Genomic DNA, 57671 nt, shown 5'->3' on the forward strand with positions numbered 1-57671 from the left:
CATAGCTCCGTCTTTTCCCCAAATCTTACCATGAACTTAACCTACTTATGCTATGGTTCTGTAAATATATATGCATTCACTGTTTTATTAAAAGCTAATCGTTGTACGTCACAAACTTAGGTTGTACTACTGGAATTGAAAATTGAAGATGGTTTTAGTGTGATTGTGAAGACAGAAATTGGTATAAAATAAAAAGACGAAGCATAGCTCCGTCTTTTCCCCAAATCTTACCATGAACTTAACCTACTTATGCTATGGTTCTGTAAATATATATGCATTTAATGTTTCGTAAAAAGCTGATCGTTGTACGTCACAAACTTAGGTTGTACTACTAGATTTAAATATTATGGTTGATTTTAGTGTAATGGTGGAGATAACAATGGATATAAAATAAAAAGACGGAGCATAGCTCCGCCTTTTTCCCCAAATCTTACCATGAACTTAACCTACTTATGCTATGGTTCTGTAAATGTAATCTGCATACTAATGAATGTAAAAGGTATTGGCTGAACGTCTCGTAATAACGTTAAAGAGGGTAATGTGAAGAAACGGATTACAATACTGTACCGTATGAAATATTAGAAAATAAAAAAGGCGGAGAAATCTCCACCTTTTTTGCCCCAAATCTTACCATGAACTTAACCTACTTATGCTATGGTAGCTCTAAAAGTAAAGCTGGTTAAGTCAAATCGACCATTCAGTCGATAAAATGCCATTTTCGTCGATGAAATACACAAAACAAGTGCATTTCATCGATATATTATTTAATAAGCGCGTTCATTGTTTCCTTCGTAAAAGTTTATGAATGCTCTATTAACTACTCTGTTTCCGCCTGGTGTTGGGTAGTTACCGGTAAAATACCAATCTCCTAAATTCTTAGGGCAAGCCTCGTGCAAGTTTTCAATAGTTTGGTAAATAATAGAAACTTCTGCTTTTATTCCGTCAGGACTTAATAATTCACCTGTCTTCTTAGAAATTTCCTTTGCCGTAAACGGAGCATAGAATTCTTTCACGTAGTTGATGACATCATTATCATGACTATCAACTTGAGTTAAGCATTTTTTATAAATATCCTCTACAATGTGCATTGTGTTGTTGTCTTCATGTAATGCTAATGCTGCTTTGAAAGCAATAAAGTCTTCTAATTTTGCCATATCGATACCATAACAATCAGGGTATCTTATTTGTGGTGCAGATGATACCACGATAATTTTCTTTGGTGATAATCTGTCCAATATTCTTAGAATACTCTTTTTAAGTGTTGTGCCACGAACAATACTATCGTCAATTATAACAAGGTTGTCCCCTTTTTTTACTGAACCATATGATATGTCATAAACATGGGCTACCAAGTCATCTCTACTACTATCTTGAGTAATAAATGTTCTCAGCTTTGCATCTTTGATGGCAACTTTCTCTATTCTAGGTCTTACATCTAATATTTCGTGTAATTGTTCGCCGGTAATACCAGTACCCAAAGCTAATATTTGCTCTTCCTTTTTCTTGTTCAGGTAGTTTTGAGCTTCTTTCACCATACCGTAGAAAGAAGTTTCTGCCGTATTTGGTATGTATGAAAACACGGTATTTTTAATATCCTCGTTAATAGATTCTAAAATCTGAGGAAATACCAATTTACCTAAAGCTTTACGTTCTTGGTAAATTTCTTTATCACTACCTCTAGAAAAATATATGCGCTCAAAAGAACAGGCCTTACGTTCTTTAGGTTCTTGAATTTGTTTAATATCGCTTGTACCATCTTTTTTAATGATGATTGCGGCACCTGGATCTAACTCTTTAACTTCTTCATAAGGCACATTGAAAACCGTTTGTATTGCTGGTCTTTCTGATGCTACTACGACAACTTCATCATCTCTGTAGTAATATGCAGGTCTAATTCCGCTAGGGTCTCTAAGTACAAAAGCATCACCATGACCTAATAAGCCCGCCATAGTATATCCACCATCAAAATTTTTGGCAGCTCTTTTTAATATTTTATACACCTTTAAGCGTTCGGCAATTATTGGGGAGGCCTCTTGTTTTGTGTAACCTTCTTTTTTTATTTGCTTGTATAATTTAGCTACCGCATCATCAAGAAAGTGACCAATCTTTTCCATTACCGTAACGGTATCTGCCATTTCTTTTGGGTGTTGCCCTAACTGAATAAGATTGTCGAACAGTTCATGAACATTGGTCATGTTGAAATTACCTGCAACGATAAGGTTACGGTGCATCCAATTGTTCTGTCTTAAGAATGGGTGTACACTTTCAATACTGTTTTTGCCAAATGTACCGTAACGTACATGTCCTAAAAGTAGTTCTCCTATATAAGGTATATGCTTTTTTTGCAATGCCACATCATCTTCGTACTCCGGATGCTCTTTAAGTTCCGTATTAATACGATCGTTAATCTGGGCAAAGATATCTTGTATAGGTTGCTGCTGACAAGAACGTACGCGGCTCATGTAACGTTCCCCTGGTTTAACATCTAATTTAATACTGGCGAAACCCGCACCGTCTTGACCACGATTGTGCTGTTTTTCCATCATTAGATACATTTTATTTACACCATAAAATGCTGTTCCATACTTTTCCTTGTAATACTCTAAGGGTTTTAACAACCGTATTACAGAAATACCACACTCATGCTTAATTGCGTCACTCATTGTTTTTGGTATTAAAAAAACCCCAAAATATTTTGGGGCTAAGGTATTATTGTAATTCTATGTCAAACTGAGTCAGCTTTTTAAACTGATGCAGCCTCTCTCTAATTTCTTTTCGATCTAAATCAATCATTCTTTCTGTGCCAAATTTCTCTACACTAAAGGATGCTAAATTAGATCCATGAATAATAGCCTTTTTCATATTTTCAAAAGAGCTATCATTGGTAGCTGCCAAGTATCCTGAAAAACCACCTGCAAACGTATCACCTGCACCTGTAGGGTCAAAAACCTCTTCTAAAGGTAATGCCGGTGCAAAGAAAATTTGGTCTTCGTTAAATAATAAAGCGCCGTGTTCTCCTTTTTTGATTACCACGTATTTTGGACCCATGGTAAAAATCTTCTGTGCCGCCTTAACTAAAGAGTATTCGCCAGTTAATTGTCTAGCTTCCTCATCATTAATAGTTAGTACATCTATATGTTTAATAACTTCCATTAAATCATTTAGGGCATTATCCATCCAAAAATTCATGGTGTCCAATATGATTAATTTAGGTCGTTTTTTCATTTGGTTGATCACACCTAATTGAACAATTGGGTGAAGGTTGCCCAGCATTACAACATCTGCATCATTGTAATTTTCAGGAACAACAGGGTTAAAGTCTTCTAAAGTATTTAGTTCTGTGGCTAAGGTGTCTCTAGAATTTAAATCGTTATGGTATTTACCTTTCCAGAAGAATGTCTTACCACCTTTTACGATTTCTAAAGCAGAAATGTCAATACCTCTATCGGTTAAAAGATCTAAATATTCTTGTGGTAAATCATCACCGACTATAGATATAATGGCAGAATCAACCTCGAATTGAGATGCGGCTAATCCAATATAGGTAGCTGCGCCGCCTAAAATTTTATCTGTTTTGCCAAAAGGAGTTTCGATGGCGTCAAAAGCGACAGTACCTACTATTAAAAGCTTGCCCATAAAATTGTAAAAATTTAAGCTGCAAATATACGATTTTGAAGGGCTAATTAAAATGGTTTTTCAAATACAAATTGTAATAGTTATCAAAGGTGAATTGTTGATATAAAATGCCAATTATTTCCTACCAAAATCAGCAGGAATTTCTCCCCAAGCCTTCGTTTCCCATTTTACTATAACGGTAGTGTATTTGTTTTTCTTTAACCAGTCTTCAGCTCTAGCTATAAGCTCAAAAAGATTTTTGTTTTTAGCAGATGCTGTTAATTTGGTATTACATTTCTTTTTGCGCACCCAACTCATGGCAGTTCTAGAATCTGTGTAGATAATGCGGTCACTATTGCGCTCTTTCAAAAATGCTAGTCCGTGAACCAGTGCTAAAAACTCCCCAATATTATTGGTGCCTTGAGGAAAAGGTCCTTGTTTAAATAGTTTTTTACCTGTTTTGGTATCTACACCTTGGTATTCCATAACTCCGGGGTTTCCACTAGAAGCCGCATCAACAGAAATGGAATGGTAATTTGGCAAACCTATTTTTGCCAATTCTTCTTTAGATAAGGTAGAAGTGTTTTTTTTCTTTCCTTTAAAATCGGCATAATTACCATTGTAGGCTTTTTTGGCGACTTCAAAAGATTCAAAAGATTTGTATTCTGCACCGGCATAGTTGGCAATAGATTTTTTGCATTCCTTCCATGAATCAAAGATGCCTGGCTTTTTACCTTTCCAAACAACATAGAATTTTCCCTTTTTCGCCATTATTGTTTCGCTAAAATTTCGTCAATAACTTTTGGGAAGTACTCATATTCTAGTTGATGAACTTTGGCAGCAATATCTTCAGCAGTATCGTTATTGGTAAGAGGTGCTTTTGCTTGTTTAATAATAGCCCCTTCATCATAATGTGCATTTACATAATGTATGGTAATACCCGTTTCGGTCTCTTTATGCTCTTTGACTGCATTATGAACGTTCATGCCGTACATACCTTTACCGCCATATTTAGGCAACAGTGCAGGGTGAATATTTATAATCTGCCTTGGGAAAGCATTAGTGATAGATTCTGGTATTTTCCATAAAAAACCGGCCAATACTATAAGGTCAGGTTCTAAAGACTGTAACATATTTAGAATAAAGTCGCTTTTAGAAAAAGCCTGTCTATTGAAAAACAAGGCATTAATTTCAAGTCTGTTACAGCGTTCAATGACTTTGGCATTGCTTTTGTTAGTTAATACACAGCATATAGTAACATCTTTGCGGAGTTTAAAATAGTTGGCAATGTTTTCAACATTAGATCCAGAACCTGAGGCAAAAAGAATAATTTTTTTGGTTTTCAATAGAAGTGGTCTTTTTAAGAGAGCGAACAATGAAATTAATTTCGGCAAATAAAGCAAATTTAAAGCTTGTCAGAATTTAGAAAAAAACGATTACCATTTATAGTTCTAATACCTCACTACTTTTCAATACCTTTTATCAACGTTACCGAAACAAAATATTAATATGGTAAAATTACAGCACATGTCTTTAATTTTATTAAATTACCATACATTTTAACGACAATTAGTGTAATTAAACCAAAGTTTTTTATTTTTGCCTTCAATTTAAATTTTTAAAACAAATATTATTATGTCAGACATTGCATCAAGAGTTAAAGCTATCATCGTTGATAAATTAGGAGTTGATGAAAACGAAGTGGTAACCGAGGCTAGCTTTACTAACGATTTAGGCGCAGATTCATTAGACACAGTAGAGTTGATAATGGAGTTCGAAAAAGAATTTGATATTCAAATTCCGGACGATCAAGCTGAGAATATCGCAACTGTTGGTCAAGCGATCAGCTATATAGAAGAAGCGAAGTAAAGCATGTTTTCTTAAATAGAATTCAAATTATCCATGTGGTAAACGCTCCGCATGGATAATTTTTTTTAATTTACGCTTGGTTTAGATTTAAACAAATAAAAGTTAAATGCAGTTAAAGCGAGTTGTAGTTACAGGTTTGGGGGCACTTACCCCAATAGGTAATAATATTGAGGAGTATTGGAATGCACTGGTCAACGGTAAAAGTGGCTCAGCACCAATTACTTATTACGATACAGAAAAATTCAAGGTAAAATTCGCATGTGAGCTAAAGGATTACAAGACCGAAGATCACTTTGAAAGAAAAGAAGGCCGTAAGCTAGATAGATTTGCACAGTATGCACTTGTATCTTCTGACGAAGCTATTCTTGATTCTAAATTAGATTTAGAAAAAGTTGATAAATTTCGTGTTGGTGTAATTTGGGGAGCAGGAATCGGAGGATTGGAAACTTTCCAGAACGAGGTCATGAATTTTGCCAATGGTGATGGTACGCCAAGATTCAATCCATTCTTTATACCAAAGATGATTGCTGATATAGCACCAGGTAACATATCTATAAAACATGGTTTTATGGGTCCTAACTATACAACAGTTTCAGCTTGTGCCTCTTCGGCCAATGCAATGATAGATGCCTTGAACTATATACGTTTAGGCCATTGTGATGTTATTGTAACCGGTGGTAGTGAAGCGGCTGTAACCATTGCAGGTATGGGTGGTTTTGGAGCAATGCATGCATTATCAACAAGAAATGATAGTCCTGAAACGGCTTCAAGACCTTTTGATGCAACCAGAGATGGTTTCGTTTTAGGGGAAGGAGCAGGAGCTTTGGTTCTTGAAGAATATGAGCACGCTGTTGCTAGAGGAGCAAAAATATATGCAGAAGTAGCAGGTGGCGGTATGTCAAGTGATGCTTACCATATGACTGCACCACACCCAGATGGTATAGGTGTAGTTAGAGTAATGGAAAACTGTTTAAGAGATGCAGGTATGTCAATTGAAGATGTTGATGCCATAAACACACATGGTACTTCAACACCTTTAGGAGATGTAGCGGAACTTAAGGCAATTACCAAGGTATTTGGTGAACATGCCAAGAAAATAAATATCAATTCTACCAAGTCTATGACCGGTCACTTATTAGGTGCGGCGGGTGCTATCGAAGCAATTGCATCGATATTGGCAATGGAGCATGGTGTAGTACCACCAACCATTAACCATACTACGGTAGATGAGAATATAGATCCTAGTTTAAACCTTACATTGAACAAAGCTCAAAAACGAGATGTAAAAGTTGCCATGAGTAACACATTCGGTTTTGGTGGACACAATGCATGTGTGGTTTTTAAGAAAATTGATTAATTAGTTTTATGTCATTTCCCACAAACTTATTTAATTCCCATCCAAAAGAGGATGGGGATTTTTTTTTGGGAATAACCAAAATTTTAGGTTTTAAGCCTAAAACATTATCCTTTTATAAGAAAGCCTTTCTTCATAGGTCAATGAATAAAAAGGATGAAGAAGGTAATGCTATGAATTATGAGCGCTTAGAATTTTTAGGAGATTCTATGCTGGGTACCATAATTTCCAAGCACCTTTATAATGAAGTGCCAGAAGGTGATGAAGGTTATCTAACTAAAATGCGCTCTAAAATTGTAAGTAGAGAGCATTTAAACGAGTTGGGTAAAGATTTAGGTTTGATTAATTTTGTGGAAAGCAGAATACCAAAATCACACTTTGGTCAAAATATACATGGTAATGTGTTCGAGGCACTAGTCGGCGCAATTTATCTAGATCGTGGTTATAAATATTGCGAAAAATTTATCTATAAGAGAGTAGTTGATCCTTACGTTGATATTGAACAATTAGAAGGTAGGGTCATAAGTTACAAGAGCTTGGTGATTGAATGGTGTCAGAAGAAAAAGAAATCTTTTGATTTTGATGTTTATGAAGATACGGGCAATGATCCTTTAAAGCATTTTGCCGTTAGATTATCAATTGGCGGTGATGTAGTCGCTAAGGCTAGGGCTACCTCAAAGAAGAAAGCTGAAGAAAGAGCTTCAAAAAGAGCCTTTTTTGCCCTACAGGATAAAATGGGGAATTAATCATTTAACAAAATGATAAAAAGCTAACATTTTAATAACTTTTAATGTGTTTTTATCAATTTATCTAACTAGGCTTTATAGCTTAGAAGTTCTATATTTACCGTTTTGTTGAAGTATGGCTACGACTTATAAAATAAATGATGATTTTTATGATGAATCTTTTAGCCTTATAGCTTTACACACTACCTTAGAAGATTTTGCATTGGCCTACGGCCTAAATAAAACTATTAAGGCAAAATTTGTAAGAGCAAAAAAAAATTTTATTCTTGATGAGAATAAATCGTTTCCCATATTTGAATGGGAAGATGAGTATAATGATATGTATTGGGTGTTAATTGCCAATCATAGTACTGAAAAAGAGCTCATAGTTCATGACGATTTATTTAAGGATGAAACAACATATAAAATGCCTAGGCTCATACCTGAGTATAAGGATGTTGACTATCTATTGAAAATAGAAACAGAGAAGGATGTTGATATCAACTCCTTGATAAAAAACATATTAATGTTGCCCAGAGTTATGGCAGCATATGAAATAAGTACTGACAAACTAAAATCAAAGAACAATCTAATTTTTTAAATATGCCAACTGTAAAAAAGACGAAAATTGTAGCGACATTAGGTCCTGCAACTAGCAAGAAAGAGGTACTCAGGAGCATGATTGATGCAGGAGTAGATGTATTCAGAATTAACTTTTCTCATGCAGATTACGATGATGTAAAAGAGCGCGTAAACATGATACGTGAGTTAAATGATGAAATGGATACGTACACATCTATTTTAGCAGATTTACAAGGACCAAAGTTACGTGTAGGCGTAATGGCAGGTGACGTTGTAGTTAGCCCAGGTGATGAAATAACATTTGTAACAGGAGAGCCTTTTGAAGGTTCTGCGGAACGTGTTTACATGAACTACAAAGAATTCCCAAGAGATGTAAAAGCTGGGGAGCGTATTCTTTTAGATGATGGTAAATTAATGTTCGAGGTTGTTAAGACTAACGGAGAAGATGAGGTTCTGGCTAAAGTAATACAAGGTGGACCGTTAAAATCTAAAAAGGGTGTTAACCTACCAAATACAAATATCTCTTTACCGGCACTTACCCCAAAAGATATCAAAGATGCAGAGTTCGCTATTTCTTTAGAGGTAGATTGGATCGCACTTTCTTTTGTTCGTTTCAGTCAAGATTTAATTGATCTTCAGAATATTATCAATAAACATTCTGAACATAAAATTCCGATCATTGCTAAAATTGAAAAGCCAGAGGCTGTAGAGAATATCGATAAAATTGTTGCGTATTGTGATGGTTTAATGGTAGCTCGTGGAGATTTAGGTGTAGAAGTTCCTGCACATGAGGTTCCGTTGATTCAAAAGCAATTGGTACTTAGAGCTAAGAAAGCTAGAATACCGGTAATTATTGCTACTCAGATGATGGAGACAATGATTACTAGCCTTACGCCAACCAGAGCTGAGGTAAATGATGTTGCCAATTCAGTAATGGATGGTGCAGATGCAGTAATGTTATCCGGAGAAACTTCTGTTGGTAACTATCCTGTTCAGGTTATCGAAAAAATGTCAAGTATTTTGGAGAGTGTAGAAGGGTCAGATTTAATTCATGTACCGCACGATCCACCACATATTCGTACCAAAAGATTTATTACTAAATCTATTTGCTATCATGCCGCTACCATGGCAAATGATATTAAGGCGAAAGCAATTTCAACTTTAACGAATAGTGGGTATACCGCCTTTCAGATTTCTGCTTGGAGACCAAGTGCACATATTCTTGTATTTACATCAAACAAAAGAATACTTACACAATTGAATTTATTATGGGGTGTAAAAGCTTTTTACTATGATAAATTTGTGTCTACAGATGATACTGTTGATGATGTAAACCGTATAGCGTTCAATAAAGGATATCTGCAAGTGGGCGATATGATTATTAGTCTTGCTGCAATGCCTATTAAAGATAAAGGTATGGTAAATACCTTAAGGGTTAGTGAAATAGAGTCGGGCGATATTTAGTCTGTTTCAATACAAAGTATAAAAAAAGGGTCGCTATTAGCGACCCTTTTTTTATAAACACTTACATCTTAGGCAACCTCTTTTTCAAAAGCTATAAAGTTGACCATTTCACCTTTTTTATCAAATATAGGATGTCCTTGAATCCAACAATTATATGTAGATCCATCTTTTCTATAGTTGACTACTGTAACTTCAAAAGGTTTCTTTTCTTTAACGGCATTGGAAACTATTTTCAAAGTAGATTGGGAAGTTAAATCACCTTGAAACATCTTAGGATTTTTACCTATAATTTCTTCAGGATAGTACTGACTCATATTCCACATGTTTTTGGTTGCAAAAACAATATTTAGTTGAGCATCTGTTACTACCACAATATTCTTATCAGATTTTAATTTGGTATCCAATATATCCGTATCAAAATCCCAAGAATTGGCAGAAACTAAACTTAAAAGTGCAACAGAATCCTCTTCGGTCTGTTTTATTACTTCGTAATTAGGAGCATAAAAGTCCCACGAAAGTACAGGTAGCAAATTGTAGTTTAAACTGTTTCTAAACTTGATTACGGCATTATCGTAATCTTTTAAATCTATCATTATGTGTAGTTTAGAGAGATAATTAAATTTTCTTTTTCATAGCAATTGGTGATAAAGCTAAAAATTTACCCATAATGATTAAAATTTTAAGGTGGGATTAGCATAAATGTTTAAGTCTATGTTACTTATACTGTAAAAACTAATTGGAAAGGTTGAACACTAAAATGCTTTTTTTAACAGAAAAATGATCAAAACAATAAAAAACCCTAACAGTATATATACCTGTTAGGGTCAAAAAAATGAAGTTTTTTTACTTGTAATCAGCTTAATTCCATCCGCCGCCTAAAGCTTGGTAAATATTTACCCGGGCCATAAGTTGGTCTTTTTTGGTTTCTACCAATTCCATTTTAGATTCCAAAGCTTCGCGTTGGGTGAGCAATACTTCTATATATTCAATTCTTGCAGATTGAAATAACCGTGTAGATAGGTCTATAGATTCTGTCAATGCTTTCACTTGGTTTTCTTTCAGATTATAGCTCTGTTGAAGGTTTTTCATTTTAGAAAGCTGATTTACCACTTCTATATATCCGCCCAAAATAGCTTTTTCATATTCATATACAGCTTGAATTTGTTTCGAATTTGCCGTGTAATATTCTGCTTTAATAGCATTTCTATTGATTAATGGACCAACAATATCCCCAACTGCGCTGTATAAAAGTGACTCGGGTGTTTCTGTCAGATATTTTGCTTTAAATGCCTGTAGACCAATACCAGCTTTTAACCCTATAGATGGATAAAAATTTGCTCTTGCAACTTTGATGTTCAACTTGGCAGCTTCCAGCTCAAATTCCGCTTGTCTAATGTCTGGTCTATTTAAAAGCAACTGTGAAGGTAAACCAGCATAAACAGTGTCCATTTGTGTATCTATGAATGCGTCTGAATTACGGGCAATATGTTGTGGCTGTCTACCGATTAAAAAATTGAGTTTGTTTTCGGTTTCAACAATTTCTTGTTTTACCTCAAATTTGTGGCTTTGGTTTTTTAATACCTCTGCTTCAAACCTTCTTACGGCTAGCTCTGTGGCACGTGCAGCTTCTTTTTGCAATCGTACCATTTTAAGGGCATTGCCCTGTAGCTCTAAGTTTTGCTCAATAATACCCAGTTGATTGTCTAAGGCTATCAATTCATAATAAGAATCGGCTATCTCTGCAATTAATCTTGTTACCATAAAATTTTTACCTTCAATGGTAGATAAATATTCAAGTGTGGCAGCCTTTTTAGAGTTGCGAAGCTTCTTCCAAACATCAAGTTCCCAGGTGGCAAAAAGTCCGGCTGAGTAATCTGTTAAAGGTTCAGGAAATTCTTCACCATCTTTAATATCCAGATTTTGCTCTACCGCACCATCACGAGTATATTCGCCTACTTTTTCAATTTCTGCACCTGCACCATAATTTACAAAAGGTAGGTATTCTCCCTTTCTAGCTTTCACTTCGTTTTGGGCAACATCTATCTGTTGCATCATTATGCGTAGTTCTTGATTATTTGCCAAGGCGGTATCAATTAGCTTGGTAAGATGTTCATCTTTAAAGAAATCTTTCCATTTCAATTGAGCGCTATTGGTAGTATCCGCCAGTTGCTGTGCATAATTATCTGGCAAATTTTTGTTTGCTTTTTTTAATTCTCTTGTAGGTACGCAAGAATAGAAAAAGCCAATTTGCATTAGAAGCACGAAAAGTAATTTTCCATGCTTCATGGGTTTTATAACTTTAATCATTGTCTTCTTTTTTGGTTAGTTTTTTAATCATTTGTTTTATCTCACGGAGCTTTTGTCGTGTTTTACTTTCCCCTTCGCTTATACGTACAAATTCTTCGGAAATAGGCTCGTCAGACTCTCCTTTTATAAGTCCACGACCATCGGCCATTCTTGCAAATATGTAATATAGACCAGGTATAATAAGTACCCCTATCAAGGTACCCATAAGCATGCCGCCCATAGCAGAACCACCAATAGTTTTATTGGCAATAGCACCGGCGCCATGTGCAATAACTAAAGGTATAAGACCTGCAATAAATGCAAATGAGGTCATTAAAATAGGTCTAAAACGCACTTTTGCCCCTTCAATGGCAGATTCTAGAATAGTGCTGCCTTGTCGTCGTTTTTGTACGGCAAATTCAACGATAAGCACGCCATTTTTACCTAGAAGACCTACCAACATAATAAGTCCTATTTGTGCATATACATCATTGGCAAGCCCCATGGTCTTCAGCATAAAGAATGAGCCTAGCACCCCAATAGGTAATGATAGAATAATAGCAAACGGCAGTAGAAAACTCTCATACTGTGCAGCTAGCACAAAGTACACGAAAATTAGAACCACCAAGAAAATGTAAATAGATTCATTTCCTCTTTGCGCCTCGTCATACGATAACCCTTCCCAAGCCACATCAAAACCTCTTGGCAGTGTTTGTTCAGCAACTTCGTTAATAGCGTTGATGGCATCACCACTAGTATACCCGGCTGCCGGAAGTCCTCTAATGGAGGCAGAATTGTAAAGGTTGTATCTTGTGATTTCATTAGGACCTAGTTTTTTCTCCATTGACATAAATGCAGAATATGGCACCATTTCACCCTCTTCGTTTTTTACGAATAGCTTTTCTAAATCTGAAGGCAAAGCCCTGTATTCTGGAGCTGCTTGGGTATATACTTTAAAAAATCTACCAAAACGAATAAAACCTTGCTCATAAGTACTACCAATTAATATATTTAGGTTTTCCATGGCTTTATCTATGGAAACCCCTTTTTGCATGGCAATTTTATTATTGATTTTTAACTCGTACTGCGGATAGTTGGCGGAGTAGAAAGTAAATAACCCGGTAAGCTCATCACGATTAGATAAAGCTTCCATGAATTCGTTGTTTATCTTTTCAAACTCGTGATAATCCGTTCCATCTGTTTTATCTAAAAGACGCATGGAAAATCCGCCAGAAGAACCAAAACCAGGCACGGCAGGCGGTTCAAAATATTCAATCACGGCACCAAGGTCTTTTGTTTCCTCTTCAAGCTCTTCCATGATTTCATGAACCGAATGATGGCGGTCTCCCCAAGGTTTTAAGTTAATTAGAACAGTACCGGCATTGGAGCCACGACCCTCGGTCATAATTTCATACCCTGCTAAAGAAGAAACCGACTCAACACCATCGGTCTCCTCACAAATCATTTGTAGTTTTCTGGCCACATCGTTAGTACGCTCTAGCGTTGAACCAGGCGGCGTCTGAATAATGGCATAGATCATACCTTGATCTTCGTTAGGTATAAAACCTGCAGGTAAGGTTTCATTTGTAAAGAATATACCAACACAGAAAGCAGCTAGAATACCAAAAGTAAGTACCCTTCTGGCAACAATTTTGTTTAGAATCTTAACATACCTGCCCGTAAGTTTTTCGAATCCTCTATTGAACCAATCTATAAATTTATCGATAGGAGATTTTTTACGTTCTTTACCGTGATTGTTTTTAAGAATCATGGCACATAGCACAGGTGTCAATGTCAATGCAACAATGGCTGATAGAATAATAGATCCTGCCATGGTTATGGAAAACTGTCGGTAGAAAACACCTACCGGTCCTGTCATGAATGCGATCGGTACAAATACGGAAACCATCACCAAGGTAATAGCGATAATTGCACCACCAATTTCATTGACTACTAATTTTACAGCGTCATACGGACCCAAGTGTGTTTCTTCCATTTTGGCATGAACCGCTTCTACCACCACAATGGCATCATCAACCACAATACCAATGGCGAGAACTAGGGCAAAAAGGGTTATTAGGTTAATGGATAGTCCAAATAGTTGCATGATAAAAAATGCACCAATTAAGGACACAGGTACAGCTATAATGGGGATTAGCGTAGAACGCCAATCACCTAAAAAGAGGAATACAACAATTGCAACTAATATAAATGCATCTCTTAAGGTGTGTAAAACTTGCTCTATAGATGCGTTTAAGAAGTTAGAAACGTCATAGCTAATTTTATAATCCATACCACTAGGTAATTCAGATTTTAGCTCTGCCAGTTTATCTTTTACCTCGGCAATTACATCACTGGCATTACTACCAAAAGTTTGTTTCAAAACAATAGAGGCAGAGGGCTTACCATCTAGATTAGAATAGATATCGAAAAATTCACTTCCTAATTCTACATCGGCAACATCGCCTAAAGTCAAAATTTCTCCTTCAGGGTTTGCCTTTAGAATAATGTCTTTATACTGCTGCGGTTCATCATACCTATCTTGGTAGAGTAGCACATATTCTAATGACTGTGATGTTTTACCCGAGCTTTGCCCAATTCTACCAGGGCGTGCCAATATACTCTGCTCTTCCATGGCTTCAAGAATTTCTTCGGCAGATACATTGTAGGCACGCATACGGTCTGGTTTTAACCACACACGCATGGCATATTTACGGCTACCTAAAATTTGAGCACTTGCAATACCATCTATTCGCTGAATTTCAGGAATCATTTTAGTGTACGCATAGTTGTAGAGAAACAGCTCATGGTCATCACTATTGTCACTATAAAGGTTTACGTACATTAACATACTTGGCTGTACGGGGGTAATGATAACACCTTCTCTTTGTACCAATTCTGGTAATAATGGCATTACCTGATCCACTCTTGTTTTGACCCTGACAACTGCTTGATTGGGGTCTGTGCCGGGTTCAAAAATAATACGGAGTGTACCTTCACCGGCACTGGTAGCATCTGATGCTATGTAGCGCATACCTTGAACACCGTTTATGGCGGTTTCTAAGGGTATAAGTGTAGATTTCACTAAAACATCTGCACTAGAACCCGGGTATGCAATAAAGATATTGACCGTCGTTGGCGCAATATCTGGGAACTGTGAAATAGGTAATTGCTTTATAGAGAGCAACCCCACAAATACGATTATCACCGATATGACAATAGCCAATACCGGTCTTTTTATAAACTTACTGAACATGTTTTTTTGTTTTTAGATTACTCGGCGTAAACAGCCAATTTTGACATCACCTCGTTTGGTTCAGCAAATTCAGTTTCAATCTTCTCGTTGTTTTTGACCATACGGATTCCATCAACCAGAATTCTGTCTTTTGGGTTTAATCCTTTATTGACAACAAATAGGTGAGGGAGTTCTGCAACAACTGAAATTTCTGTTTGGTGCACAACATCATCTTGGTCTAAAACAAACACGTAACGCTTGTTCAATATTTCAAAAGTTGCTTTTTGGGGGATGATCAAAGCATCTTTAAATGGTATGGTCATAAGAACACTGCCAGTTTCTCCATGTCTAAGAATTTGATCAGGATTAGGAAAAGTTGCCCTAAAAGCAATGTTACCGGTTTCATTATTAAATTCTCCCTCAATGGTTTCAACGATTCCTTTTTGGTTGAATTTCTTATTGTTCGCCATTAAGAGCTGTACCTCTTTTTTATCATCTTTATCGGTGCTTATGATGTAGTCTAAATATTCAGCTTCTGGAACATTGAAATACACCCACATTTTAGAGTTGTCTGACAATGTGGTCAATAGTTCGCCTTCGTCTAAAAGACTACCTTCTCTTGCGTGTAAGTGATCCATGATACCATCAAAAGGAGCGCGTATGTTCGTGAAGCCTAAATGTGTTTGTGCTAATGAAACTTCTGCATTGGCTTTATCAAAATTAGCTTTTGCCATGGCTAGTTCATTTTTAGAAACAACATTACCATCTGTTAAAAGCTGAGTATTTTGTAGTTCTATTTCGGCAACTTTAGCTTCAGCTTTTGCTTTTTGCAAATCCGCTTCATAGATATTAGGCATAATATTGAACATTTTTTGCCCTTTTTTCACCAGTTGACCTTCGTCTACGTGAATTTCCTTCAAATAGCCTTTCTCTAGGGCTCTTAGCTCAATATGCTTAAAGGAATTTATTTGACATACATAATCTTTAGTTATTGATGTGTCTTTTTTAATGGGACTAGTTATAAGGAACTTGGTGTGCTCCTCTTTTTTTTCTTTTTTGGAATTACAGCTTGCCGCAATGAATATGATGCATGCGCTAGTGATCAGGAGGATTCTCTTGGTCATAAAATGTATATTTAATTGATTGGAAAAATGAAAATTAAAAATGCGGGGACATACAAATTTTAGGGCTAGTAGATTAATGAATCTAAATGGGCTGTTGCCTAAAAAGTGATGTCAGGTCAAAATACTATCTTGACCAAAAGAAATTTTAAATACGAAATACCTGATATAGGACAAAGCGCCTATTTGCTATGGGTAGAAAATTAAATAGCCTGGGTAGTGAATTGCTATTTGTAAAATAACTGAATAAGAATAATATGGATAATAAGTAAAAGGAAATAGAGGCTTGCTGGCGCTCAGTATCTTTTTTAAAGAAAGTTTGTTCGCTTTCTTCTTCCTCAATTCCTACAGCTTCAATTTCTAGAACCTTATCTATATTATTGAGAGTGCCTTTAAGAGTTGCATTATGAATAACAACCGATTCTGAACTGTTATCTAATGAATGGGTGTGTTGCTGGATAGTATGAAAAGAAGTACCCTCTATGTTGTTGTTAGCAAATAGAGGACTGTATATACCAGAAAGTAATATACAGATAGAAAGAAGAAATTTTAAAAAACCTTTTTTCATTTAAGTGAACAAAACTATTCTAGCTAATTCTGCTGTACAAGTTATTGCCGTTAATTTTTGTTAACACTTTAGATTATTAGTTTAAATAGTGAAAATGAACGTTGAATATTTAGAAATCGAATTTTAATTGCACTAAAATTGATTTATCATCAACTTTTTTAGTTTTCTTATCTTCTGTATTTAAGTTAGATAAAGATATTCCTAGAAGTCTAACCGAATTTTGTAACTCTTCTTGATACAAAAGGTCTTTTGCAGTTTCTAGAATAAGGTCTTTGTCAGCAATAAAATAGGGCATTGTTTTACTCCTTGTGTTCAAGGTAAAATCGCTGTATTTTATTTTGAGCGTAATAGTTTTGCCTGCTACCTTAGATTTTGTCAATCTCCTTTCTAGTTCTTGGGCTATATGTTCCAGTCGTTCAAGCATAAAAACTTCGCTGCTTAGGTTTTCATTGAAGGTACGCTCTGCACCAACAGATTTAGGTATGCGGTGTGGTTTTACTTCGCTATTGTGAATACCACGAACTACGTGATAATAGTAAGGTCCGCTTTTGCCAAAATTTTCTGCAAGAAATTCTATTGATTTGTTTTTTAAGTCAATCCCTGTAAAAATACCCAGCTTATACATTTTTTCAGCAGTGACTTTACCCACACCGTAAAACTTACGTATATCTAATTCTTCTAAAAAAGGGATTACCTCTTCTGGATTTACTGTTTTTTGTCCATTGGGTTTATTGATATCACTGGCGACTTTGGCAATGAATTTATTGATAGAAATACCTGCGGATGCATTTAAGCCTGTTTTCTCTAGAATACGCTGTCTAATTTCAGTGGCGAGCATGGTGGCAGATGGGTTTCCTTTTTTGTTAATGGTAACGTCTAAGTAAGCTTCATCTAGAGATAGCGGTTCTACTAAATCTGTATATTCAAAGAAAATAGATCGTATTTGTTTTGAAATTTCTTTGTACCGTTCAAAACGAGGTTTTACAAAGGTTAAGTGCGGGCAATTCTTTTTTGCTTGAAATCCGCTCATGGCACTACGTACACCAAACTTACGGGCTTCATAGTTAGCGGCGGAAACTACACCTCTTTTTTCACTACCGCCCACAGCCAAAGGTTTACCCTTTAAATCTGGGTTATCCAATTCTTCTACAGATGCATAAAAAGCATCCATGTCAACATGAATAATTTTTCGAAGAGGCATTTCATTGGGCATAAGCAAATTTAAGACTTATCTTAGTTTATGGATAGTAGTTTTAACCATTCATATGATAGAAATAGAGCGTAAGTTTTTAGTAAAATCCAATGATTACAAATCTGAGGCAAGGTCTAAGACGCGAATTGTTCAAGGTTTTTTAAATACGGACCCTAGTAGAACGGTAAGAGTAAGAATAAAGGGCGATACAGGATTTATTACGGTAAAAGGAAAATCTAACGCGTCGGGTACTTCTAGGTTTGAATGGGAAAAGGAAATTTCTGTTATGGAGGCAGAAAGTCTTTTAAAGTTATGCGAAAAGGGAATACTGGATAAATACAGGTACGAAATTGTTATTGGTAATCATGTTTTTGAGGTAGATGAATTTTTTGGCGATAATACCGGGTTGACCATAGCTGAAGTAGAATTGAAAAACGAACACGAAGAATTTGAAAAGCCCAACTGGTTGGGTGTTGAAGTTACTGGCGAGGTAAAATACTATAACTCGCAATTAAGCAAAAATGCGTTTTGTGCGTGGTAACAATCTTAAATAGAAAACTCCGAAATTAGGTGATAAACAAAATTTCGGAGTTTTAATTATATATAGGTTGAGCAATGGTTATTGCCAACCACCACCAAGAGATCTATATAACTCTACCGTTGCAGAAAGTTGAGAAAATTTGTTGTCCACTAAATTCAATTCTGCGTTCAATGAATTTTCTCTAGCAGTTAATAAGTCCAAATAGGTTAAATACCCACTATTCAGTAATTCTTCAGAATTACTTTCGGCTCTTTTCAATGCCGATACTTGCTTAGAGATGAAAGCTTCTTTTTCAACAGAAATATTATAATCGTATAATGCTTCTGAAACTTCTTTACCAGCAGTCAATAGAGCTTTTTTGAAACTTAATACAGATTGTTCTTGCTGCGCTTGGGCAACTTCGTAAGCAGTTCTAATCTTTCTACCGTTAAATATGGGTTGTGTAAGACCGCCTACAAGATTTGCAAAAATGGAACTAGAATCTATCCAATTATCAAATTCTAAACTCTGTAATCCACCTTGAGCAGAAAAAGTTATTGAAGGATAAAAGTTACTTCTAGCTACATTTGTGAGCTCAAAACTATTTATTAGACTATATTCTGCCTGCATAATATCAGGTCTGTTACGTAATAACAAAGCAGGCACGCCAAGTTGCATTTCAGGAGATAAGTTTTGCTCATCTAAACTACCGCGAGCATAATCTTGTGGTTCTTCACTCAACAAAATACTTAAGGTGTTTTCTACTTGATACTGAGCATTTTTTAGATCTAACAATTGATTTTGAGCACTATACAATTGTGCTGCAGTTTGATCTACACCAACTTGATTTTCTTGTCCCGCTTCTTTTAAGGCCTTAATAGTCTCTAAACTCTTTGAACGTGTTTCAATAGTTTCTTCGGTTACGGCAATCTGTTTGTCTAAAGCCAATAATTGATAGTATGTGGTAGCAATTTGTGCCACCAAACTGGTTTTTACCGCTCTGTGGGCAGCTACAGTTTGCAAGTAACTGGCATCACTGGCACGTTTAGAGCTTCTGATTTTACCCCATATATCGGCTTCCCATGATACCGTACCAGACATTTCAAATTGATTGAAGGGCTGTGTAAAAAAACTACCAAATTGACCGTTCTCACTAGTTCTGGCAGTTCTAGTAGCGCTTGCCGCACCGTTCAAGGTTGGCAGATAACCTGCCTTACCTTGTTTTACATAAGCTTCTGCGGCAGCAATGTTCTGCAATGCAATTCTTATATCTAGATTGTTTTGCAATCCTTTTTCAATGTACGTTTTTAAATAAGCATCTGTAAATAGTTCTGTATATGAAACCGATGCAAAAGAAATACTGTCTTTAGGCAGGTTATCCGTTCTATACAGATTTTCTGTTTCAATACTGGGGCGTTCATATGTCTTTGCAGTAAAACAAGATTGCAAGAATAGCGGCAGTATCGCTACCAGTATAAGTTTGTTAAATATTAATTTATTCATGATTTCTATAGTTCTTTTATTCTTCAATAACTTCTTGTGGAGCACCTGTAATGCGCTCTTGAATGGTTTGGAAAATAACATATAGTGCAGGTATAACAAATACACCAAATATGGTACCTATCAACATACCCCCAACAGCACTCATACCAATAGATCGGTTACCTACCGCACCAATACCAGTTGATAATGCCAGTGGCATTAAACCAAGAATGAAAGCGAACGATGTCATTAATATAGGTCTAAGTCTCGCCTTAGCACCATCTATTGCAGAGTCTATAATAGACATACCATGCTTTCTACGTTGCAAGGCAAACTCTACGATAAGAATGGCATTTTTAGACAATAGACCAATAAGCATGATCAATGCAATTTGGAAATAGATATTATTTTCAAGACCTGCTAAGCTTACAAAACCAATAGCACCTGCAATACCTACCGGTAATGAAAGTAAAATTGATAATGGTAAAATATATGATTCATATTGGGCACTTAACAAGAAGTACACAAATACCAAACTCAATATAAAAATGATTATGGTTTGGCTGCCAGCACTATTTTCCTCTTTTGTCAAACCAGAGTATTCATAAGTGTAATTGTTAGGTAGTACCTCTGCGGCTACCTCTTCAATTGCCTTAATGGCATCACCAGTAGAATACCCAGGGTTCATAGCACCATTAACTTTCACAGAGTTTAACAAGTTAAATCTACTAACCACCTCAGGACCGTATATTTTATTCAATGATACAAATTGAGATACCGCTACAGATTCACCATTGGCATTGGTTACAAAAATATGATTCAATGAATTTTCATCTGCCCTATCTTCGGGTTTTGCCTGAATCATAACTCGATATTGCTTACCGAATTTATTAAAATCTGTAGTATATAGACCACCATAATATCCTTGCATTGCACTAAAAATATCGGTTACGGCCAAACCTGCCATTTTAGTTTTTTCGGTGTCTACTTCTAGTTCATATTGAGGGAAGTTGGCATTGAAATTGGTTATAGCATACTGTACTTCTGGTCTAGCATTTATAGCAGCTAAGAATTCATTGGTTACTTTGTTTACTGTTTGCCAATCATCTGCATCTTTGCTCTGCAAGTTCATTTCAAAACCGGTAGAGTTACCAAAACCTCTAACACTTGGCGGAGTAAAGAAGAATATTTTGGCATCTTTAAGTCCCGCTGTTTTTGCAAATAAACTACCAACCACTTCTTGTACAGACTCACCTTCTCCTTTTCTTTCGCTCCAATCTTTAAGACGAAGAACAGAGAAACCGTAAGAACCACCATTAACACTATTTAAAATACTGAAACCGGTAATATTCATTCTAGCTTCAATTATATCCATAGATTGATAAATAGAATCTAATTTTTTCACTGTCTTTTGGGTCTGTTCTAGAGTTGTGCCAGGAGGCATTGTAACATCTGCAAATACGATAGCTTTATCTTCATTAGGAATAAAACCGGTAGGTGTAGATTGAAATAACATAAAAGCTATCACACCAAAAACAGCAAGTGAAATCCATGTTACCCATTTTCTTTTGGCAATGAATTTTACCGAACCAACGTATTTGTCCGTTACGGCATCAAAACCAGTGTTGAAAGCGGAAAAGAAACGTTTAATAACACCTTTTTTCTTTCCTTCGGATGTATCATGCGGCTTCAGTAATAGTGCAGCTAAAGCCGGACTTAAGGTTAAAGCATTTACCGCTGAAATTAAAATTGCAATTGCCAATGTTATACCAAATTGTTGGTAGAAAACACCAGACGAGCCACTAATAAAAGACACCGGAATAAATACCGCGGACATAACCAAGGTTATAGAAATAATAGCACCTGATATTTCTGACATTGCAGATTTGGTAGCTTTTTTTGCATTGGTTGCACCCTCTTCCATTTTAGCATGCACCGCCTCAACTACCACAATGGCATCATCTACGACAATACCAATGGCGAGAATCATTGCGAACAAAGTCAACATGTTGATGGAGTAGCCAAATAAAGACAGGAAAAAGAATGTACCAACAATTGCCACTGGAACGGCAATAGCAGGAATTAATGTTGATCTAAAATCCTGTAAGAAGATAAATACCACTAAGAAAACCAATAAGAAGGCTTCTATTAATGTTTGTATAACGTGCTCAATAGAAGCACTTAAAAAATCTTTTGTGTTATAAGGTATAACGTAATCTATACCCTTTGGGAAATCTGCTTTGCTTTCATCAAGAATAGTTTGAATCTCATCTATAATAGCATTTGCATTTGAGCCAGAAGTTTGGAAAATACCAACTGCGGTACCGGGCTTGCCCATACCCTCATTCTTGGTACCATAATTAAAAGCACCCAATTCAACTTCTGCAACATCTTTTAGACGTAGAAACTGCCCATTTTCTTGAGCTCTAATTATTATATCCTCATATTCCTCTGTTTCAGAAAGACGGCCTTTGTACTTTAATACATATTCATAAACCCCGTCTGCATTTTCACCAATTTTACCGGTCGCAGCTTCAAGATTTTGTTCATTTAATGCGGCTTGTATGTCAGATGGCATAAGCTTGTATGCAGCCATTTTTTCTGGATTTAACCAGATACGCATTGAATAATCTTTGGAGCCAAAAACAGTTACATTACCTACACCTTCAATACGTTGTAGTTTTGGTACTATATTAATTCTTGCGTAGTTTTCTACAAATGTTGCATCGTACTCATCATTATCAGAAAATAATGAAAAGAATAGCAAAGCACTTGTTTGCGATTTTTGTGTAATTACACCGGTCTGTATCACCGTTTGTGGTAATACACTATTTGCTCTAGCAACTCTATTCTGTACGTTTACCGCTGCAATATCTGGGTCGGTACCCAATTTAAAAAATACGTTAATGGTAGATGCACCATCATTACTTGCCGTTGAGGTCATATATAGCATGTCTTCAACACCATTAATTTGCTCCTCTAAAGGAATAACAACACTGTTCAGTACAGTTTCTGCATTGGCACCAGTATAAGTACTTGTTACCTGTACCGTAGGTGGAGCAATTTCAGGATATTCTTCAATAGGTAAGGCCGTTAGACCTAAAATACCGAGTATGACTATAATGATCGATATCACTGTAGACAGTACAGGACGATCTATAAATCTTTGAAACATTGTTCTTTATTTATATGTTATAATAAATTGCGGATTACTTTTTGACTGGGCTAATAGTCATTCCGTCTTTTAATTTAGATACACCTTCGGTTACAATATTTGTACCCGGTTCTAATCCTTTTTGTACAAGAAATCCTTTTTGTGTATTTGCAATAATATTCAATGGCATAGTAGTTACCGTATTATCATCTTTTACTACGTATACGAGTTTTTTACCTTGTAAATCTATAGTAGCAGTTTGGGGAATTTCAAATGCATTTTCGTAAACTGTAGGTAATTTAATTTTACCTGTACTACCACTACTTAATAGGTTGTTTTTATTCTCAAAATCTGCCCTAGCGGTTACGCTGCCTGTAGTACTGTTTATAATAGTATTGATCATGGCAATTTTACCAGGTTGAGCATACTCTTCACCATTGATCATAATTAATGTTACCTCAGGTGCATTTTTTAGGTCCATTAAATTATTGTCATTTTTAGGCATTGACTCCTTCAATTTTAAAAGTTCCTTTTCGTTTAAGGAAAAATAAGCACGTACCTCACTAATATCTGAAACTGTAGTTAAAGGCTTTACCATACTAGAGCTAACCAAAGCACCTACTTTAAAGGGTATTTCGCCAATGTAACCATCAACCGGACTGGTAATACGAGAATAACCAATATTAGATGTTACACTATGGTAATTAGCTTCTGCTTGAGCTAGTTGTGCTTTTGCAGTTTCTAATTGAACCTCACTAATAATTCCTTTTTCAACCAATGGCTTAAGTTTATTTACTTCTACTTTTGCTACATTGACCGAAGCCTTAGCAGCATTGGCATCTTGATTTAAAGTTTGAGTTTCTAATTTAAATAGCAATTGCCCTTTTTTAATTTTTTGACCTTCTTCTACGTAAACCTCTTGTACAAAACCAGAAACTTTGGGCCATATTTCAACATTTTGTTTTCCTTCTAGGGTTGTAGAGAATTCATTAAAAATAGTAACCGTTTCAGGTTTAAGAGTGGAAACCTCTAGACTTGGAGGTGGAGGTGCAGTTGCCCCTTGTGCAGGTTTTTCTGATGTTCCAAAGCAGGAACTCAAAATAAGAGTTGCACTTAATATTCCTATAATTGATAACTTTTTCATTTTAGATGGATGTTTACTTGTTTTAAATAGTCGTTATTTTCCTGTTAAGGTTTTGTTAATTCAGAAGGTTCGGTAAAAAACGAACCTAATTATCAAATTTTTTTAAATTAATTTTTTTAAAGCCTCTATAGTTTCTTTATATGTACTTTCATTTTGGTCTAAACAATGCATATATGCTTCAATTTTAGCTTTGTTAGATGCGTATTTTTCACTGTTATATTCTTTATCGTATGCTGCAACTTTTTGTATCATCTTAGATTCGTTAGCTGCTTTCTTCAGTGCTTGTTCTAATTTTCTGATGAAGAATGTACTCTTGTCCGAAATTTTAAAATATCTTCTTCTATCACCAGATTTTGTAAAGTAGGTTATCATACCTAATTGCAATAATAAATTCAGAGATGTAGAGATTGAGCTTTTACTGGCTCCTCTTTTATTTTGACAATCATCGAATGTTAATCCGATTTCTTCGGTAACCACAAGATTTCCAAATATTCTAGCAGCCAAAGGAGGTAAATTATATTCAGCTTCAAAATGAACACCTAGTTCTTCTATTAACCTTTGTTTACGTTCTTCTTTTTCCATAGTTCGAAATTTGAAGCTACAAAGGTATAGTTAGTTCGGTTATAAACAAACCAAAAGAACTTAAATTTTGTTAAAACGTGTTAATGATTTGTTACTGAAACAAAAATACAATGTAACTATTTGAAAATTAGTTCTATAAAAATAATTATTGACGATATGTATTTTGCTAAAATGTAAATACATTTAAAACCAATTGTGACTAAAGAAAGTAGAATAGCTTGGATAAAACCTGAAAAAACAGCTTATTTCGCGTAAATACCTTCTTTCTCAATTAAAGGAATAACCCTTAGGTTTGATTCGGTCACTGTATTTTTTTCAAATACAAAGCGTTTGTCGTGTAGTGTACCATTTGCAAAGAAGGTGACGAAAAACTCATTGTTCAATGTTAAAACATCTTCTTGGACCACTTCAATTTTTTTAGAAGATTTTGGTTCAACAATACCCAAATTATGTCTCATGATAGATGTTTTGCGATTACCGTCATAACCTTTAGAAACAACCATGGTCATTTCAATAGCGGTATCCTTATCATTTATAACATAAGCATTCCAATCCTTGTCCAAGAATTCTTCGTTCCATTCGCGAATAATGGCAACGTAAACGTCTTTAACAACAGGTATTTCAATATCTTTTTTCACAAAGTGATTTTAAAGGGCACTTTTAAATTGCTCCAAAAAGCGTAGATCATTTTCGCTTAATAAACGAATATCGGTTATTTGATGTAATAGCATTGCAATACGGTCAATACCTACACCAAAAGCAAAGCCAGAATATATTTCAGGATCAAGACCACAATTTGTAAGTACATTTGGGTCTACCATGCCACAACCACCGATCTCTAACCAACCAGTGCCTTTAGTAATTTTGTAGTCAGTTTCTGTTTCAAGTCCCCAGTAAACATCAACTTCTGCACTAGGCTCTGTGAACGGAAAGTAAGAAGGTCTTAATCTAATTTTAGACTTTCCAAAAAGCTCTGCGGTAAAGTATTGAAGTGTTTGTTTTAAATCTGCAAAAGAAACATCTTTATCAATATATAAACCTTCTACTTGGTGAAAGAAGCAGTGCGATCTTGCCGAAATTGCTTCGTTTCTATATACTTTACCAGGAGATATTGTACGAATAGGAGGTTCGTGGTTTTCCATATAACGTACTTGTACAGATGAGGTATGCGTACGTAAAAGGATATCTGGATCTGTTTGTACAAAGAAAGTATCTTGCATATCTCTTGCAGGATGATACTCTGGTAAGTTCAATGCTGTAAAATTGTGCCAGTCATCTTCAATCTCAGGACCTTCAGAAACGTTGAAACCAATTCTTGAGAAAATGTCAATTATTTTATTCTTAACTATAGAAATAGGATGACGAGAACCTAACTCAATAGGGTTGCCAGGTCTGGTTAAATCTCCATATACCTGTTCATCGGTTTGGTTGCTTTCTAAAGCCTGTTTTAAAGATTCTACTTTTACTGTAGCAGCATTTTTAAGTTCGTTAATAGTTTGACCAAACTCTTTTTTCTGGTCATTAGGTACATTTTTAAACTCCGCAAAGAAGTCGTTAAGAATACCTTTTTTTCCTAAATACTTTATACGAAACGTTTCAACGGCTTCCAAGTTGTCAGCTGTGAACGATGCTACTGTAGAAATTTCTTCTTTTATCTTATCAATCATGAATGTTGATTAAAGCCGCAAATTTAAAACTTTTAAAACAGGTATGATATGTTTTTGTTGCTAAAGATGAATTAGCTATTGGCAATTTTATCTTTTACATTAGACTTTACCCAAGTTAAACACTCATCAAATGATTTAAAAATATGTTCTTCTGGAATTAAATCAGGAATAACACCAACACGTTCCATCATATAGCGTGGCTGTTTAAGTACATCAACAAATAGAATGTTGATTCCAGACTTTTTTTGTTCAAATAGAACATCTTCCAAAGTATATAAACCAGATTGATCCATGTATTCCATTCTACCCATTCTTATGATTACGGTAGATGCAGAATTAGGTATTTGATCTGCTAGATGTTGAAACTCACTCGTAGATCCAAAGAATAAAGGGCCTTTTAGGTGTTTTATAAAAACTTCTTCTTGTAGACTTAATGGAAAAGCGGCTTCATCTGGCCAGTTAACTTCTTTCTCCAACGATTTTATATTTGAACGCTCTGCGGTTAAATCGCCCATTTTTTTCATGAACATTAAAGAAGCGATTACTAGACCAACACCCACGGCGTAGACTAAATTCCATATAGAAGAAAGCACTAATACTACTATCATTATAATCACTTCAGAACTAAATTTTAGAGGACCAATGCTCAAATCTTTAGGTAAACTTGGTATAGCCTTAAGACCTTTATAATCCATAACACCAATACCAACGGTAACAAGTATACCCGCTAGAACTGCAGCAGGAATTTTTGATGCAATAGGTCCAAGGGCTAAAAGAACAATAAGCAAAAGAATACCGGCAACCATACCGGATAATTTGGTTTTACCACCAGCATTAATATTTACGACCGTACGTATAGTAGCGCCTGCACCTGGTATACCACCAAATATTGCAGCAATACTGTTACCTATACCTTGACCTACCAGTTCCTTGTTGGGCTTATGCTTGGTTTTGGTCATATTATCTGCAACAACAGAAGTAAGTAAAGAATCTATAGCGCCAAGTAATGCTAAAGTGAGTGCGGTAAAAATGTACGGAGTTACGGAGTTTAAATCAAACGCTGTAAAGATGCCCAGATTTGGCATCGGAAAATCACTAGGTATTTCTTCAATAGGTCTATAATTCAACCCAAAACTGTAAGCCACACCAGAAACTACAATAAGGGCAACCAATGCACTTGGTATTGCCGTGGTAATTCTTTTGAAGCCATAAATAATTACGATGGTAGAAAGCGCAAGAATAAGTTCTAGCCAATTAATGTTATTAAGTGCTCTTGGTAAAACCTTGATAGCACCAATTACGCCAGATGCTTCAGAGTTTGCCAATGTTTGCGCCTCCTTTAGTTTATCTGCTTCGGTTATTTCTTCAGCTCTGATAATTGTTTCCTTGAAATCATTAAGAACCAATATACCTTCGCCAGCTTCCTCTTTTAAATAGTTTTCTAAAATTATCTGTTCTGCCATGGGCTTGTAGTTATTTACAAACTCGGCATCTTCTTTTGGGTAATAGCCAATGGCAGGTAAAATTTGTGTCACTAATATGATGACTCCAATTGCAGTCATAAAGCCAGAAACTACGGGGTATGGAATGTATCTTATGTATTTACCTATGCCTAAAAGACCTAAGCCTATTTGTATAAGACCTGCCAATAGGAAAACCACAAGAATAGCTGGCAATGCTTTATCTAAGCTACCATCGTTTACAGCTACGATACCGGCTATTACAACCATACTTACTGCGGTCATAGGTGCAGTAGGACCTGAAATTTGTGTGTTGGTGCCACCAAAAAGCGCAGCGAAAAAACTAATGAAAATAGCACCATATAATCCGGCACTGGGTCCCATACCTGAGCTAACGCCAAAAGCTAATGCCAATGGCAGGGCAACAATACCTGCGGTAATTCCGCCAAATAAATCACCTTTAAAATTTGAAAATAGATTCTTCATACAATTAAATTAATCAATTTTAGTGAGATAGAATCGCATCTTTTGATGACCGACTCATTTCGTTTTTAAATAAAATATTCGTTGGCTGCGAATAATTGATTGATTCTAGGGTATTATAAAACCGATGTAAAGACACCGGTTTTATGAATACTATTTTTCTTTTAGCTTCTAGTTGTAGAATTCGACTGCACCTGTAGTAATATCATACATGGCACCTACGATCATAACTTCACCGTTACTTTCCATTTCGGCTAAAACCGGACTTTGAGTTCTAATGTTGTCTATGGTCATCTCTACATTTTTAGCAGAAACCTCATCTACGAATTCTAAGTTTTTAGAATTTCTTAAACTTTCATCTGCTGGTTCTTTTACTGCATCGACAGCTGGCTCTATTTTGTTGATCAAGGCAGTTAAATTACCCAATCTAGCATGGTCACAAGCACCTTTAATAGCACCACAACTTGTATGGCCTAAAACTACTATTAATTTGGTGCCGGCAAGTTTACAACCAAACTCCATACTACCCAAAATATCTTCATTTACAAAGTTACCAGCAATTCTAACACTAAAAATATCTCCTAGTCCTTGGTCAAAAACCAATTCAGCTGAAACTCTAGAATCTATACAGCTTAATATTGTTGCAAAAGGAAATTGACCTTCACTAGTATCGTTTACTTGTTCTAAAAGGTTTCTATTTGCTTTTAGGTTACTCTGAAATCTCTGATTCCCTTCCTTCAAAAAATCTAAAGATTTCTTAGGGGTCATAGACGCTTGTGTTTCTTTAGTATGTGCTTTCATATTATTTTTTATTAAAATATTTTTTAACTGATGTTGTAAGAACAGTATTAAGTTTTTTATAATTTTTAGCTTAAGCTTAGATCTGATTTTGGTCGCTGCTCAAAGAACTGAATGTAACTTGGCGGGTTTTCCACCACGCCTCGCTTAGAAATAAGCTTAATGTCAATATTTCTTTCTTTGGCCTTTAGACTAAAATCTTCCAAAATTTCTATGATATCATAATCTAAAAATCTTGTTTTTAATACATCTAGCTCTAAGTAGGTGTTATCAGGTAAACTGTCCAATTCTTTTAAAATAGCACCTTTGTTAAAGAAAGTAACTTCTTCTGCCAAGGTCATTTTAATTTTATGTTTACCATCACTATTATCTTCAATATGAAGAAAGTGAGAGTTTTGGTAGCTTTTTAATAAAATAACAACGATACCTACAGCAAGACCTAAACTAATACCTACCAATAAATCTGTAAATACAATACCTAGAACGGTTACGAAGAATGGTATGTATTGTTTCCATCCTAGTTTATACATTTTTATGAATAGAGATGGTTTTGCTAACTTAAATCCTACAATAAATAGAATAGCGGCCAATACCGATAAAGGAATCATATTCAGTAAGGTAGGAATCAATATTACAGAAATCAGTAAAAGAAAACCGTGAATCATTGCTGATAATTTTGTTCTACCACCAGATTGAATGTTAGCAGAACTACGTACAATTACTTGGGTAATAGGAAGACCACCTATTAAACCAGAAACAATGTTACCTGCGCCTTGGGCAAGAAGTTCTCTGTTTGTAGGCGTTACATTTTTATGCGGATCCAATTTGTCTGTTGCCTCAACACAAAGTAAGGTTTCTAAACTTGCAACTAGGGCAATTGTAAAGGCGGTAATCCAAACTTGCGGATTGGTAATTGCGCCAAAATTTGGAAAGCTAAACTGACCAATAAAAGAAGAAACATCTTCTGGTACAGGTACACTTACCAAGTGTTCTTTAGAAATAGCCAATACTTCGCTATTTTGAGTTAGTATGTAAAATATAATACCAACTGCAACCGCAACCAAAGGGCCTTGAATTATTTGAAAGACTTTACCTTGCTTAGAAAGTACTTTATCCCAAAGTAGAAGTATAGATAAACCTATAATAGCGATTAAAGTAGCGCCAGGACTAATGTTATTAATGGTATTTAAAATTTCTGAGAATGTATTTTCCCCGTCTACTTGAAAAAATGCCCAGTCTCCTTCCGGATCGGGATCATAACCAAAAAAGTGAGGAATCTGCTTTAAGATGATGATGATACCAATACCGGTAAGCATTCCTTTAATTACAGAAGAAGGAAAGTAGTAGCCAATGACTCCTGCTTTTAAAACCCCAAATACAATTTGGATCGCACCTCCTAATACAACAGCAACCAAGAAGTTTTCATAACCGCCTAAAGTTCCAATTGCGGTAAGTACTATTGCAGCTAAACCTGCAGCAGGACCACTAACACCTATTTTAGAACCACTAAGACCACCAACTAGAACACCACCTATAATACCGGCAATAACTCCTGAAAATAAAGGGGCACCACTTGCTAAAGCAATACCTAAACATAATGGTAGTGCAACGAAAAAGACAACAATACTCGCGGGAATATCGTTTTTGATAAATTTGAACATGTAAATAATATAATTATGCCCTAAAGTTATCTTAGGACAGATTAGTTAATCGATAAAAACTGAAAATGATTAAATAGCCAGGTCTGGTGGGGGGGATAATACATCAAATGATAAGTCCTGGTAACCTTTCATATTAAAGTTGCTGATTGTTGAATTTACATGAATAGCAACTATGGAGAAATCTAATGAGTTTTCTTTAACGAATTTTTCTTCGCCAATTGATTTTTTACCCGATTCTTGTTCCTCTTCGTTTAAATTGGTAATTACAATTGGGTTTTCAACATCGCACAAGGTTATGATGCTTGGTGCAGTAACTGCAAAAAGCCATAACAGTAGTAAAGTAATGCGTGCGAAAAAAGTCATATACTAAAAATCAATCGTAAAGATAGCACGGAAACAGTTAAAAACTGTTAACAATCTTCTAAAAATCCTTCAACAGTTTAAGTTCGTTGTTTTGAATCCATCCAGTTTTACCATCTGTCAATCTTATTTTGTTCCAATCATCTAATTGGTCTAAAACATTGACCTTGGTTCCTGCATGAAGCAAAAATACTTGTTCACTTTTATTATTGGGTTCAGATTTAACAGTGCTTTCTTCGGCAAATATTATTGCTGGTTGATGTTCGTCAAAATCTTTACGTTGAACAAAAGCAAATAAAACAGATAGTATACAAAGAAAAAGGGCAAGTAAACTACCAATAAATGTAAAACGTTTTCTAGAAGCGTAATTTGAATTATAAAAAAGGATATACAAAAGTACAAATAGGAACATGAAACCAATGGCTACATATGCCCATTGATCAAATGTTAGTTTACCTGTTATGCCTTTATAGAATTTAGATAAACCCGTTTCTGGCATAATATCTATGGCATCTATGGTCATATTCTGAGCATAGCTAAGGTTTGTCTTTATTTCTTCGTCATTAGGAGAAAGCAATAATGCCTTTTCGTAAAAGTAGATGCTTTCGGCAATGTTGTTAAGTTTGTAGTATGCATTACCTAGGTTATAATAAACAGCGGCCGAATGTTCACCGTTATCAAGTATATCTTGGTAATAGATTATAGCCTTGTCATACTCACCGGCATTGTATGCTACTGTAGCCTGCTCAAACAATTTGGTGTTCTGAGCGGTACAAAAGAGAACCGTAAAAAGACTAATTATGGTGGCTAACTTTTTGAACATACTTATAATTGTTTATCCATTATAGAAATTACCTCACTGGCCTTATCATAATCGGCTTGCATTTGCACGTCAGAGAATGGGCTATATCTTGCAGCTTCACAATTTTTAAGAAGCGCTATAAAACTATCTACGGTAATGTCGTCTATTTGCTTTTGCTTAAGCAGCTCTGTAATTTTATCTTTACTAAATTCAGAAGTCTCTATCTTCAATTTTGCTTTTAGATAGTTATGTAGCGCTCTTTCAAGTGCAACATAAAAAGACTCTTTGTTACCAAGTTGTTTTCTTGCTGCAGATAAGTATTTACGTGCAAGTCTATTTGCTTTTCTAATTTTATTACCGACAATATCACCGGCAATAGCATCTCTTTTCTTTCTAAAAATAATAGCTATAGGAATTAATAATAGCGGACATAATAACCACATGTAAAATGATGTGGAACCAAAAAAGTAAGAAATAGATTTGTTCGTTAAATTAGGGTTTAGCTTTAAGAAATTAAATTCATTGCCGCTGCTTACTACAGATTGCTTATTGCTGTTTGATGCTGTATTGGCGTTAGAAGAAGCACTTAAAGGACCTTCTAAAACATTTATTACGATTTCATCAGATGTTAGTGTGGTATATTTTCCGGTGGATGGATTAAAATAACTAAAGCTCAAAGGTGAAATAGGATATTTTCCCCTAAAAGAAGGTACTATGGTGTATTGATTGCTCACCTTGCCTTGCATACCCGCTAAAGTGGTTCTTACACCCTCTGTAAATTCAGGTTCATAAACTTCTAATGCGCTAGGCAATTCCAGTTCCGGTAGTTTAAACAATTTTAAATTTCCTTTACCACTCACCTCAACGGTCGCTTGTAAAGATTCTGACGCGTTCAAGCTTGTTTTACTTGTAGTCACTGAAAAATCAAAATCACCAACTGCACCATTAAAATCTGCAGGTTGGTTGTCAATTGGTAAAGCTTTTACATTGATTGTTCTTCTGCCTGCAGAAACCGTTTTGTTCGTTTGGGCATACATTTTTTGACCAAAGAAATCTCGTCTACCAGTTGGTACATCTACAGTTACATCAAGGGAAAGGGGCTCAATGTCTAATTTTCCAGATTTTTGTGGATAAAGAACAACACGTTTTAATATGGCATAGCGGTAAGGCTTGCCTTTATAAGTGCCATTTTGTGCACTAAGTCCGTTTACCTTAATATCTTGGCTCCAAAAATTATTGTAAGTAGGGTTATCTAAAGGTTGATAGTTAGATACGCTAATATTTGGACTAACATATAACTTATAGATGACGGTTATAGCTTCGTTCAAATACGGATTCGTTTTTGAAACCTCGGCAACCAAATGTAAATTTTCATCGGCTACATCATCTGCGGTCATTTGATCACTAGGCTTGTCCACGGCTGCAGTAACTACAACATCTTGTGCTAAAGATTTATAGGTTTCACCATCAATTACAATAGAAGCCTGTTTTATAGAGAATTTACCTTTAGCGGTTGGTGCCAGTGTATATGAATATGATTTAGAATAACTTCTTACGCCATTGATCCATGAAGAGCTTATAGATTGAGAAGGTCCCATAATAACTTTAAAACCTGCAAAATCTGGCGGACTAAAATTATCGCCATCTCGGTTCATGGTAAAATCAACGCGTAATCTTTCGTTTAGACCAAGCTTTGGTTTACTTAGTTTCATTTCAAAAGTGACTCCGCTGTTATTTTGACCCATCATCAAAATAGATGATAGAAAAACGGTTAATACTAACCCAAGTTTTGTTATGGATTTAAAGTCTACCAATCTTTTTCGGTTTTAATTTTAGCACCTTTAACTTTTTTGGCATCAATTTTATCTTGAACCTTTTTTTCTGCATTTTGCATGGCTCTCAATAAATTCTCAACCTGCTGCTTAGAGAGTTGATTAGGTTTAGGTTGTTGTTGATTCTGCTCATTATTACCTTCTCCTTGTTCAGGTTTTTTCTTTTGATCAGATTCATTGTCCCCTTCACCATCTTTGCCATCATCTTTTTTCTCTTCATCTTTATCGCCTTCGTCGCCCTTGTCACCGTCTTCGCCCTGATCTTTTTTATCTTCGTTGTCCCCTTCGTCCTTTTGATCTTGGTCTTTGTTCTCGTCCTTATCGTCTTTATCCTTGTCCTTGTCGTCTTGGTCCTGCTTGTTCTCGTCTTGATCTTTTTTCAAGAGCTCTTTGGCCAAAGCTAAATTGTAACGTGTTTCTTCGTCGGTTGGATCGTTACGTAAGGCTTCTTTATATGCCTCAACCGCCTTGGCATAGTCTTTACGCTTCATAAACACATTACCCATATTATGGTAAGCTTTATGTTTATCCGCTTTAGAAGTAGAAGCTTCACCAGCCTCTTTAAACCTACCAAAAGCTTCATTATAGGTTTCATTTTCGTAATAGGCGTTCCCTAAATTATAAGGGGCTGCGCTATTATCAGGACTTTTAGAAATTGCTTTTCTATAATCTACCTCAGCCGTAATGAAATCATCTTCTGATAATGCTTTGTTGGCATCCCAGGTATAGTTCGTAGAAGACCTTAAGGCCTTCTCTTTTTCTTTCTCATCAACTTCTTGAGCAAAAGATGACAAGCAAACAAAAAACAATACTACTACTGTGCTTATTCTATTCATTTCTTTTCTCATTGAACAAATTGAGTTTCTTTAACCAGCTTGTCTTGCGGTCCAAGATAAAAATATCTAAAAAGAGAAGCAACAATGCCCCGCCAATAAACCATTGAAACTGATTTTTATATTCAGCGAATTGTTTGGCTTCAAATTCCTTCTTGTCCATTTTTAACAATTCTTCTTTTATATACTCTACAGCGGCATCTGTGTTAGAACCGTCTATATATTCACCATTACCTTCACTTGCAATATCCGCTAAAACACTTTCATTCAATTTTGTGATTACCGTTTCACCTTGGCTATCTTTTTTTAGACTTTCTAAAATGCCGTTTCTCTTAATTGGTATTGGTGCACCTTTTTCTTTACCTACGCCTATAGTGTAGATGATAATACCTTCATCAACAGCATCTTCTACGGCATCTAATGTAGACCCCTCAGAATGGTCTTCACCATCAGAGATTATAAACAGTACACGGTTAGTCTGTTCTACATCGTCATAATATGTTGTGGCCAATTCAATAGCCTGGTCAATTGCGGTGCCTTGAGACGTAAGCATATCTGTATTCATGCCTTGCAAGAACATTTTTGCTGCGCCATAGTCTGTTGTTATGGGTAATTGTGGATATGCTTGACCAGCGTAGGCAATAATTCCAATTCGGTCACTCGCCAATTGATTTATGATTTCAGAAACCAATCTTTTAGCTTTCTCTATTCTATTGGGCGCAATATCTTCAGCTAGCATACTTTTACTAACATCTACCGCAAATACAATATCTACACCTTCTCTCTTTACGGTTTCTAGTTTTGTTCCAATTTTTGGATTGACCAAACCTATAATCAATAATGCCAAGGCAAGGATGAAAATTACCAATTTTAAACCTCCTTTGTTATATGAGCGGTTAGGGGTTAGCCTTTTCAATAGCTCAGAATCTGCAAATTTCTTTTGCGTTCTTTTTTTCCATACCAATAACAAGAGGAACAGCACTATTATCACTGGGATGATAAAGAGTAAGTAAAAATATATTTTTTCGTCGTACTGTATCATATTATACAAAGCTTCTAAAAAGCGTGTTTCTTAAAATCCATTCTAACAAAAGCAATCCTCCTGCTAGTAATATCCACATTCTAAATTTTTCTTCGTAGCGGTAGTATTTAAATTCTTCTACCTCGGTTTTTTCTAGTTTATTAATTTCATCATAAATTTCTTCTAGAGACTCGTTATCCGTAGCTCTAAAATATCTACCGCCTGTAGTATTGGCTATATCTTTAAGTAAATCTTCGTCTATTTCTACTTGTCTCATTCCAAATCTAAAAGAACCATCGGGATTATATGAAACAGGTGAAAGTGCGTTGCCATTTGTACCAAGACCAATAGTGTACGTCTTAATACCGAATTCTAGTGCCAGGTCAGATGCTGTTTGCGGTTCAATAAAACCAGAATTATTTACCCCATCGGTCAATAAGATGATGATTTTACTTTTTGCCTTACTGTCTTTTAAACGATTGACAGAAGTTGCTAGCCCCATACCAATGGCGGTACCGTCATCTAATTGTCCGTATGAAATTTCTGAAAGTGCATTGAGGACAATGGCTTTATCTGTGGTAATAGGCGTTTTGGTGTAACCTTCGCCTGCATAAGCAACAATACCTATACGATCATTAGGTCTATTTTTAATAAAATCTGCCGCCACATCTTTAAGTGCGGAAAGTCGGTTTGGTTTTAAATCTCTTGCCAGCATACTAGAAGAAACATCAATTGCCATGACAATGTCTATACCCTTTGTAGTTTTAGAGCGCGTAGAAATATCCTCTGTTTGTGGTCTTGCCAGAGCTACAATAATTGCAGCTAATGCCAGTAAGCGTAATATAAACAACGCTGGTTTAAACTTAGGTAAAATGCTATTGTAGCTAAACCCTTTAACACTTGATATACGTAATGATGCGGTTTGCTCTTTTTGTTTAAAGATATACCACACAATTGCTAATGGCAGTAATAAGAACAGCCAAAAGAAATCAGGATTTGCAAATGATATATTCTCGAACATTTATGCTTCTGTTTTTACTTCTACCGATGCTAAGATTCGGTCAACTATTTCTTGTGCGTACGTGTCATCTTTAAGCCAAGTAAGAATTACATATTGTTGAAATCCTTTACCGCCAAAAAGTAGCACTGTATATTCACCTTCTGTTAATTCTTCAGAACCGGGCATTGGAAACTTACCGCTACCAAAAACTTTAACTCCTTTAACACCGCTTATGGTGCTGAACTCTTCTTGTTTGGTGATGATATTCTTTGCACCCTGACCCTCAAAATTAGATAAGATCTGTTCTATGGTCTTGTCAAACTCTGGGTCTACTTCTTTTTGTGCCAAAGTAATACTTGTGGTACCCATATTAAACAAACCAATAGGACTTCTGTATTCAAAAGCCTGTATATCTTCTATGGCAGCTTTGGCTTCAGCAGGTAGTTTTATTTCCTGTCTTACCAGAACTTGTGGAGACTCTAATTGTATTGGTGGAAAGCCATAGCTACTACGTACCCATTCTCCTTCTAAAAGTTCTTTGGTAGGGTGGCCTAAAACAGTATCTTTTAAATAACCGAATCCGAATTTTACTCCTGCAATGGTAATGCCTATTAGTAGTAGGGCAACGGTAGATATAATGCCTATTTTAATTTTTTTCTTTTTCGCCCTGCGTTCAAGTTCTTCTTGATATTCTGCTTGCTCTAGTAACTCTTCTTCAGTTGGTTCTGGTAGCGCTTCATGCGTTTTTTCAACAATCTGCTCAACCAACTTTCTGTCATGTTCGGCAACAGATGTAGAAGGTTTGTTTTTAGCGAATTTCACTAAATCTGCTGTCTGTAATATTTGTTGAAATTGTTTTATAGTGTCGTTATCTAAATTTAGTTCACCGGCATCTTTCAGTAACTCTAATTTTTCGATCAATTGACCTGTGGTACTTTCCAAAGCGGTTACATTAGCATCTTCTTCTAGGTAAGAACGCACAATGGTAGTCAGTTCAGAATAATACTCTTTGTATTCGTCTTGTATTAAATATCTAGAATTTTCTAATCGTTTTAATTCTAATAAAGCTCTGTCATAAGGTGGTAAAAGTGCCACCTTTTCTTCTTCGGTTAGTGGCTTTTTACGGAATACAAACCAGTAAAGGAGTCCGCCAAAAATTAATAATACCAACAGACCTATAAGTAAGTACTTCCAAAAAGCATAGTTGCTCTTTTCTACATTTATAAGTGGTTTGATGTCATACATTTTCTGATTCAAGGTATCTACAGGCACAGTAGCTACATTGATCATTGAAGAATCTGTCATAAAACCAACCCCGTTAATATCAATTCTTTGTGCAGGTAATTTATATGCTCCAGAATCGAACTGGGTTAGGGCGTATATTTTTTGAAGTGTTAGTCTATCTTTTTTTCTAGTGGTATCAGTTGCAAAAGCCTCTACGGTTTCAAGGGGAGAAAACGTTTGCCCTTCAGGAAAAATGACAAAATCTGTAGAATCGATATCCACTGTAATCTTCCATTGTACTTGCTCGCCAATTTTAATGAAGGTAGTATCTACTTCAGTAGTAATTTTTGGACGTTCTTGGGCAGAAAGTTCAAAGATGAACAGCAGAAATACGAATAGAGGTGAAATTCGTTTACACCACGAAGCACATTTTTCAATTGTTTTATTAGTAATAATCATTCGTATCAACCTCTTCTTTTAAAATAGCCCAATAATTTTTTTACATAGCTTTCATCTACCCTACAATCTAAAACTCCGCATCCAGATTTTGTGAAAGATTCTTTAAAGTAAGTAACACGGTTTCTATGAAATTCTGCATAAGCGTTACGTACTTTTTTAGACTTGGTATTTACCAATTGTAATTTTCCGGTTTCAGCATCCTCAACTTGTACCATGCCTAAATTTGGTATAGATTCTTCACGTTCGTCATACACACGAATTCCGGTTAAATCATGTTTGCTACCAGTAATTTTTAGTGTTTTTTCGTATCCGTCGTCTATAAAATCAGATAGAACAAAAACAATAGCTTTCTTCTTCATGACACTACTCAAGAATTTCATGGCTTGGGCAATATCTGTCTTGTTGCTTTTTGGTTTAAATTCTAATAATTCTCTAATGATACGCAGAACATGTGTCTTTCCTTTTTTAGGCGGAATAAAAAGTTCTATTTGGTCAGAGAAGAGAATAACACCTACTTTATCATTGTTTTGAAGTGCGCTAAAAGCTAAAGTTGCCGATATTTCGGTAATGATTTCATTTTTAAATTGATTAGTAGTACCAAATAACTCAGATCCACTAATATCTACCATAAGCATCATGGTCAATTCTCGCTCTTCCTCAAAAACCTTTATATAAGGTTCGTTATAACGGGCGGTAACGTTCCAATCTATATTTCTTACATCATCACCAAATTGATACTGTCGTACTTCACTAAAAGTCATACCACGACCCTTAAAGGTAGAGTGGTATTCCCCACCAAATATATGGTCAGAAAGACGTCTTGTCTTTATTTCAATTTTCCGTACTTTTTTGAGTAGCTCTTTAGTATCCATTCTTTAGTAAACAGTTTACAGTCTCCGTTAGCAGTAATATGATATTCGGCATTCAATAAATTTGATTGCAGAATACTGTAACTGGATTAAGGTACTTCTATCTCGTTTACAATTTTGTTGATGATATCAACAGAAGTAATATTCTCAGCTTCTGCTTCATAGGTAATACCTATTCTGTGTCTTAAAACATCAAGTACAACGGCACGTACATCTTCTGGAACCACGTAGCCTCTTCTCTTTATAAAAGCATAACATTTTGCAGCGGTACCTAAGTTGATACTACCTCTAGGAGACGCCCCAAAACTGATCAAAGGTTTTAAGCTTTCTAAGTTATATTTCTCTGGATATCTTGTAGCGAATACAAGGTCAAGAATATATTTTTCAATTTTTTCGTCCATATAAACTTCACGAACTGCTTTTTGTGCGCTAAGTATTTGTTCTATGGATACTACGGCATTTACAGTTTCATAGCTGCCTTTTAAATTTTGGCGCATGATCAACTGCTCTTCGTTAATTTTTGGATAATCTATAACGGTCTTCAACATAAAACGATCCACCTGTGCTTCAGGTAACGGGTACGTTCCTTCTTGCTCAACCGGGTTTTGGGTTGCCATTACCAAGAAAGGCTTATCAAGAATAAAAGTTTCGTCGCCAATGGTTACTTGCTTTTCTTGCATGGCCTCTAAAAGTGCAGATTGTACTTTGGCAGGTGCACGGTTGATCTCATCTGCAAGAACAAAGTTGGCGAAGATTGGACCTTTTTTAATGGAGAAATCATTCAGTTTCATGTTGTATATCAAAGTACCTACAACATCTGCCGGAAGTAAATCTGGCGTAAACTGAATTCTGCTGAAGCTACCTTTTACAGCCTTAGAAAGGGTGTTTATTGCCAAGGTTTTTGCCAAACCAGGTACACCTTCCAGCAATATATGGCCTTGTCCTAAAAGTCCGATTAATAATCGTTCTACCATATATTTTTGGCCAACGATTACTTTATTCATTTCAAGCATCAGTAAATCGATAAAAGCGCTTTCTTTTGCTATTTTCTCATTAACAGCACTAATGTCAATTGAAGTATTTTCTTCCATTTAAAACTATATATTATTGATTGTTAAGGCTTCTAATTTTAACAGTTACGCAAATTGAAAATTTATTCATTCAGTCGCTGTTAATGATAGGTTAAAAAATTGGAAAACCCCTTATTTTTATGAAGGTTTTAAGGGATTTCTTTTTAATTTCATTATTCAAATAATAATACATTGAAATATTCTAGAATAATTGCAGGTACTATGACCTGGGGTAAATGGGGCAAACAACATGCTACCAAAGATATGATATCGCTTATGAATCATTGCATAGATAATAATATTACGACTTTTGATCATGCAGATATTTATGGTGATTATACCACTGAAGAAGATTTTGGAAAGGCGTTCAAGGAAAGTACAATAAAAAGGGAGAATATTCAATTAATCAGTAAATGTGGAATTCAGTTCCATGTAAAGGAACGATCAAATAGGGTGAAGCATTATGATTATAGCAAAGACTATATAATATCATCTGTAGAGCGATCCTTGAAAATGCTACAGACAGATTACTTAGATATGCTTTTGTTGCACAGGCCTAGTCCTTTAATGAACCCATCAGAGGTTGCTGAAGCTATAGATAAGTTAAAGAATGATGGGAAAATCAGGCAATTTGGAGTGTCAAATTTCTCACCGTCTCAAATTCAACTTATAGAAAAGGAAATACCCGTAGAAGCAAATCAAGTAGAACTTTCATTGTCTGCTAATGGGGTAATGAACAATGGTACTTTGGACGATTGCATTACTTATGACAGACTAGCCATGAGCTGGAGTCCGCTTGGCAGTTATTTCAGAGAAGACTCTCAGGCAAATACACGGATTAAAAAGGTATTGGCAGATTTCACTAAAAAATATAATGCCACAGAAGATCAACTTTTGCTGGCTTGGATTTTAAAACATCCATCTAAAATTCACCCAGTGGTAGGTACGGCAACACCAAAACGATTGAAAATGGCAATGGATGCTGTTTCAATTGATATGGATATACAAGATTGGTTTATCTTGCTAGAAGCCAATGAAGGCCATGAAGTTGCATAATTAAAATTGAAAATGACAAAAACAGCGTTTATTACAGGAGCTACTAGCGGAATAGGAAAATCAACAGCTATTCTTTTTGCCCAAAACGGTATAGATTTGGTATTGTGCGGTAGACGCCAAGATCGATTAGATGACCTTAAAGAAGAACTGGGCAAAGAAGTACAAGTGCATACCTTGAATTTTGATATTAGAAATAAGGATTCTGTCAGAGAAGCGGTTGATTCGTTACCAAAAGAATTTGCAGAAATAGATATTCTGATAAACAATGCTGGTAATGCTCATGGAATGGATACCATTCAAGAAGGAAGCATAGATGATTGGGATGCTATGTTAGATATCAATGTAAAAGGCTTGTTGTATGTTTCAAAGGCAGTTATTCCGCAAATGATAGCGCGTAAGTCTGGTCATATCATCAACATTGGTTCTACGGCAGGTAAAGAAGTCTACCCGAAAGGAAATGTGTATTGTGCCAGTAAACATGCAGTAGATGCCATAAATCAAGGAATGCGCATTGATTTTAATGGTACGGGGGTTCGTGTTGGCGCAGTAAACCCCGGATTGGTGGAGACAGAGTTCAGCAATGTTCGTTTTAAAGGAGATGAAGATAGGGCAGATAAGGTGTACAAGGGATTTCAGCCCTTAAAACCAGAGGATATTGCAGATATCATTCACTTTGTTGTAACGAGACCTTATCATGTGAATATTGCAGATTTGGTGGTAATGCCAACAGCACAAGCGTCTTCAACCATTGTAGATAAAAATTAATGCTATGAAAAGATTTTAGAATAAAATCTTTAAAGCCAAAAGCCAAAAGCCAAAAGCCAAAAGCCAAAAGCCAAAAGCCAAAAGCCAAAAGCCAAAAGCCAAAAGCCAAAATTATAACCTATGATTAATAAACGCCTATTGGTAAAAAACTTGCTCGCACACAATGACGAAAATAGTTTTTATGATAAAAAGCGTTTTATTTCAATAGGGGAGAAAGAAGGTAAGGGTAAGTTTTTAAAGCACGTTTGTGCGTTGGCAAATAGCAATCCGGCAAATAATTCGTTCATAGTAATTGGTGTTGAAGATGAGGATAATAAAATAGTAGGCGTAGATTTTTTTGATGATAGTAAAATTCAAAATCTAGTGAACGCTTATTTAGATAATCCGCCATTAATTTCTTACGAAAATATTCCATTTCCGCATTTACCAGAAGGTAAAGTAGTAGGTTTAGTGACTATAAAATCTATTGGAAAAATATGTTCATTGAGAAAAAATATATGGAAGTACTATGGTGGTTCTGTATTTTTTAGAGAAGGTAGTATTAGTTTGCCAAAGGTCTTTGAAATTGAATTGAAAGATAGCAATTCAGAAGCTGTTGCTACCATTGAGCAACATGCCAAAAATAATATTGAGCTGACTTTAGACGGTGTCATCGATTTTATAAATCACAGGCATAAAGATTTAGAGAGCGATTATAAAGTGTTCAAGGAGCAGTTTGTAGTTTGTTGGGCCGGTAATAAAAAAGTGGTCAATGGAGAAACTTATTTTTATAGGGTAGATATTGAATTGATCAATGAGCAAGTAAAATTATTCTACTCTAATTTAGATGAGGTAACTATTACCTATGACAATGATTCATTCACCACAATTGAATATGTGCAGCTTGGTCTGGCTGCCAAGCAGAAATATTATCCGTTAGAAAAGGTGGTTATTAAATTCAGTGAAAATGGCACGTATCAAATTACGAGCGATTTACTTTTTGAGCCGCCAATACATGATCATGAAGAGCTAGAAAGAATTTACAAGAGCAATAATGCTTTGGTGGCAAAGGCTAAGCAGAATACTGAATTGACGATACCCGAAGTGAAGCAATTAAAATATTTGGCAGATTCTTATTTGATATGTTTTCTTAACGGTTTTGAAGAGGCAAAAGAACTAATGGAAAATGCAAGGCAAGTCTTAAAGCCAAAATATCCAAGGGTAAATGCTTCACTTAAAGAAGCCCTCCGTGTACTTAGGAAGGTTAAATATTCTTGATCCAAATTTGTTCAAAGGGTTTTAAAGGCAGCTCGTTATGAATAAGTTCAAATGATTTTCCTGTAAGCAAATCAATAGAGTTTTTACCCGCATGAACACCAATAGAAAGCAGCCAACTTATATTTAAAGTTTCTGTAACTTCATTAAAATTAGACAACACCCAAATACTTTCATTTTCATGTGTTCTTTGATAGACAAATACATGCTCGTTGGGGCAACTATGAATTTTAAGATTGTTCGTATCGGCAAATACGCTTTGCTCTTTTCGAAGGCAAATCATATGCTTTAATCCGTTAAATATAATAGCTGACGGGCTGTCCTTTTCTTTTTTTAATGTAGAGACAACACTCCAATTCTGCATGGGTCTATTTACCCAACGATTGTCATTTACATGATCTTCGTTTTCTTCGTAAGAATAGTCGTTTAAGGTAGCAATTTCATCTCCGGCATATATCATTGGTATACCTCCGTAGGTTAAAATGATACCGTGCATCATCAAGATTTTGGTGATAGCATAGTCAATACTACTCTTGTTGTTTTGTTCTAAAGCGGTTTCTAGCCCAAGTAAAGAGGCGGCACTACCTGTAATTCTACCATCTCCGTTCTTAGGATTATACATAAAAATTAACCCTTTGGCGGGAGACCATTCTAATTTTCCGCAGTAATAGTTTAAAATAAATTGTTTGTGGGCACTAGGGTCATAACCCGTAGCGCGTACGAAGTCATCTTCATAACCAAGACCTATATCATCATGGCAACGAATGTAATTGATCCAAGTGGCGTCATTAGGTTTTGCGGGAATTTCAGTTACACTTTTTACTAGTAAAGATGCTTTTTTAGTAGCAATAGAATTCCATAATAAAGCCATTAACGAAGCGTTGTAAGCTACTTCACATTCGTTACCTTCTGTAGTGTCTTCACCAAAGTATTTTATGATATTTCTGGGGGCTACAATGGCTTCTGCCAAAAGAATTACACCTGGTGCAATTACTTGCAGGCACATTCTAAAAAGTGAGATGAGCGTATGCGCCTCGGGTAGGTTTTGTGAAGATGTACCTAGTTTTTTCCATAAAAAAGCAAGAGCATCAAAACGGATAACGTCTACGCCTAAATTTGCGAGGGACATTAAATTACCAAGCATTTCTATAAACACTTCAGGGTTTCTATAATTTAAATCCCATTGATAGGTATTAAAACAGGTCATGACCCATTTTTCCATTTCTGCGTTATAGGTGAAATTGCCCGGAGCAGATTGTGGAAATATTTCAGGAAGTGTTTTTTCAAACTCGTCAGGTATATGACGGTCAGAATAAGTGTAATAGTAATTTTGATGGTGCTGGCTACCTTCCTTAGCTTTTTTTGCCCATATAAACTCATCAGACGTATGGTTAACAACAAAATCAAGCATTAAGAACATATTGTTCTCACGAGCTTTTTTACTGAAAGCTAAAAAGTCTTTTTTTGTGCCGTATTTAGGGTCAATTTCATGATAGCTGTTTACTGCGTAACCACCATCGTTTTCACCCGTAGGTCTTGTGGTTATGGGCATTAAATGGAGGAAATTAACACCTAAATCTTCAAAATATGGTATTTTTTCTTTGAGTCCGTTTATGTCTTTATTAAACCGATCAACATACAACTGCATACCGGTCATTTGTTCGCTTTGATACCAGTTTCCAGAATTTAACCGTGCAATATCTTGTTTTTGTAATTCGGTAGGTCGGTCCTTAAAAAGCGATTCTAATTTATCTAAAAGAGTATAGAAAAATGCTTTATGCTCTTTCTCTGTGTATAATGAAAAAAACTGTGTTTTAATAAGTGAAAGATTGGTAGCCAATCTTTGCTCATATAACGCGGTTAACGGTATTCCACCTTTTTTGTTTTGACTTTTTAAGGCCAATAATCGGTGTAACTCAGCCTGGTTCATATTAAGAGTCTAGTTGTTGTAATGTAGGTAACGATTGTATTGCCCCAAAATTCTCTGTTGTAATGGCACCAGCTTTGTTTGCTCTAGATACCATGTTAGAAAGAAGGTATTCGTTTACCAAAACATCATCTATTTTAGAGTGTTCTGCAAGTTGCTGTAAAAGACAACCAATAAATGCATCACCTGCACCGGTAGTATCTTTTGGTGTAACTTTTATGCTTGGTATAGTTTTGTAGAAATCTTTTGTACTAAGTAAAGTTCCTTCGCTTCCCAGTGTAACAACGATTACTTGGGTTCCCATTTCATGAAAGAACTGGCAAGCATCTTCAAGCTTGTCTTTACCTGAAAGTAGTTGTGCTTCCTCTAGGCTAAATTTGCATAAATGAGATTTCTCAATAAAAGCATGGCATTTACGTATAAAAACATCCTCTTTGTTTTTCCAAAGATCTACTCTGTAATTAGGGTCAAAACTGATGAACGCATTTTTGGTCAATCCGTCAAATAAATATCTATTGTAGGTCTCTTCAAGAGCGCCACCTAAAAGAGCAGTGGCTGCGCCAAAGTGAATAATGTTATTTTTAAAATTAGATTTTAGCGATGAGTCATAGGTAAGTTCTTTATCCGCCCCACGGCTAAAAACAAAGTCTCGTTCACCATCTTCATCAATAGAAACAAAAGCTAAGGTTGTAAACGTATCGCATTTTTGGGCAAAAGAAATATCAACTTTTTCATTTTCAAGAATGCGAAGCAAAAAAGTGCCAAAGGGGTCATCGCCCACGGCACCAACGAAAAGGCTGTCACCACCTAACTTACTAATTGCGCAGGCCACATTGGCTGGTGCACCACCTGCTTTTTTAGAAAATTCTTTTGCTTTCGATAAATCTTTACCTTGATTTTCAGCAACAAAATCAATTAGCAACTCTCCAATACAGAATACCTTTTTCATAGATCTAAAAAGAAAATTAGGAAGTCTAAGTTAATTAGAAAATACACCTACTTCCTAAATAATCTTAAGGAAATATTAAATTATGAAGGTTCGCATATTATTTTTATGATTTAATACCCTTGGTATTTTGGGTCTATTACTGAATTGCATATCTTGAATTACACATTTTAAAACATATACTGACCATGAGCATATTTGATGAGATTAAGAAAAAGTTAAGCCACGAGTTTATTGATATTATTGAATGGTTAGATAATACTGACGATACTATAGTATATCGTTTTGAACGTTACCAAAATGAAATTAAGAACAATGCCCAGTTAATAGTAAGAGAAGGGCAGACCGCAGTTTTTATTAACGAGGGTCAATTGGCAGATGTTTTTAAACCGGGCACATATACTTTAAATACTCAGAACCTACCTATTTTAACGACTCTGAAAGGTTGGAAATATGGATTTGATAGTCCGTTTAAAGCTGAGGTATATTTTGTGAACACACGCTTGTTTACAGATGAAAAATGGGGTACTAAAAATCCGTTCATATTAAGTGATGACAGATTTGGTTTGGTAGAAATTCGTGCTTTTGGTACATATAGTTTTAGAGTTAATGATCCAGGTAAGTTTGTTGTAGATGTTGTGGGTACAGATGGTAATTTCACAAGCTACGAGGTTAATGAGCATTTAAAAAGCTTAATTGTAACCCGTTTTACAGATACGGTGGGCGAGGCTAATTTACCTATTGAGTTGTATGCCGCTAATACAAGTGAACTGTCTGAGACTTGCCAGGTAGTAATGCAGCCAGAATTTAATAGGATAGGTATAGAGCTAGAGAAATTCTACATTGAAAATGTTTCAATGCCAGAAGAGCTTAAAAAGGAAATATTTGAATACAGCCGATTAGATAAGTTGGATATGGGCAAGTTAGCTCAATTCAAGGCAGCTAAGGCAATGGAGTTGGCGGCAAAAAATGAAGGAGGAACAGCCGGTGCCGGTATGGGCATGGGTATGGGTTTTGTATTGGCACAACAAATGGGGGGCTTAATGGGGCAACCTTCGGCACAGCCCTTAGGTGGTCAGGCAGCACAGCAAACACAGGCGCCACCGCCAATACCTGCACAAATAACTTATTTCTATGCAGTAAACGGTCAACAATTAGGTCCCGTTACTTATGATAAGTTAAAAGAATTATTTGCTAGTAGAACCATTAATAGAGATTCGTTGATCTGGAAACAAGGTATGCCTAATTGGACTGCATTAAAAGAGATAGAGGAATTAAAATCTTTCTTGGGAGGTAATACGCCACCACCATTACCAACAGCATAATCTTAAGCAATACCTTTTTAAGGTAAGGGATACTTTCTATGGATGATATTCAACAATCGGAATATAAAAAAGCATGTGCCAATTGTGGTGCTGAGCTAAAGTTTAAGCCAGGTTCACATCAATTGACGTGTGAGTACTGCGGGTATGAGGAGTTTATTGAGGCATCTAAAACTAGTTTTGAAGAGTTAGAACTGGAGCACTATTTAAAAATTGTTGGTGAAAATGCCTATACCGAAACTATAGAGCTATTGCATTGTAAAAATTGCGGCGCCAACCAGCATATAGAGGAAAATTACAAATCGCTTAACTGTGTGTATTGTAGCGAACCCTTAATACGAGAAGATGTTGAGAAAGAAGGTTGGATATTGCCCGGCGCCCTGGTTCCGTTTCAGTTGGATGCTACTAAGGCACAAGCAATATTTAAAGCTTGGGTAGATAAAATTTGGTTTGCTCCTGATAAATTGAAAAAAGCTGCTCTAGATCCAGAAGGATTGCATGGGTTGTATGTACCATATTGGACTTTTGATGCTAACCTTTTTGCATCATACCAAGGGCAGCGAGGAGATTATTACTATGAAACACAAACCTATAACAGTAATAAGGCAAGAAGAACTAGACGTGTTAGAAAAACCAAATGGACATATGCCTCTGGCAGAGTAGATGGTTTTGTGGATGATATTTTAATAAATGCATCAAAAAAGAAACGAAAAGAAATACCGTCTAAAGTTGCCTTTTGGAATTTAAAAGACTTGGTAGCTTTTAACTCTAAATATTTATCTGGTTTTGTAACTGAAAAATATACAGTCTCTTTAAAAGAAGGGCACCAAAAATCTTTTCAAGAGGCGAAGAATATTGCCTATAATTGGATTAAAAGAGATATAGGTGGTGACACCCAAAGGGTGGCAAACGCTGACATTAAACTATCAAACGAGAAATTTAAGCATATTTTACTACCCATATATCTAAGTTCATATAGATATGATGGTAAAGAATTCAATTTTTATATAAATGGGCAGTCCGGCGTATTGAGCGGAAATAGACCATACTCGTTTTGGAAAATATTCTTTTTAGTGATTTTTATCCTTGCCATGATAACCATAATTGCGATTTTTGCTAAATGAGTACAAAAAGAACATTGGTTGTAGGTGATATTCATTCAGGGTTACAAGCTCTAAAGCAAGTACTTGAAAAAGCAGCTATAACGGAAGATGATACTATAATCTTTTTAGGAGATTATATTGATGGGTGGAGCGAAGCTGTTGAAACTATAGACTATCTAATACAATTAAATGAAAAGTACAATTGTATATATCTAAGGGGTAATCATGATGAACTTTGTTATGATTGGTTAACCGGTAAGGCAGATAACCCAACATGGTTTATGCATGGTGGCGAGGCAACTTCAAATTCTTATGGCAGAGCTTCTCAAGAAACAAAAGATAGGCACATTAAGTTTTATGAAAGCTTGGAGAACTATTATTTGGACCCAGAAAACAGATTGTTTTTACATGCAGGTTTTACCAATTTAAAAGGTATAGAGCATGAATATTTTAAGAAGACCTTTTATTGGGATCGCACGTTATGGGAACTTGCACTTTCTTTAAACCAAGATTTGGATAAAGACCATATGCATTACCCAAAGCGATTAAAGAATTATTCTGAAATCTATATAGGGCATACTCCTGTTACCAGAATAGGCAAAACAACGCCACAAAATGCGGCAAATGTTTGGAACATTGATACAGGTGCAGCCTTTAAAGGACCTTTAACTGTCTTTAATGCAGATACAAAAGAATATTGGCAGAGTGATCCAGTATATACCTTTTATCCTGATGAAACGGGCAGAAACTAAGAAAACCGTTAACTTTACTAAAAAATAGATTGTTATTTTGGCAATCATTGAAAAAACTAAACTATGTCTACTAAAAATATAAGATTAGAAGTGATGCAGGCTTTAGAGCCTAAAGTAGAAAGTTTTATGGAGTCTTTCCTTATAAAACCAGAGGATATATGGCAACCAACAGATTTTTTACCAGATTCTGAAAAAGATACATTTTTACAGGAAGTAAAAGATATTCGTGAAGAGTCTAAAGACTTGGGTTACGATTTTTGGGTTACAATGGTAGCGGATACCATTACCGAAGAAGCATTGCCAACGTATGAATCTTGGTTAATGGATGTTGTTGGTATTGATCAACATGGTGACTATAAAACAAATGGTTGGGCAAAATGGGTTCGTGCTTGGACGGCAGAAGAAAATAGACATGGAGATGTGTTGAACAAATATCTTTATTTATCTGGAAGGGTAAATATGAGGGAAATTGAAATAACTACGCAACATTTAATATCTGATGGTTTTGATATTGGTACCGATCGTGATCCATATAAAAACTTTGTATATACCTCATTTCAAGAATTAGCTACCAATATTTCGCACAAGCGTGTTGGGCAGATGGCCAAGAAGAAAGGAAATGCCTTATTGGGTAAAATGTGTACGATCATTGCCGGTGATGAAATGAGACACCATTTGGCGTATAGAGAATTTGTGAAGACTATTTTAGGTGAAGATCCATCTGGTATGATGATTGCCTTTGCGGATATGATGAAGAAGAAGATTGTAATGCCAGCGCACTTTTTGCGTGAGTCTGGTGGTACAATAGGTTCTGCTTTTGAGAACTTCTCTAACTGCGCACAACGTTTAGGTGTGTATACTGCACAAGATTATGTTGATATTTTAAGTAAGCTAAATGCATATTGGGAGTTAGATTCTGTTCGTTCTTTGAACGAAGAAGCAGAGAAAGCTCGTGACTACTTAATTAAGTTGCCTGCAAGATTGGAAAGAATTGCAGAGCGTATGAAATTTCCGGAAGATCAATATCACTTTAAGTGGGTAGAGGCAAACGGAGCATTATAAAATAAAAAATCCCGATCAGAAATGATCGGGATTTTTTTTGCTTTGAACGGTAGATTATAGTTTACCGTGCTTGTGCTCGTCTTGCCACTTAACAAGTTCTTCCCACTTGCCTTCATAACACATTTTAGCTTGTAGCGGCCAAGATGCAGGATCATGAATCTTGTATCTAGTTCCACCAGTATCCAATATTTTTTGACATGCTTCTAAGCTAGCCTCAGAAAGTTCTTTCCAGGTTTTAATACCGTGGTCTTTGAACATACCTTCAATTTTTGGACCAATACCTTCTACAAGTTTTAAATCGTCTTGCTTAATGGTTTTTCCAAATGCAGCCTTAGCAGCAGAGCCGTCAAAAGCTAGAGCGCTACTTGTAGCGGCACCGGCAGCAAAAGAGGCTGCAGATGCACCTAAATTAGTGCTTGGGGCACTTGGCGCAGCAGGGGCAGGTGTTACGACCTTGCTTGCAGCAATTACTCTTTGGTTACAAGCTTCTAAATCAGCTTTTAATTTACTGTTGCTTGCTTTAAGATTGTTTAAATCTGACAATTCGCCTTTAAGCTTCGTATTACTGGCAGTAAGACTATTGATTTCAGCAGAGTTGTCAATTACCTTGGCAGAACGGCTACCAAGTAGATAACCTAAAATACCGCAGATAAGACCTACTAATAATGGAATTATCCAGCACCAAATGTTCATATTTTCAAAATTCATGATTTTACTTATTTATAGGATTAGTGTATGTTTTATTTTAATGTAATAACTGTTCGTCTATTTTTTACTCTGCCTTCTTCTGTGGCATTAGTAGCAATTGGTTGCGTTTGTCCTTTAGACGTAGCAATTATTTTGTCTGCAGCTATTCCGTTTTGCATTAAGTAATTTTTTGCGAATTCTGCTCTATCTTGACCTAGTCTCATATTAGTGCTTGCTTGACCAGTTGCATCTGTATGACCAACAACGCTTGCCTTAGCATCAGAAACTTTATCTAAATATCTAGAAATATCGGCAACCTTTTGTCTCTGAGCGGCATCTAAGTGAATTGATGCTTCTGCAGTGTTGAAATATAGAATTAACGGATCAGCATTTATTTTTTCATACAAAGCCTTAAGATCATCGTCTGCAGTGGCAGATTTTTCTACCAGTCCAAATGAAGCAGCACCCCAATAGGTGTTTTCTTTTGGCACCATTTCGTCCATGAGTTTTCCTTGCGTATTAATTTGTGCAGTAGAGAAACCTCTAGAAGCCAAATCGTTTTTAATGGAATTTGCTCTTGCAAGTCCTAAATTAGGAAATGCCGTATTGTTCTCTTCTTCACTTGTATAGTATCCTGTTACGTTAATAACATTATTGCTATTTGCATCTAAGTGACTCTTAAGACCAGATACTCCTTTAGTCAATTCAGCACTTAAAGGCATTAAAATCTCTTGTGAAGAAATGTTAAAATTATAATTGTCATTGGTATTGTAGGCAAATCCGTTTCCGTCAATTGCGAATGGATACGATGTTGCCGAGGGCTCTTTTACGATTACCTTTTCAGTAGTGGGCTCTGTACTTGTAACCGCCGCACCACACTCGCTGCAACAGGTTATAAAGAAGTAAGTACCGACTACAATGGTAATCAACATCAAAAATAAATACTTGATTGTTCTTGTCATTGTACGTAATGTTTAGTGTTTAGCGCACAATTTATTAAAAAAATCTTAAAAATGTTAAAAGATTGTCACCTAATTACCTTACAATCAATCATTATGTGAAATCCATATATGTAAAATACTAAACAAACTATACAATCTAAGAGTTAGATGATAAAAAAAGTGTATGGAGCGACAACTATTAATTGCATTTTTGCGTATGTATTTAAACGGTATACATCTCCCCACAAAGATTGGGCATTGATGGTATAATTTCAAGTTTGAGTTAGTTGGTTAAAAAATCCTGTCTTCATATGTCGACAGGATTTTTTTATGCTTAAAAGTGAAGTGTTCTAGAATCCAACTATACAATAATTAGGTATACCTGTACAGAAATTATTGAACCAAGTGTAATATTTTACTAGTTTGTTACAGAGGATATTACACTGCAAAATGAAGAAAAAAATAAAAGGTATTATAAATTTCCTTTGCATGTTTATTGTTCTGGGCTTACAAGCGTTGCTTCATGGTAGTTGGTCAAGTGAACCATCCAATTCAAAAGCTGCCTAGAGCATTGTTATAAACATGCAAAGAAAATTTTGAGTTTATTATAGATCAAATTTTATACCCTGTGCCAAAGGAAGTTCAGTGGTATAGTTGATTGTGTTGGTTTGTCTTCTCATGTAAACTTTCCATGCATCAGAACCACTTTCGCGACCACCGCCGGTTTCTTTCTCACCACCAAAAGCTCCACCAATTTCAGCACCAGAAGTACCTATGTTTACATTGGCAATACCACAATCACTTCCCCAAGCAGAAAGAAAACGTTCAGCTTCACGTAGATTATTGGTCATTATAGCAGAAGACAATCCTTGTACTACGCCATTTTGAATAGCAATTGCATTTTCAACATCACCGGTATATTTTAATAAGTAAAGTACAGGTGCAAAAGTTTCGTGCTGTACAATTTCAAAATCATTTTCAGCTTCTGCAATGGCAGGTTTTACATAACAGCCACTTTCGTAACCTTCACCTTCTAACACACCGCCTTCAACAATTAATTTGCCACCTTCTTTTACTACTTTTTCTAAAGCCTTGTTGTATTGTGCAACCGCATCTGTATCAATCAATGGACCCACATGATTGTTTTCATCTAACGGGTTACCAATTCTTAATTGTTGATATGCCGCAACAACCGCATCTTTTACCTTATCATACATAGATTCATGAATAATCAATCTTCTAGTGGAGGTACAACGTTGCCCTGCAGTACCTACGGCACCAAATACAGCACCTATTACGGTCATTTTTAAGTCGGCATCCGGTGTAACTATAATTGCATTGTTTCCGCCAAGTTCAAGCAAAGATTTTCCAAGTCTGGCAGCAACAGCCTGTGCAACTATTTTTCCCATTCTAATTGATCCGGTAGCGGATACTAACGGTACTCTTTTGTCTTGGGTCATTAATTCACCGATCTTATAATCGCCATTAATTAAGCAAGAAATACCTTCAGGTAGATTATTGGCTTTCATTACCGATGCAGCTATGTTTTGGCAAGCTACGCCACATAAAGGAGTTTTTTCTGATGGTTTCCAAACACAAACATCCCCACAGATCCAGGCTAAAGCTGTGTTCCACGCCCAAACGGCAACAGGAAAATTAAATGCAGAAATAATACCTACAACACCTAATGAATGATATTGCTCGTACATTCTATGGCCAGGCCTTTCAGAATGCATTGTTAATCCATGTAATTGGCGGGAAAGACCTACTGCAAAATCACAGATATCTATCATTTCTTGAACTTCGCCCAAACCTTCTTGGTAACTTTTTCCCATTTCGTAAGAAACAAGTTTACCTAGCGGTTCTTTTAATTCTCTTAGTTTGTCGCCAAACTGTCTAACAACTTCTCCACGTTGCGGTGCAGGTTTTGTTCTCCATTCTTTAAAAGCTGTAGTTGCAGTAGACATTACTTTTTCATAGTCAGCTACTGTTGTGGTTTTGACCTTTGCAATTAATGAACCATCTACAGGTGAGTATGATGAGATAACCTCTCCAGATGAAAATTGGTTAGACCCCGTTGAAGTACCTTCGTTGATATCTTTAATTCCTAATGCTTTTAGGGCATCATGTATTCCGAAATCTGCTGCTATTTTTGACATTTTATAACTTTTTACGTAATTAATGTTAGATATATTACAAAAATACAAAGAATTTTATCCTTGTGTAGAAGAAATTGTGGCTAAGAGAATTTAATAATTGACCACAAAATGATTCCTATTGATGCAGGTATACTTTGTACTATGAATATCTTTTTGCTCACGGTTAGTGCGCCATAAGCCCCAGCAATAGCAACGCAAGCTAAAAAGAAGAGGGCAACATTTGCAGACCATTGTATATCTGTTATGAAAAAAGACCAGATCAACCCAGCAGCTAAAAAACCATTATAAAGCCCTTGGTTTGCTGCCATTGATTTGGTAGGTTCAAATAAGTCTTTTGGAAAATTCTGAAAAACCTTTCTACCTGTTGTTGTCCATGCAAACATTTCAAACCAAAGAATATAAATATGGATCAGGGCTACAAGAGCGGTAATTATTTTTGCTATTAGTATCATTCTTCTTTAGATATAAAACGTTCGTCTACTGGCATAACCGTACCACAGTTATCACAAGTTCTTAATTCTTTTGAGCTGTAAAAATATTTGAAGTGAGATAAGAAATCTTTTTCAATGTCATGAAGGGTAAAATAGGCTTCATATAATTTGTGGTTACAATTATCACAAAACCATAATAGTCCGTCGTCCACGTTCATATGATCACGTTTGCGCTCTATGACCAGACCTATAGATCCTTCTCTACGAACTGGGGAATGTGGCACTTTAGCTGGGTGCAAATACATATCTCCAGGTCCTAATTGCATAGTGCGTTTTTTACCGTTTTCTTGAATATGCACTTCTATGTTCCCTTCAAGTTGATAGAACAGCTCTTCCGTTTCGTTATAATGATAATCTTTTCTCGCATTTGGTCCGGCAACGATCATGACTATGTAATCGCCGGCATCTTTGTATAAATTTTTGTTCCCAACAGGGGGTTTTAATGAAGCTCTGTTTTCTTCAATCCATTTATTAAGGTTAAATGGTGCTTGTATACTCATTTCTGTGAATTTAAGTGAAAGTTAAAGAAACGCTTTTTTTTCACCTAAAAGGTAAGCATAAAAAAAGCCTTTGGGTTGCAAAGGCTTTTATAAAGTATAGATAAACGTTTTAATTACCTTACAAATATTTGAGTGAAATAATAATCTCCATTACTACTTTGAACAATACTGATAGCTGAGTAATTGTATTCGCCTTCAATATTTTTTTTGTGTCCGGGGTTTTTTAACCATGCAGCAAAAGCATCTTCAATGGTTTCATAGTTACGAGCAACATTTTCAGACACAAAATCGGCGTCTAATCGTTCAGAAATATATTCTGCGCGTTTACTAAAATTATCGTGGCTTGTACTTTTTTTAGAAATCATATAATTGGTATGAAGGCTAGCATAGTAATAGGTAGCATTTTCAAATACCAACTTGTTCAATCCTAAATCAGTTCTGTAATTATTTATTAGTTCAAAAAGTTCAGCTTCAATGGTATTGTGATTTTTAGAAGAGGCTAATGTATATTTTGTTAGTGTATATTCAGAATTTTCTTCGTAATCTGTAAAGTTTTGGTTTTTTGAACAAGATGATAAAAGGGCTAAAATTAGAACTGAATAGATGAAGGTGGATTTCATGTAGGGAAACTATTTTTTAGTGAGTGCCAAAAATAGTCTTGTTGATTAGCGCTAGTATTAAATCATCTACACAGGGTCTTAAAAATTCGTTAAGCTACCCATAATGGTGATATTCAGGTCTCTCGCTAAATTGTATTTAAAATTACACCGTAGAAAAGTGCATTTCATGTAATTTATTGCCTTCATCTACAATTAAACCTCTCAGCTATTTAACTATAGTAGAGCCTTTAAATAGGTAGAGAAGTTATATGGGTTTACTGCTTGTAGAAAAGTTGGGTAAAATAATAATTGCCAAAGTCATCTTTCTTAACACTAATACCGGTGTGGGTAAAATCGCCCTCCATAGTTTTTTTATGGCTGCTACTAATGTACCATCCTTCAAAAGCCTCTAAGGCAGTTTGGTAATCTTTGGCTACATTCTCGGCAACCATTTCAACACTTATTTCAGAATCAATGTTAGATGCTCTTGAGCTAAAGTTATCATGGCTAATACTCCCTTTAGAAATCATGTAATCTGTATGAAGATTGGCATATTTATAGGCTACATCACTAAAAGCTAACGCATTGGTGTTTAAACTTAATCTGTGCTCATTAACAATGTCCAGTAGGTCCTGCTCTATAGTTAAAACGTTTTCAGCTTCAAGTACGGGCGCTTCATCAAGAGATTCGCTTGTACAAGAACCAAGAAAAAGCAATAAAAAGACAGGGACCGCGTAAAGCAATCTCATTTTCATATAAGTGTCTTTTAATTAAATAGCCTCTCGGCGTAGCGAAGTAGGTAAAAAGTTAAGAGTGTTCTAAGCTCTCGTATTCGATTTGGGTTATCGATGGAGTAATATTATAGAAAAATTAAACGCAGGGTGTCAAGTAAAATGCTTATTCGATAAAGTGTGCAAAAAGTAAGATTAGCGGGCAATAGGGTTTAGATGATTATCGGTTCGTCTGATACATTTTTTGAAGGAGCTTCACCCACCAGTACAGTGTCAAAAATTAAGGCTCCAATATCTTTAATAGGTTGATACAGAATAGATTTCTCTTTAGTCTCTTCCGTAATTAAATTGAAGGTGTTGTCTATGCGGTCAAAGAATATAAAAGCAGCACCCAATAATATAGCAACTTTTAAAGCACCGAAAATACCACCGGCAATTTTGTTTAAAGTACCCAACATAGCAAAGTTGGCAACTTTTGTTAAAAGCTTTCCGGCCAAATTGACAATGATGATGATAAGCACCAGTGTAATTATGAAGGCAATGATACTCATGTTGCGTTCATCCCAATGTAAATGCTCAGATAAATATTCTCCCGTGATATATGAAAAGTGAATCGCTCCAAAAATACCTGCAACAAGTGCAACAATAGAAGCAATTTCCATGAAAAGTCCGTTTTTATATCCCTTCCATAGACCCCATATTAAAGGTAATCCAAGTAAAATATCTAAAAGTCCCATTCGTAAAGTGTTTTAACAAATATAGAACTTTGATTTGTACCTTTGCAAGGTCTGTATCATACTACAGTTGAAGTAAATTATATGGCTAGGGATATACAATTAAAAGAACGATGGGATTTATTGGTAGAAAAGCTTTCGACAAAGTTTTCTGACGGAGATCCTTTAGAGCTAGATGCAATTATTTATTTGGTGGGCGTTCAAGAATTA

The 57671-nt window shown here is 35.7% G+C and carries 52 protein-coding genes (1 of these 52 only partly in view); 14 read left to right on the forward strand and 38 right to left on the reverse strand.

Annotated elements, in window-relative coordinates; translation table 11 throughout:
• Positions 1 to 764: 764 nt before the first annotated feature.
• The 4 genes from PXD56_RS10625 to purN all read right to left on the reverse strand — a co-directional run bounded on the left by PXD56_RS10625 (position 765) and on the right by purN (position 4961).
• Positions 765 to 2663 carry an amidophosphoribosyltransferase gene (locus PXD56_RS10625; protein ID WP_276493322.1) on the reverse strand — a complete coding sequence of 633 codons (1899 nt, stop codon included), beginning with the start codon at positions 2661 to 2663 and terminating at the stop codon, positions 765 to 767.
• 46 nt (positions 2664 to 2709) lie between these two features.
• On the reverse strand, positions 2710 to 3636 hold the full coding sequence (locus PXD56_RS10630; RefSeq protein WP_276493323.1) for a PfkB family carbohydrate kinase: 927 nt from the start codon (positions 3634 to 3636) through the stop codon (positions 2710 to 2712).
• A gap of 114 nt (positions 3637 to 3750) precedes the next feature.
• The gene (locus PXD56_RS10635; RefSeq protein WP_276493324.1) at positions 3751 to 4386 is read right to left on the reverse strand and encodes a ribonuclease H family protein; all 636 of its coding nucleotides are present in this window, start codon (positions 4384 to 4386) and stop codon (positions 3751 to 3753) included.
• Positions 4386 to 4961 carry a phosphoribosylglycinamide formyltransferase gene (gene purN / locus PXD56_RS10640; RefSeq protein ID WP_276493325.1) on the reverse strand — a complete coding sequence of 192 codons (576 nt, stop codon included), beginning with the start codon at positions 4959 to 4961 and terminating at the stop codon, positions 4386 to 4388. Before purN ends, PXD56_RS10635 begins: the two co-directional genes overlap by 1 nt.
• A gap of 289 nt (positions 4962 to 5250) precedes the next feature.
• Here purN and PXD56_RS10645 point away from each other — a divergent pair, with 289 nt between their 5' ends.
• The 5 genes from PXD56_RS10645 (at position 5251) to pyk (ending at position 9609) form a co-directional block, all read left to right on the forward strand.
• Positions 5251 to 5484: an acyl carrier protein gene (locus PXD56_RS10645; RefSeq protein WP_008269813.1), complete on the forward strand. Its 234-nt coding sequence runs from the start codon at positions 5251 to 5253 to the stop codon at positions 5482 to 5484.
• Between the two features lie 106 nt (positions 5485 to 5590).
• Positions 5591 to 6841, forward strand: a complete 1251-nt coding sequence (gene fabF / locus PXD56_RS10650; RefSeq protein ID WP_276493326.1) for a beta-ketoacyl-ACP synthase II — start codon at positions 5591 to 5593, stop codon at positions 6839 to 6841.
• Between the two features lie 8 nt (positions 6842 to 6849).
• Positions 6850 to 7584, forward strand: coding sequence for a ribonuclease III (rnc, locus tag PXD56_RS10655; RefSeq protein ID WP_276493327.1), 735 nt, complete (start codon positions 6850 to 6852; stop codon positions 7582 to 7584).
• A gap of 115 nt (positions 7585 to 7699) precedes the next feature.
• Positions 7700 to 8164, forward strand: a complete 465-nt coding sequence (locus PXD56_RS10660; RefSeq protein ID WP_276493328.1) for an IPExxxVDY family protein — start codon at positions 7700 to 7702, stop codon at positions 8162 to 8164.
• Between the two features lie 2 nt (positions 8165 to 8166).
• Entirely contained in the window at positions 8167 to 9609 is a 1443-nt protein-coding gene (pyk, locus tag PXD56_RS10665; RefSeq protein ID WP_276493329.1) for a pyruvate kinase, read from the forward strand.
• A gap of 68 nt (positions 9610 to 9677) precedes the next feature.
• Here the strand turns inward: pyk and PXD56_RS10670 are convergent, their stop codons facing one another.
• From PXD56_RS10670 to dinB, 6 genes are all read right to left on the reverse strand, one after another.
• A complete protein-coding gene (locus PXD56_RS10670; RefSeq protein ID WP_276493330.1) occupies positions 9678 to 10202 on the reverse strand; it encodes a PAS domain-containing protein in 525 nt (174 codons plus the stop codon).
• 265 nt (positions 10203 to 10467) lie between these two features.
• Positions 10468 to 11916, reverse strand: a complete 1449-nt coding sequence (locus PXD56_RS10675) for a TolC family protein (protein ID WP_276493331.1) — start codon at positions 11914 to 11916, stop codon at positions 10468 to 10470.
• The gene (locus tag PXD56_RS10680; RefSeq protein WP_276493332.1) at positions 11909 to 15151 is read right to left on the reverse strand and encodes an efflux RND transporter permease subunit; all 3243 of its coding nucleotides are present in this window, start codon (positions 15149 to 15151) and stop codon (positions 11909 to 11911) included. Before PXD56_RS10680 ends, PXD56_RS10675 begins: the two co-directional genes overlap by 8 nt.
• Positions 15152 to 15168: 17 nt before the next feature.
• The gene (locus tag PXD56_RS10685) at positions 15169 to 16254 is read right to left on the reverse strand and encodes an efflux RND transporter periplasmic adaptor subunit (RefSeq protein ID WP_276493333.1); all 1086 of its coding nucleotides are present in this window, start codon (positions 16252 to 16254) and stop codon (positions 15169 to 15171) included.
• Positions 16255 to 16399: 145 nt separating this feature from the next.
• Positions 16400 to 16819 (reverse strand): hypothetical protein, encoded by a 420-nt coding sequence (locus tag PXD56_RS10690; protein WP_276493334.1) that lies wholly within the window; start codon positions 16817 to 16819, stop codon positions 16400 to 16402.
• Positions 16820 to 16928: 109 nt separating this feature from the next.
• A complete protein-coding gene (gene dinB / locus PXD56_RS10695; RefSeq protein WP_276493335.1) occupies positions 16929 to 18032 on the reverse strand; it encodes a DNA polymerase IV in 1104 nt (367 codons plus the stop codon).
• A 52-nt stretch (positions 18033 to 18084) separates the two neighbouring features.
• On the opposite strand from dinB, the gene PXD56_RS10700 reads away from it, so the two are divergent.
• On the forward strand, positions 18085 to 18552 hold the full coding sequence (locus PXD56_RS10700; RefSeq protein WP_276493336.1) for a CYTH domain-containing protein: 468 nt from the start codon (positions 18085 to 18087) through the stop codon (positions 18550 to 18552).
• A gap of 78 nt (positions 18553 to 18630) precedes the next feature.
• Here PXD56_RS10700 and PXD56_RS10705 read toward each other — a convergent pair whose 3' ends face one another.
• The 18 genes from PXD56_RS10705 to PXD56_RS10790 all read right to left on the reverse strand — a co-directional run bounded on the left by PXD56_RS10705 (position 18631) and on the right by PXD56_RS10790 (position 40453).
• A complete protein-coding gene (locus PXD56_RS10705) occupies positions 18631 to 20034 on the reverse strand; it encodes a TolC family protein (RefSeq protein ID WP_276493337.1) in 1404 nt (467 codons plus the stop codon).
• Between the two features lie 16 nt (positions 20035 to 20050).
• Positions 20051 to 23188 carry an efflux RND transporter permease subunit gene (locus PXD56_RS10710; RefSeq protein WP_276493338.1) on the reverse strand — a complete coding sequence of 1046 codons (3138 nt, stop codon included), beginning with the start codon at positions 23186 to 23188 and terminating at the stop codon, positions 20051 to 20053.
• A gap of 34 nt (positions 23189 to 23222) precedes the next feature.
• Positions 23223 to 24311 carry an efflux RND transporter periplasmic adaptor subunit gene (locus PXD56_RS10715; RefSeq protein WP_276493339.1) on the reverse strand — a complete coding sequence of 363 codons (1089 nt, stop codon included), beginning with the start codon at positions 24309 to 24311 and terminating at the stop codon, positions 23223 to 23225.
• Between the two features lie 102 nt (positions 24312 to 24413).
• Positions 24414 to 24893: a GbsR/MarR family transcriptional regulator gene (locus tag PXD56_RS10720; protein ID WP_276493340.1), complete on the reverse strand. Its 480-nt coding sequence runs from the start codon at positions 24891 to 24893 to the stop codon at positions 24414 to 24416.
• A 242-nt stretch (positions 24894 to 25135) separates the two neighbouring features.
• A complete protein-coding gene (locus PXD56_RS10725; protein ID WP_276493341.1) occupies positions 25136 to 25531 on the reverse strand; it encodes a hypothetical protein in 396 nt (131 codons plus the stop codon).
• 9 nt (positions 25532 to 25540) lie between these two features.
• On the reverse strand, positions 25541 to 26560 hold the full coding sequence (pheS, locus tag PXD56_RS10730; protein WP_276493342.1) for a phenylalanine--tRNA ligase subunit alpha: 1020 nt from the start codon (positions 26558 to 26560) through the stop codon (positions 25541 to 25543).
• 71 nt (positions 26561 to 26631) lie between these two features.
• Positions 26632 to 28506 carry a SulP family inorganic anion transporter gene (locus PXD56_RS10735; RefSeq protein WP_276493343.1) on the reverse strand — a complete coding sequence of 625 codons (1875 nt, stop codon included), beginning with the start codon at positions 28504 to 28506 and terminating at the stop codon, positions 26632 to 26634.
• Positions 28507 to 28674: 168 nt separating this feature from the next.
• On the reverse strand, positions 28675 to 29304 hold the full coding sequence (locus PXD56_RS10740; protein ID WP_276493344.1) for a carbonic anhydrase family protein: 630 nt from the start codon (positions 29302 to 29304) through the stop codon (positions 28675 to 28677).
• A gap of 65 nt (positions 29305 to 29369) precedes the next feature.
• On the reverse strand, positions 29370 to 30962 hold the full coding sequence (locus tag PXD56_RS10745) for a SulP family inorganic anion transporter (protein ID WP_276493345.1): 1593 nt from the start codon (positions 30960 to 30962) through the stop codon (positions 29370 to 29372).
• 69 nt (positions 30963 to 31031) lie between these two features.
• Positions 31032 to 31325 carry a hypothetical protein gene (locus PXD56_RS10750; RefSeq protein WP_276493346.1) on the reverse strand — a complete coding sequence of 98 codons (294 nt, stop codon included), beginning with the start codon at positions 31323 to 31325 and terminating at the stop codon, positions 31032 to 31034.
• 58 nt (positions 31326 to 31383) lie between these two features.
• Positions 31384 to 32145 carry a tetratricopeptide repeat protein gene (locus PXD56_RS10755; RefSeq protein WP_276493347.1) on the reverse strand — a complete coding sequence of 254 codons (762 nt, stop codon included), beginning with the start codon at positions 32143 to 32145 and terminating at the stop codon, positions 31384 to 31386.
• Between the two features lie 2 nt (positions 32146 to 32147).
• Complete coding sequence (locus PXD56_RS10760) at positions 32148 to 33872, reverse strand: BatD family protein (RefSeq protein ID WP_276493867.1); 1725 nt, start codon at positions 33870 to 33872, stop codon at positions 32148 to 32150.
• A 59-nt stretch (positions 33873 to 33931) separates the two neighbouring features.
• Positions 33932 to 34804, reverse strand: a complete 873-nt coding sequence (locus PXD56_RS10765) for a tetratricopeptide repeat protein (RefSeq protein WP_276493348.1) — start codon at positions 34802 to 34804, stop codon at positions 33932 to 33934.
• Positions 34785 to 35831 (reverse strand): VWA domain-containing protein, encoded by a 1047-nt coding sequence (locus PXD56_RS10770; protein WP_276493349.1) that lies wholly within the window; start codon positions 35829 to 35831, stop codon positions 34785 to 34787. The genes PXD56_RS10765 and PXD56_RS10770 overlap by 20 nt, the downstream gene beginning before the upstream one ends.
• A 1-nt stretch (position 35832) precedes the next feature.
• Complete coding sequence (locus tag PXD56_RS10775) at positions 35833 to 36831, reverse strand: vWA domain-containing protein (RefSeq protein WP_276493350.1); 999 nt, start codon at positions 36829 to 36831, stop codon at positions 35833 to 35835.
• Positions 36832 to 38493 carry a hypothetical protein gene (locus tag PXD56_RS10780; protein ID WP_276493351.1) on the reverse strand — a complete coding sequence of 554 codons (1662 nt, stop codon included), beginning with the start codon at positions 38491 to 38493 and terminating at the stop codon, positions 36832 to 36834.
• Positions 38494 to 38498: 5 nt separating this feature from the next.
• Positions 38499 to 39365, reverse strand: a complete 867-nt coding sequence (locus tag PXD56_RS10785) for a DUF58 domain-containing protein (RefSeq protein WP_276493352.1) — start codon at positions 39363 to 39365, stop codon at positions 38499 to 38501.
• Positions 39366 to 39451: 86 nt separating this feature from the next.
• Entirely contained in the window at positions 39452 to 40453 is a 1002-nt protein-coding gene (locus PXD56_RS10790; protein WP_036157390.1) for an AAA family ATPase, read from the reverse strand.
• A 171-nt stretch (positions 40454 to 40624) separates the two neighbouring features.
• Between PXD56_RS10790 and PXD56_RS10795 the strand changes: the two genes are divergently transcribed.
• From PXD56_RS10795 to PXD56_RS10805, 3 genes are all read left to right on the forward strand, one after another.
• The gene (locus PXD56_RS10795; RefSeq protein ID WP_276493353.1) at positions 40625 to 41488 is read left to right on the forward strand and encodes an aldo/keto reductase; all 864 of its coding nucleotides are present in this window, start codon (positions 40625 to 40627) and stop codon (positions 41486 to 41488) included.
• 12 nt (positions 41489 to 41500) lie between these two features.
• Positions 41501 to 42253, forward strand: a complete 753-nt coding sequence (locus PXD56_RS10800) for an SDR family NAD(P)-dependent oxidoreductase (protein WP_276493354.1) — start codon at positions 41501 to 41503, stop codon at positions 42251 to 42253.
• A gap of 120 nt (positions 42254 to 42373) precedes the next feature.
• Positions 42374 to 43510: an ATP-binding protein gene (locus tag PXD56_RS10805; protein WP_276493355.1), complete on the forward strand. Its 1137-nt coding sequence runs from the start codon at positions 42374 to 42376 to the stop codon at positions 43508 to 43510.
• On the opposite strand, the gene PXD56_RS10810 is transcribed toward PXD56_RS10805, so the two are convergent.
• Both PXD56_RS10810 and PXD56_RS10815 read right to left on the reverse strand, forming a co-directional pair.
• The gene (locus tag PXD56_RS10810) at positions 43497 to 45437 is read right to left on the reverse strand and encodes an amylosucrase (protein ID WP_276493356.1); all 1941 of its coding nucleotides are present in this window, start codon (positions 45435 to 45437) and stop codon (positions 43497 to 43499) included. The genes PXD56_RS10805 and PXD56_RS10810 overlap by 14 nt on opposite strands.
• Before the next feature lies 1 nt (position 45438).
• Positions 45439 to 46383: a carbohydrate kinase family protein gene (locus PXD56_RS10815; RefSeq protein ID WP_276493357.1), complete on the reverse strand. Its 945-nt coding sequence runs from the start codon at positions 46381 to 46383 to the stop codon at positions 45439 to 45441.
• Positions 46384 to 46568: 185 nt separating this feature from the next.
• Between PXD56_RS10815 and PXD56_RS10820 the strand changes: the two genes are divergently transcribed.
• The 4 genes from PXD56_RS10820 to PXD56_RS10835 all read left to right on the forward strand — a co-directional run bounded on the left by PXD56_RS10820 (position 46569) and on the right by PXD56_RS10835 (position 50619).
• Positions 46569 to 47705 (forward strand): SPFH domain-containing protein, encoded by a 1137-nt coding sequence (locus PXD56_RS10820; protein ID WP_276493358.1) that lies wholly within the window; start codon positions 46569 to 46571, stop codon positions 47703 to 47705.
• A 38-nt stretch (positions 47706 to 47743) separates the two neighbouring features.
• Positions 47744 to 48826 carry a TFIIB-type zinc ribbon-containing protein gene (locus PXD56_RS10825; protein ID WP_276493359.1) on the forward strand — a complete coding sequence of 361 codons (1083 nt, stop codon included), beginning with the start codon at positions 47744 to 47746 and terminating at the stop codon, positions 48824 to 48826.
• Positions 48823 to 49557, forward strand: coding sequence for a metallophosphoesterase family protein (locus PXD56_RS10830; RefSeq protein ID WP_276493360.1), 735 nt, complete (start codon positions 48823 to 48825; stop codon positions 49555 to 49557). Before PXD56_RS10825 ends, PXD56_RS10830 begins: the two co-directional genes overlap by 4 nt.
• A 63-nt stretch (positions 49558 to 49620) precedes the next feature.
• On the forward strand, positions 49621 to 50619 hold the full coding sequence (locus tag PXD56_RS10835) for an acyl-ACP desaturase (protein ID WP_276493361.1): 999 nt from the start codon (positions 49621 to 49623) through the stop codon (positions 50617 to 50619).
• 54 nt (positions 50620 to 50673) lie between these two features.
• Here the strand turns inward: PXD56_RS10835 and PXD56_RS10840 are convergent, their stop codons facing one another.
• From PXD56_RS10840 to PXD56_RS10875, 8 genes are all read right to left on the reverse strand, one after another.
• The gene (locus tag PXD56_RS10840) at positions 50674 to 51327 is read right to left on the reverse strand and encodes a hypothetical protein (protein WP_276493362.1); all 654 of its coding nucleotides are present in this window, start codon (positions 51325 to 51327) and stop codon (positions 50674 to 50676) included.
• Between the two features lie 32 nt (positions 51328 to 51359).
• Positions 51360 to 52268 (reverse strand): OmpA family protein, encoded by a 909-nt coding sequence (locus PXD56_RS10845; RefSeq protein WP_276493363.1) that lies wholly within the window; start codon positions 52266 to 52268, stop codon positions 51360 to 51362.
• A gap of 584 nt (positions 52269 to 52852) precedes the next feature.
• On the reverse strand, positions 52853 to 54406 hold the full coding sequence (gene amaB / locus PXD56_RS10850) for an L-piperidine-6-carboxylate dehydrogenase (RefSeq protein ID WP_276493364.1): 1554 nt from the start codon (positions 54404 to 54406) through the stop codon (positions 52853 to 52855).
• 80 nt (positions 54407 to 54486) lie between these two features.
• Positions 54487 to 54858: a DUF1304 domain-containing protein gene (locus tag PXD56_RS10855; protein ID WP_276493365.1), complete on the reverse strand. Its 372-nt coding sequence runs from the start codon at positions 54856 to 54858 to the stop codon at positions 54487 to 54489.
• The gene (locus tag PXD56_RS10860; RefSeq protein WP_276493366.1) at positions 54855 to 55397 is read right to left on the reverse strand and encodes a 3-hydroxyanthranilate 3,4-dioxygenase; all 543 of its coding nucleotides are present in this window, start codon (positions 55395 to 55397) and stop codon (positions 54855 to 54857) included. Before PXD56_RS10860 ends, PXD56_RS10855 begins: the two co-directional genes overlap by 4 nt.
• Before the next feature lie 113 nt (positions 55398 to 55510).
• Complete coding sequence (locus tag PXD56_RS10865) at positions 55511 to 56017, reverse strand: CAP domain-containing protein (protein ID WP_276493367.1); 507 nt, start codon at positions 56015 to 56017, stop codon at positions 55511 to 55513.
• 254 nt (positions 56018 to 56271) lie between these two features.
• Entirely contained in the window at positions 56272 to 56751 is a 480-nt protein-coding gene (locus tag PXD56_RS10870) for a CAP domain-containing protein (protein ID WP_276493368.1), read from the reverse strand.
• Between the two features lie 188 nt (positions 56752 to 56939).
• The gene (locus tag PXD56_RS10875) at positions 56940 to 57464 is read right to left on the reverse strand and encodes a CvpA family protein (RefSeq protein ID WP_276493369.1); all 525 of its coding nucleotides are present in this window, start codon (positions 57462 to 57464) and stop codon (positions 56940 to 56942) included.
• A gap of 81 nt (positions 57465 to 57545) precedes the next feature.
• Between PXD56_RS10875 and PXD56_RS10880 the strand changes: the two genes are divergently transcribed.
• Positions 57546 to 57671 carry the beginning of a hypothetical protein gene (locus tag PXD56_RS10880; protein ID WP_276493370.1) on the forward strand. Its footprint extends 231 nt past the window's final position, so the window shows 126 of its 357 coding nt (coding positions 1–126); its start codon is at positions 57546 to 57548; its stop codon lies off the right edge, out of view.

Source organism: Maribacter zhoushanensis (assembly GCF_029350975.1).
GTDB classification, from domain to species: Bacteria; Bacteroidota; Bacteroidia; order Flavobacteriales; family Flavobacteriaceae; genus Maribacter; species Maribacter zhoushanensis.

What these genes read in the sequence shown, in the direction of transcription:
- PXD56_RS10625 (WP_276493322.1), bottom strand. Translation starts at nt 2,663, where the DNA reads ATGAGTGACGCAATTAAGCATGAGTGTGGTATTTCTGTAATACGGTTG.
- PXD56_RS10630 (WP_276493323.1), bottom strand. Translation starts at nt 3,636, where the DNA reads ATGGGCAAGCTTTTAATAGTAGGTACTGTCGCTTTTGACGCCATCGAA.
- PXD56_RS10635 (WP_276493324.1), bottom strand. Translation starts at nt 4,386, where the DNA reads ATGGCGAAAAAGGGAAAATTCTATGTTGTTTGGAAAGGTAAAAAGCCA.
- PXD56_RS10645 (WP_008269813.1), top strand. Translation starts at nt 5,251, where the DNA reads ATGTCAGACATTGCATCAAGAGTTAAAGCTATCATCGTTGATAAATTA.
- fabF (WP_276493326.1), top strand. Translation starts at nt 5,591, where the DNA reads ATGCAGTTAAAGCGAGTTGTAGTTACAGGTTTGGGGGCACTTACCCCA.
- rnc (WP_276493327.1), top strand. Translation starts at nt 6,850, where the DNA reads ATGTCATTTCCCACAAACTTATTTAATTCCCATCCAAAAGAGGATGGG.
- PXD56_RS10660 (WP_276493328.1), top strand. Translation starts at nt 7,700, where the DNA reads ATGGCTACGACTTATAAAATAAATGATGATTTTTATGATGAATCTTTT.
- pyk (WP_276493329.1), top strand. Translation starts at nt 8,167, where the DNA reads ATGCCAACTGTAAAAAAGACGAAAATTGTAGCGACATTAGGTCCTGCA.
- PXD56_RS10670 (WP_276493330.1), bottom strand. Translation starts at nt 10,202, where the DNA reads ATGATAGATTTAAAAGATTACGATAATGCCGTAATCAAGTTTAGAAAC.
- PXD56_RS10675 (WP_276493331.1), bottom strand. Translation starts at nt 11,916, where the DNA reads ATGATTAAAGTTATAAAACCCATGAAGCATGGAAAATTACTTTTCGTG.
- PXD56_RS10680 (WP_276493332.1), bottom strand. Translation starts at nt 15,151, where the DNA reads ATGTTCAGTAAGTTTATAAAAAGACCGGTATTGGCTATTGTCATATCG.
- PXD56_RS10685 (WP_276493333.1), bottom strand. Translation starts at nt 16,254, where the DNA reads ATGACCAAGAGAATCCTCCTGATCACTAGCGCATGCATCATATTCATT.
- PXD56_RS10690 (WP_276493334.1), bottom strand. Translation starts at nt 16,819, where the DNA reads ATGAAAAAAGGTTTTTTAAAATTTCTTCTTTCTATCTGTATATTACTT.
- dinB (WP_276493335.1), bottom strand. Translation starts at nt 18,032, where the DNA reads ATGCCCAATGAAATGCCTCTTCGAAAAATTATTCATGTTGACATGGAT.
- PXD56_RS10700 (WP_276493336.1), top strand. Translation starts at nt 18,085, where the DNA reads ATGATAGAAATAGAGCGTAAGTTTTTAGTAAAATCCAATGATTACAAA.
- PXD56_RS10705 (WP_276493337.1), bottom strand. Translation starts at nt 20,034, where the DNA reads ATGAATAAATTAATATTTAACAAACTTATACTGGTAGCGATACTGCCG.
- PXD56_RS10710 (WP_276493338.1), bottom strand. Translation starts at nt 23,188, where the DNA reads ATGTTTCAAAGATTTATAGATCGTCCTGTACTGTCTACAGTGATATCG.
- PXD56_RS10715 (WP_276493339.1), bottom strand. Translation starts at nt 24,311, where the DNA reads ATGAAAAAGTTATCAATTATAGGAATATTAAGTGCAACTCTTATTTTG.
- PXD56_RS10720 (WP_276493340.1), bottom strand. Translation starts at nt 24,893, where the DNA reads ATGGAAAAAGAAGAACGTAAACAAAGGTTAATAGAAGAACTAGGTGTT.
- pheS (WP_276493342.1), bottom strand. Translation starts at nt 26,560, where the DNA reads ATGATTGATAAGATAAAAGAAGAAATTTCTACAGTAGCATCGTTCACA.
- PXD56_RS10735 (WP_276493343.1), bottom strand. Translation starts at nt 28,506, where the DNA reads ATGAAGAATCTATTTTCAAATTTTAAAGGTGATTTATTTGGCGGAATT.
- PXD56_RS10740 (WP_276493344.1), bottom strand. Translation starts at nt 29,304, where the DNA reads ATGAAAGCACATACTAAAGAAACACAAGCGTCTATGACCCCTAAGAAA.
- PXD56_RS10745 (WP_276493345.1), bottom strand. Translation starts at nt 30,962, where the DNA reads ATGTTCAAATTTATCAAAAACGATATTCCCGCGAGTATTGTTGTCTTT.
- PXD56_RS10750 (WP_276493346.1), bottom strand. Translation starts at nt 31,325, where the DNA reads ATGACTTTTTTCGCACGCATTACTTTACTACTGTTATGGCTTTTTGCA.
- PXD56_RS10755 (WP_276493347.1), bottom strand. Translation starts at nt 32,145, where the DNA reads ATGTTCAAAAAGTTAGCCACCATAATTAGTCTTTTTACGGTTCTCTTT.
- PXD56_RS10760 (WP_276493867.1), bottom strand. Translation starts at nt 33,872, where the DNA reads ATGATGGGTCAAAATAACAGCGGAGTCACTTTTGAAATGAAACTAAGT.
- PXD56_RS10765 (WP_276493348.1), bottom strand. Translation starts at nt 34,804, where the DNA reads ATGAGAAAAGAAATGAATAGAATAAGCACAGTAGTAGTATTGTTTTTT.
- PXD56_RS10770 (WP_276493349.1), bottom strand. Translation starts at nt 35,831, where the DNA reads ATGATACAGTACGACGAAAAAATATATTTTTACTTACTCTTTATCATC.
- PXD56_RS10775 (WP_276493350.1), bottom strand. Translation starts at nt 36,831, where the DNA reads ATGTTCGAGAATATATCATTTGCAAATCCTGATTTCTTTTGGCTGTTC.
- PXD56_RS10780 (WP_276493351.1), bottom strand. Translation starts at nt 38,493, where the DNA reads ATGATTATTACTAATAAAACAATTGAAAAATGTGCTTCGTGGTGTAAA.
- PXD56_RS10785 (WP_276493352.1), bottom strand. Translation starts at nt 39,365, where the DNA reads ATGGATACTAAAGAGCTACTCAAAAAAGTACGGAAAATTGAAATAAAG.
- PXD56_RS10790 (WP_036157390.1), bottom strand. Translation starts at nt 40,453, where the DNA reads ATGGAAGAAAATACTTCAATTGACATTAGTGCTGTTAATGAGAAAATA.
- PXD56_RS10800 (WP_276493354.1), top strand. Translation starts at nt 41,501, where the DNA reads ATGACAAAAACAGCGTTTATTACAGGAGCTACTAGCGGAATAGGAAAA.
- PXD56_RS10805 (WP_276493355.1), top strand. Translation starts at nt 42,374, where the DNA reads ATGATTAATAAACGCCTATTGGTAAAAAACTTGCTCGCACACAATGAC.
- PXD56_RS10810 (WP_276493356.1), bottom strand. Translation starts at nt 45,437, where the DNA reads ATGAACCAGGCTGAGTTACACCGATTATTGGCCTTAAAAAGTCAAAAC.
- PXD56_RS10815 (WP_276493357.1), bottom strand. Translation starts at nt 46,383, where the DNA reads ATGAAAAAGGTATTCTGTATTGGAGAGTTGCTAATTGATTTTGTTGCT.
- PXD56_RS10820 (WP_276493358.1), top strand. Translation starts at nt 46,569, where the DNA reads ATGAGCATATTTGATGAGATTAAGAAAAAGTTAAGCCACGAGTTTATT.
- PXD56_RS10825 (WP_276493359.1), top strand. Translation starts at nt 47,744, where the DNA reads ATGGATGATATTCAACAATCGGAATATAAAAAAGCATGTGCCAATTGT.
- PXD56_RS10830 (WP_276493360.1), top strand. Translation starts at nt 48,823, where the DNA reads ATGAGTACAAAAAGAACATTGGTTGTAGGTGATATTCATTCAGGGTTA.
- PXD56_RS10835 (WP_276493361.1), top strand. Translation starts at nt 49,621, where the DNA reads ATGTCTACTAAAAATATAAGATTAGAAGTGATGCAGGCTTTAGAGCCT.
- PXD56_RS10840 (WP_276493362.1), bottom strand. Translation starts at nt 51,327, where the DNA reads ATGAATTTTGAAAATATGAACATTTGGTGCTGGATAATTCCATTATTA.
- PXD56_RS10845 (WP_276493363.1), bottom strand. Translation starts at nt 52,268, where the DNA reads ATGACAAGAACAATCAAGTATTTATTTTTGATGTTGATTACCATTGTA.
- amaB (WP_276493364.1), bottom strand. Translation starts at nt 54,406, where the DNA reads ATGTCAAAAATAGCAGCAGATTTCGGAATACATGATGCCCTAAAAGCA.
- PXD56_RS10855 (WP_276493365.1), bottom strand. Translation starts at nt 54,858, where the DNA reads ATGATACTAATAGCAAAAATAATTACCGCTCTTGTAGCCCTGATCCAT.
- PXD56_RS10860 (WP_276493366.1), bottom strand. Translation starts at nt 55,397, where the DNA reads ATGAGTATACAAGCACCATTTAACCTTAATAAATGGATTGAAGAAAAC.
- PXD56_RS10865 (WP_276493367.1), bottom strand. Translation starts at nt 56,017, where the DNA reads ATGAAATCCACCTTCATCTATTCAGTTCTAATTTTAGCCCTTTTATCA.
- PXD56_RS10870 (WP_276493368.1), bottom strand. Translation starts at nt 56,751, where the DNA reads ATGAAAATGAGATTGCTTTACGCGGTCCCTGTCTTTTTATTGCTTTTT.
- PXD56_RS10875 (WP_276493369.1), bottom strand. Translation starts at nt 57,464, where the DNA reads ATGGGACTTTTAGATATTTTACTTGGATTACCTTTAATATGGGGTCTA.